This window comes from Bradyrhizobium sp. LB8.2, from assembly GCF_040548035.1.
Lineage (GTDB): Bacteria > Pseudomonadota > Alphaproteobacteria > Rhizobiales > Xanthobacteraceae > Bradyrhizobium.
The window spans coordinates 1-48,264 of record NZ_JBEPQV010000046.1 but is presented as its reverse complement, the minus strand read 5'-3'; the positions used below and the strand labels follow the sequence as shown (position 1 = coordinate 48,264).

Annotated in this window: 50 protein-coding genes; 26 read left to right on the top strand and 24 right to left on the bottom strand. The window is 64.6% G+C overall.

From position 1 onward, the window contains the following. Nucleotides 1-147 precede the first annotated feature (147 nt). The 9 genes from ABIB06_RS35830 to ABIB06_RS35790 form a co-directional block, all read right to left on the bottom strand. Nucleotides 148-537 carry a DUF4189 domain-containing protein gene (locus tag ABIB06_RS35830; protein ID WP_354046355.1) on the bottom strand — a complete coding sequence of 130 codons (390 nt, stop codon included), beginning with the start codon at nt 535-537 and terminating at the stop codon, nt 148-150. 188 nt (nt 538-725) lie between these two features. Then, the gene (locus tag ABIB06_RS35825) at nt 726-2,330 is read right to left on the bottom strand and encodes an NTP transferase domain-containing protein (protein ID WP_354046353.1); all 1,605 of its coding nucleotides are present in this window, start codon (nt 2,328-2,330) and stop codon (nt 726-728) included. Continuing rightward, the gene (locus ABIB06_RS35820) at nt 2,327-3,028 is read right to left on the bottom strand and encodes an XdhC family protein (RefSeq protein WP_354046351.1); all 702 of its coding nucleotides are present in this window, start codon (nt 3,026-3,028) and stop codon (nt 2,327-2,329) included. The genes ABIB06_RS35825 and ABIB06_RS35820 overlap by 4 nt, the downstream gene beginning before the upstream one ends. A gap of 2 nt (nt 3,029-3,030) precedes the next feature. Next, the gene (locus tag ABIB06_RS35815; RefSeq protein WP_007602422.1) at nt 3,031-3,354 is read right to left on the bottom strand and encodes an XdhC family protein; all 324 of its coding nucleotides are present in this window, start codon (nt 3,352-3,354) and stop codon (nt 3,031-3,033) included. 9 nt (nt 3,355-3,363) lie between these two features. Continuing rightward, nucleotides 3,364-4,566 (bottom strand): vWA domain-containing protein, encoded by a 1,203-nt coding sequence (locus ABIB06_RS35810; RefSeq protein ID WP_354046348.1) that lies wholly within the window; start codon nt 4,564-4,566, stop codon nt 3,364-3,366. 70 nt (nt 4,567-4,636) lie between these two features. Beyond that, nucleotides 4,637-5,560 (bottom strand): AAA family ATPase, encoded by a 924-nt coding sequence (locus tag ABIB06_RS35805; RefSeq protein ID WP_354046346.1) that lies wholly within the window; start codon nt 5,558-5,560, stop codon nt 4,637-4,639. Between the two features lie 62 nt (nt 5,561-5,622). Continuing rightward, on the bottom strand, nt 5,623-6,429 hold the full coding sequence (locus ABIB06_RS35800) for an FAD binding domain-containing protein (protein WP_247338985.1): 807 nt from the start codon (nt 6,427-6,429) through the stop codon (nt 5,623-5,625). Nucleotides 6,430-6,461: 32 nt separating this feature from the next. After that, nucleotides 6,462-6,947, bottom strand: coding sequence for a (2Fe-2S)-binding protein (locus tag ABIB06_RS35795; protein ID WP_247338997.1), 486 nt, complete (start codon nt 6,945-6,947; stop codon nt 6,462-6,464). A 149-nt stretch (nt 6,948-7,096) separates the two neighbouring features. Then, the gene (locus ABIB06_RS35790; RefSeq protein ID WP_247338999.1) at nt 7,097-7,543 is read right to left on the bottom strand and encodes an SRPBCC family protein; all 447 of its coding nucleotides are present in this window, start codon (nt 7,541-7,543) and stop codon (nt 7,097-7,099) included. A 171-nt stretch (nt 7,544-7,714) separates the two neighbouring features. Between ABIB06_RS35790 and ABIB06_RS35785 the strand changes: the two genes are divergently transcribed. The 3 genes from ABIB06_RS35785 to ABIB06_RS35775 all read left to right on the top strand — a co-directional run bounded on the left by ABIB06_RS35785 (nt 7,715) and on the right by ABIB06_RS35775 (nt 10,392). After that, a complete protein-coding gene (locus ABIB06_RS35785) occupies nt 7,715-9,070 on the top strand; it encodes a 3-carboxy-cis,cis-muconate cycloisomerase (protein ID WP_354046343.1) in 1,356 nt (451 codons plus the stop codon). Nucleotides 9,071-9,106: 36 nt separating this feature from the next. Further along, the gene (pcaD, locus tag ABIB06_RS35780) at nt 9,107-9,889 is read left to right on the top strand and encodes a 3-oxoadipate enol-lactonase (protein ID WP_247444502.1); all 783 of its coding nucleotides are present in this window, start codon (nt 9,107-9,109) and stop codon (nt 9,887-9,889) included. Nucleotides 9,890-9,999: 110 nt separating this feature from the next. Then, complete coding sequence (locus ABIB06_RS35775) at nt 10,000-10,392, top strand: carboxymuconolactone decarboxylase family protein (RefSeq protein WP_354046340.1); 393 nt, start codon at nt 10,000-10,002, stop codon at nt 10,390-10,392. On the opposite strand, the gene ABIB06_RS35770 is transcribed toward ABIB06_RS35775, so the two are convergent. Further along, nucleotides 10,354-10,878, bottom strand: a complete 525-nt coding sequence (locus ABIB06_RS35770; protein ID WP_247339008.1) for a hypothetical protein — start codon at nt 10,876-10,878, stop codon at nt 10,354-10,356. The genes ABIB06_RS35775 and ABIB06_RS35770 overlap by 39 nt on opposite strands. Before the next feature lie 185 nt (nt 10,879-11,063). Next, on the bottom strand, nt 11,064-11,234 hold the full coding sequence (locus ABIB06_RS35765) for a hypothetical protein (RefSeq protein WP_247339010.1): 171 nt from the start codon (nt 11,232-11,234) through the stop codon (nt 11,064-11,066). Nucleotides 11,235-11,511: 277 nt separating this feature from the next. Here ABIB06_RS35765 and ABIB06_RS35760 point away from each other — a divergent pair, with 277 nt between their 5' ends. The 5 genes from ABIB06_RS35760 to ABIB06_RS35740 all read left to right on the top strand — a co-directional run bounded on the left by ABIB06_RS35760 (nt 11,512) and on the right by ABIB06_RS35740 (nt 16,633). Further along, complete coding sequence (locus ABIB06_RS35760; protein WP_247339012.1) at nt 11,512-12,429, top strand: ABC transporter permease subunit; 918 nt, start codon at nt 11,512-11,514, stop codon at nt 12,427-12,429. 11 nt (nt 12,430-12,440) lie between these two features. Beyond that, nucleotides 12,441-13,760, top strand: a complete 1,320-nt coding sequence (livM, locus tag ABIB06_RS35755) for a high-affinity branched-chain amino acid ABC transporter permease LivM (protein WP_354125692.1) — start codon at nt 12,441-12,443, stop codon at nt 13,758-13,760. Next, nucleotides 13,757-14,590 (top strand): ABC transporter ATP-binding protein, encoded by an 834-nt coding sequence (locus ABIB06_RS35750; protein ID WP_247339016.1) that lies wholly within the window; start codon nt 13,757-13,759, stop codon nt 14,588-14,590. Before livM ends, ABIB06_RS35750 begins: the two co-directional genes overlap by 4 nt. Next, entirely contained in the window at nt 14,587-15,330 is a 744-nt protein-coding gene (locus ABIB06_RS35745; RefSeq protein ID WP_354046335.1) for an ABC transporter ATP-binding protein, read from the top strand. Before ABIB06_RS35750 ends, ABIB06_RS35745 begins: the two co-directional genes overlap by 4 nt. 184 nt (nt 15,331-15,514) lie before the next feature. Beyond that, a complete protein-coding gene (locus ABIB06_RS35740; RefSeq protein ID WP_247339034.1) occupies nt 15,515-16,633 on the top strand; it encodes a branched-chain amino acid ABC transporter substrate-binding protein in 1,119 nt (372 codons plus the stop codon). A gap of 81 nt (nt 16,634-16,714) precedes the next feature. Here ABIB06_RS35740 and ABIB06_RS35735 read toward each other — a convergent pair whose 3' ends face one another. Next, nucleotides 16,715-17,101, bottom strand: a complete 387-nt coding sequence (locus ABIB06_RS35735) for a response regulator (protein ID WP_354046333.1) — start codon at nt 17,099-17,101, stop codon at nt 16,715-16,717. 240 nt (nt 17,102-17,341) lie between these two features. Here ABIB06_RS35735 and ABIB06_RS35730 point away from each other — a divergent pair, with 240 nt between their 5' ends. Together ABIB06_RS35730 and ABIB06_RS35725 are read left to right on the top strand one after the other, a co-directional pair. Beyond that, on the top strand, nt 17,342-20,152 hold the full coding sequence (locus tag ABIB06_RS35730; protein ID WP_354046332.1) for a PAS domain S-box protein: 2,811 nt from the start codon (nt 17,342-17,344) through the stop codon (nt 20,150-20,152). Between the two features lie 58 nt (nt 20,153-20,210). After that, nucleotides 20,211-21,209 carry a P1 family peptidase gene (locus tag ABIB06_RS35725; protein WP_354046330.1) on the top strand — a complete coding sequence of 333 codons (999 nt, stop codon included), beginning with the start codon at nt 20,211-20,213 and terminating at the stop codon, nt 21,207-21,209. Nucleotides 21,210-21,365: 156 nt separating this feature from the next. On the opposite strand, the gene ABIB06_RS35720 is transcribed toward ABIB06_RS35725, so the two are convergent. Continuing rightward, nucleotides 21,366-22,172 (bottom strand): EF-hand domain-containing protein, encoded by an 807-nt coding sequence (locus ABIB06_RS35720; RefSeq protein WP_354068891.1) that lies wholly within the window; start codon nt 22,170-22,172, stop codon nt 21,366-21,368. Nucleotides 22,173-22,424: 252 nt separating this feature from the next. On the opposite strand from ABIB06_RS35720, the gene rpe reads away from it, so the two are divergent. The 4 genes from rpe to ABIB06_RS35700 all read left to right on the top strand — a co-directional run bounded on the left by rpe (nt 22,425) and on the right by ABIB06_RS35700 (nt 23,800). Next, nucleotides 22,425-23,126 (top strand): ribulose-phosphate 3-epimerase, encoded by a 702-nt coding sequence (gene rpe / locus ABIB06_RS35715; RefSeq protein ID WP_354046326.1) that lies wholly within the window; start codon nt 22,425-22,427, stop codon nt 23,124-23,126. Nucleotides 23,127-23,276: 150 nt separating this feature from the next. Beyond that, nucleotides 23,277-23,411 carry a hypothetical protein gene (locus tag ABIB06_RS35710; RefSeq protein ID WP_354046324.1) on the top strand — a complete coding sequence of 45 codons (135 nt, stop codon included), beginning with the start codon at nt 23,277-23,279 and terminating at the stop codon, nt 23,409-23,411. A gap of 5 nt (nt 23,412-23,416) precedes the next feature. Beyond that, complete coding sequence (locus ABIB06_RS35705; RefSeq protein WP_354046322.1) at nt 23,417-23,596, top strand: hypothetical protein; 180 nt, start codon at nt 23,417-23,419, stop codon at nt 23,594-23,596. 21 nt (nt 23,597-23,617) lie between these two features. Further along, complete coding sequence (locus tag ABIB06_RS35700; RefSeq protein ID WP_247339077.1) at nt 23,618-23,800, top strand: hypothetical protein; 183 nt, start codon at nt 23,618-23,620, stop codon at nt 23,798-23,800. 25 nt (nt 23,801-23,825) lie between these two features. Here ABIB06_RS35700 and ABIB06_RS35695 read toward each other — a convergent pair whose 3' ends face one another. The 5 genes from ABIB06_RS35695 to ABIB06_RS35675 all read right to left on the bottom strand — a co-directional run bounded on the left by ABIB06_RS35695 (nt 23,826) and on the right by ABIB06_RS35675 (nt 28,162). Then, nucleotides 23,826-25,250 (bottom strand): serine/threonine protein kinase, encoded by a 1,425-nt coding sequence (locus tag ABIB06_RS35695; RefSeq protein ID WP_354046320.1) that lies wholly within the window; start codon nt 25,248-25,250, stop codon nt 23,826-23,828. A 5-nt stretch (nt 25,251-25,255) separates the two neighbouring features. After that, nucleotides 25,256-25,996 carry a metallophosphoesterase family protein gene (locus ABIB06_RS35690; protein ID WP_354046318.1) on the bottom strand — a complete coding sequence of 247 codons (741 nt, stop codon included), beginning with the start codon at nt 25,994-25,996 and terminating at the stop codon, nt 25,256-25,258. 114 nt (nt 25,997-26,110) lie between these two features. Further along, complete coding sequence (locus ABIB06_RS35685; RefSeq protein ID WP_354046316.1) at nt 26,111-26,716, bottom strand: hypothetical protein; 606 nt, start codon at nt 26,714-26,716, stop codon at nt 26,111-26,113. Next, nucleotides 26,709-27,395: a DUF2135 domain-containing protein gene (locus tag ABIB06_RS35680; RefSeq protein ID WP_247339081.1), complete on the bottom strand. Its 687-nt coding sequence runs from the start codon at nt 27,393-27,395 to the stop codon at nt 26,709-26,711. The genes ABIB06_RS35685 and ABIB06_RS35680 overlap by 8 nt, the downstream gene beginning before the upstream one ends. After that, nucleotides 27,392-28,162 carry a MotA/TolQ/ExbB proton channel family protein gene (locus ABIB06_RS35675; protein WP_247444488.1) on the bottom strand — a complete coding sequence of 257 codons (771 nt, stop codon included), beginning with the start codon at nt 28,160-28,162 and terminating at the stop codon, nt 27,392-27,394. Before ABIB06_RS35675 ends, ABIB06_RS35680 begins: the two co-directional genes overlap by 4 nt. Before the next feature lie 198 nt (nt 28,163-28,360). Here ABIB06_RS35675 and ABIB06_RS35670 point away from each other — a divergent pair, with 198 nt between their 5' ends. From ABIB06_RS35670 to ABIB06_RS35660, 3 genes are all read left to right on the top strand, one after another. Next, nucleotides 28,361-29,737 carry a sensor histidine kinase gene (locus ABIB06_RS35670; RefSeq protein ID WP_354046314.1) on the top strand — a complete coding sequence of 459 codons (1,377 nt, stop codon included), beginning with the start codon at nt 28,361-28,363 and terminating at the stop codon, nt 29,735-29,737. A gap of 7 nt (nt 29,738-29,744) precedes the next feature. Beyond that, nucleotides 29,745-30,395, top strand: a complete 651-nt coding sequence (locus tag ABIB06_RS35665; protein WP_354046312.1) for a response regulator — start codon at nt 29,745-29,747, stop codon at nt 30,393-30,395. Between the two features lie 143 nt (nt 30,396-30,538). Further along, a complete protein-coding gene (locus ABIB06_RS35660; protein ID WP_247339087.1) occupies nt 30,539-30,841 on the top strand; it encodes a hypothetical protein in 303 nt (100 codons plus the stop codon). A gap of 45 nt (nt 30,842-30,886) precedes the next feature. On the opposite strand, the gene ABIB06_RS35655 is transcribed toward ABIB06_RS35660, so the two are convergent. Continuing rightward, nucleotides 30,887-31,471, bottom strand: coding sequence for a TetR/AcrR family transcriptional regulator (locus ABIB06_RS35655; RefSeq protein WP_354046311.1), 585 nt, complete (start codon nt 31,469-31,471; stop codon nt 30,887-30,889). 520 nt (nt 31,472-31,991) lie between these two features. Between ABIB06_RS35655 and purB the strand changes: the two genes are divergently transcribed. Together purB and ABIB06_RS35645 are read left to right on the top strand one after the other, a co-directional pair. Continuing rightward, nucleotides 31,992-33,299 (top strand): adenylosuccinate lyase, encoded by a 1,308-nt coding sequence (gene purB / locus ABIB06_RS35650; RefSeq protein ID WP_354046309.1) that lies wholly within the window; start codon nt 31,992-31,994, stop codon nt 33,297-33,299. 124 nt (nt 33,300-33,423) lie between these two features. Continuing rightward, a complete protein-coding gene (locus ABIB06_RS35645) occupies nt 33,424-34,596 on the top strand; it encodes a M20 aminoacylase family protein (RefSeq protein ID WP_354046307.1) in 1,173 nt (390 codons plus the stop codon). Between the two features lie 118 nt (nt 34,597-34,714). Here the strand turns inward: ABIB06_RS35645 and ABIB06_RS35640 are convergent, their stop codons facing one another. From ABIB06_RS35640 to ABIB06_RS35630, 3 genes are all read right to left on the bottom strand, one after another. Beyond that, complete coding sequence (locus ABIB06_RS35640; RefSeq protein WP_354046306.1) at nt 34,715-36,526, bottom strand: caspase family protein; 1,812 nt, start codon at nt 36,524-36,526, stop codon at nt 34,715-34,717. 25 nt (nt 36,527-36,551) lie between these two features. Next, a complete protein-coding gene (locus tag ABIB06_RS35635; protein ID WP_354046304.1) occupies nt 36,552-38,402 on the bottom strand; it encodes a caspase family protein in 1,851 nt (616 codons plus the stop codon). 166 nt (nt 38,403-38,568) lie between these two features. After that, complete coding sequence (locus ABIB06_RS35630) at nt 38,569-40,476, bottom strand: acyl-CoA synthetase (protein ID WP_354046302.1); 1,908 nt, start codon at nt 40,474-40,476, stop codon at nt 38,569-38,571. 240 nt (nt 40,477-40,716) lie between these two features. Between ABIB06_RS35630 and ABIB06_RS35625 the strand changes: the two genes are divergently transcribed. Beyond that, nucleotides 40,717-41,814: a SecDF P1 head subdomain-containing protein gene (locus tag ABIB06_RS35625; protein WP_354068888.1), complete on the top strand. Its 1,098-nt coding sequence runs from the start codon at nt 40,717-40,719 to the stop codon at nt 41,812-41,814. A 248-nt stretch (nt 41,815-42,062) separates the two neighbouring features. Next, nucleotides 42,063-42,869: a Crp/Fnr family transcriptional regulator gene (locus ABIB06_RS35620; protein WP_354046298.1), complete on the top strand. Its 807-nt coding sequence runs from the start codon at nt 42,063-42,065 to the stop codon at nt 42,867-42,869. An 18-nt stretch (nt 42,870-42,887) separates the two neighbouring features. Here ABIB06_RS35620 and ABIB06_RS35615 read toward each other — a convergent pair whose 3' ends face one another. Then, nucleotides 42,888-43,529 carry a glutathione S-transferase family protein gene (locus tag ABIB06_RS35615; protein ID WP_354046296.1) on the bottom strand — a complete coding sequence of 214 codons (642 nt, stop codon included), beginning with the start codon at nt 43,527-43,529 and terminating at the stop codon, nt 42,888-42,890. A 66-nt stretch (nt 43,530-43,595) separates the two neighbouring features. Next, nucleotides 43,596-44,144 carry a cytochrome b gene (locus ABIB06_RS35610; protein ID WP_354046294.1) on the bottom strand — a complete coding sequence of 183 codons (549 nt, stop codon included), beginning with the start codon at nt 44,142-44,144 and terminating at the stop codon, nt 43,596-43,598. Nucleotides 44,145-44,317: 173 nt separating this feature from the next. Here ABIB06_RS35610 and murI point away from each other — a divergent pair, with 173 nt between their 5' ends. The 5 genes from murI to rpsD all read left to right on the top strand — a co-directional run bounded on the left by murI (nt 44,318) and on the right by rpsD (nt 48,082). Next, nucleotides 44,318-45,115 carry a glutamate racemase gene (gene murI / locus ABIB06_RS35605; RefSeq protein ID WP_354046292.1) on the top strand — a complete coding sequence of 266 codons (798 nt, stop codon included), beginning with the start codon at nt 44,318-44,320 and terminating at the stop codon, nt 45,113-45,115. Between the two features lie 61 nt (nt 45,116-45,176). Continuing rightward, nucleotides 45,177-45,950, top strand: a complete 774-nt coding sequence (locus tag ABIB06_RS35600) for an HpcH/HpaI aldolase family protein (protein ID WP_354046290.1) — start codon at nt 45,177-45,179, stop codon at nt 45,948-45,950. 59 nt (nt 45,951-46,009) lie between these two features. Beyond that, nucleotides 46,010-46,393, top strand: a complete 384-nt coding sequence (locus ABIB06_RS35595; RefSeq protein ID WP_027518835.1) for a cupin domain-containing protein — start codon at nt 46,010-46,012, stop codon at nt 46,391-46,393. Nucleotides 46,394-46,498: 105 nt separating this feature from the next. After that, entirely contained in the window at nt 46,499-47,266 is a 768-nt protein-coding gene (locus tag ABIB06_RS35590) for an acyltransferase (RefSeq protein WP_354046288.1), read from the top strand. A 198-nt stretch (nt 47,267-47,464) separates the two neighbouring features. Continuing rightward, nucleotides 47,465-48,082, top strand: a complete 618-nt coding sequence (rpsD, locus tag ABIB06_RS35585; RefSeq protein ID WP_247339107.1) for a 30S ribosomal protein S4 — start codon at nt 47,465-47,467, stop codon at nt 48,080-48,082. Nucleotides 48,083-48,264: the final 182 nt, after the last annotated feature.

Below are 48,264 nucleotides of genomic sequence, written 5' to 3'. Positions count from 1 at the left end.
TGATCACAATTCCCAAGAAAATGTAGTGCCAACTTTTCGGCTAAGGCATTGATTTGCTTATAGCCGGGGGTCGATTCTGCGCAAGTTGGGCTAACTGTTATTCCGGGTACGATGCTATGCATCGCCCCGGAATGACAGCAAGAGGAATTACCCCTTGGCGTCGCAAGCCCAGGCGCGGATCACACATTCCTTGCCGCCGAACTTGTAGCATTCGCGCGTCGCGGCATTGAGCGTGGCCGAGATCTTCGGCTTGACGGCATAGCCATAGGCGCCGCAGGGACTGGAAAGGTCGACCGCCATCGCCGCGCAAGCACGCTTCATCGTCACGGTCGTGCAATCGCCCTTGCATTGCTTCTGCGCCGCCGCACGCGCTTCGTGCTCGGCACCATAATCGAAGGCCTGGCCGTAGGCGCCGCACTTGCCGACTGCGAATGCGCCGGCGGCGTGCGCATCCGTGATGTGGCGCGCGCCGGCGACAAAAACCGACAGCGCAAAGAAAAACATCGCGCAACGGCGCGCGACGACGTTCGAAGGCATGGAAATCCCTCCCCCAAGGCAGGCGAAGGCGACTGTAAGCCGCGGTCGTTTCCAGATGGTGAACGGGGGTTGAAAACAGCCGTGTAGGGCGGATTGGCCGAGCGCAATCCAGCAAAGTATCTCACCGCGGAAGCAGAAGTGGTGGGTTACCCTTAGCGGACTGCGCAAGCGCGCAGCCGCAAGGCTAACTATCCCCGTCTTGCCGCTTCCAGCGCCTGCGGCGTGTCGATATCGAGGAAGGCACTCTTGCCGTCGACCGGCACTTCGGCAACCGCTTCGGTATGCTTGACGATCAAGTGGCGCGCGCCGACATCGCCGTCGAGCGTCATCAACTCCTTGAAGAAGCGGCGCGACCACAGCACGGGGTTGCCGCGGCGGCCTTCGCTGACCGGCACGACGATGAGATTGCCGCGGTCCGGCGCAAAGCCGTCGATGAGGCGGTCGATCAGGCCGGCATCGATCAGCGGCATGTCGCCGAGGCAGACCACAGCACCGTCGGAAGCCTCGGGGACGGCCGCGATGCCTGCCTTGACCGAGCTTGCGATGCCGCCGGCAAAATCCGGATTCTTGACGAACCGCACCTTCAGGCCTTGCAGTGCCTGCTCGACCAGCTCGGTCTGATGGCCGGTGACGACGATCACCTCGGATGCTTTCGACGCCAGTGCCTGTTCGGTCGCAATCCGCACCAGCTTCCTGCCGTCGAGCTCGGCGAGCAGCTTGTTCGGTCCGCCCATGCGGGTCGAGCGTCCCGCCGCGAGCACGATGGCCGCGATATTGCTGTTCCCTTCGATCTCCGGCTTGGCGCGCGGCTGCGGCCGCGTCACGATCTCCATCAGGAGGCCGCCGACGCCCATGCCCATCAGCTCGGAACGCGTCACCTTGATGCCGGCGAGGAGCCGCATCAGCACCCAATCAAAACCGTTCTCGACCGGCGAACGCGCGCAGCCGGGCGCCCCCAGCACCGGCACGCTGCCGGCACGGGCGATCAGCAGCAGGTTCCCGGGATCGACCGGCATGCCGAAATGCTCGATCTCGCCGCCGATCCCGGTGACGGCCGCCGGGATCACGTCGCGCCGGTCGGCGATCGCAGACGCGCCGAACACGATCACGAGCTCCGCGCCAAGCGCAAGCAGCTCCTTGATCGCGGCGGACAGCTCCCGCTCCTCGTGCTGGACTCGCCGCTCGGCGATGATGCCGGCGCCGGCCGGCGCCAGCCGCTCGGCGGTGACACGCAATGTCTTGTCGATCACCTTGGAGGACAGGCCCGGCAGCAGCGTCGAGACCACGCCGACGCGCTTGATGACATACGGCGCGATCTTCAGCACGTCGCGGCCCGCGGCCTTCACCGCGGCATCACGCAAGTTTCCTTCGACGCCGAACGGGATGATCTTGACGGTGCCGACCATCTCGCCCTCGACCACCGGCTTGAAGGCGGAGAGCGTCGCGAAGGTGATGGCCTCGTCGATATTGTTGATGCGGTCGACCGCGCCGCGGTCGATCACCAGCACGCCCGGGCGAGCCGCAAACAGATTGGCGCGGCCGGTGAAGGCGCGCTCGACATGAATGCCATCGCCGCCGACGGCGAGCGCGATGCTTGCGGCGGCAATGTCCTCGGAGACATCGCCCTCCTCCATCCGCACCACCACGACGTCCTTGATGCCGGCCCGCTCCAGCGCCTCGATCTCGGCCGGGCCGATCGTCGTGCCTTTCTTCAGCACCAGCGGTCCCTGGCGAAGGGTGTGGACGGTCACCCCGCCGATCGCGTCCTTGGGGCTCGCCGGGCCGAATTTCATGCCGCTTCTTCTTTTTCTTTGGGTGGCAGGCGAAGCACCGCCGTGATCTCGGCCATGATCGACACCGCAATCTCGGACGGCGAGACCGCGCCGATTGCAAGCCCGATCGGCGCGTGGATGCGCGCGATGTCAGAGTCATTGGCGCCTTGCGCCCGCAGCCGGTCGCCGCGCTTGGCGTGCGTCTTCCGCGAGCCGAGCGCGCCGATATAGAAGCACTTGCGCTCGAAGGCGTGCAGCAGCGCGGGGTCGTCGATCTTTGGATCGTGCGTCACCGCGACGAAAGCCGTGTAAGCATCGACGTTGAGCGGTGGCAGCGCCGTGTCGGGCCATTCCGCGACCAAGGGAACGTCGGGGAAGCGCTCGGGGCTTGCAAAGGCCGTGCGCGGATCGACCACTATGACGTCGTAGCCGAGCGAGCGCGCCAGCGGCGCCAAGGCCTGGCTGATATGGACCGCGCCGACGATGACGAGCTTTGCGGTCGGCGCGTAGACGTTGAGGAAAATCTTCTTGCCGCCGGCTTCGACACTGGCGCTCTTGCCCATGCGCAGTTGTTTGTCGAGCTCAGCTCGCAAGGGATCCTTGGCAAAATCGCTGGCCTTCACCAGGCGCTGCTCGCCGCTCTCGGTGTCCGTCACCAGAATGACTGGCCGGCGCGCGGCGCGCTCGGCATTGAGTTCGTGCAAAATTGCGAGCTTCACGGCTAGCCGACCTTCTCGACGAAGACGCGGATGGTGCCGCCGCAGGACAGCCCGACATTCCAGGCAGTCTCGTCCGCCACGCCAAACTCCAGCATCCTGGGCTTGCCGCTCTGGATCACATCCATGGCCTCGGTCACCACGGCGCCCTCGACACAGCCGCCGGAGACCGAGCCCAGGAACGTGCCCTCGTCGTTGATGACAAGGCTCGAGCCTGCCGGGCGCGGTGCCGAGCCCCAGGTCTCCACCACGGTTGCGAGCGCGACGCCACGGCCGGCCTTTTGCCAGTCCTCGGCGGCCTTCAGAATATCCTCGTCGCGATCGAGCATGGCTACCTCTCAAGCTGCGGAGCGGATCAGGCTGCGGTGATGCGGCGGCAGCGGCCGGGAGAGCGTGCTGATCAGCTCGTGGATCGAACTCAAATTATGCACGGGACGGAATTCGTCAACGTGCGGCAGCATCATTTTGATGCCCTGCGCCTTGGCCTCGAAGCCTCCAAACCGCAGCAGCGGGTTGAGCCAGATCAGCCGCCTGCAGGAGCGGTGCAGCCGGTCCATCTCGAAGGCGAGCTTGGAATCCGCTTCCCGCTCCAGCCCGTCGGAGATCAGCAGCACGATGGCCCCCTGGCTCAGCACGCGCCGCGCCCACAATTTGTTGAAATTGTGCAGCGAGGCCGATATCCGCGTGCCGCCGGCCCAGTCCTCGACCGAGGCCGAGCAGCTCGCCAGCGCCTCGTCAGGGTCGCGCTGGCGCAGCGCCCGGGTCACGTTGGTGAGCCGGGTGCCGAACAGGAACACCGAGACTCGCTTGCGGGCGTCGCCGACAGCATGGAGGAAATGCAGGAACAGGCGAGTGTACTCGCTCATCGAGCCCGAGATATCCACCAGCGCCACGATCGGCGCCGGTTTCTCGATCCGCCCGAGGCGATGGATGTCGATGATCTCGCCGCTGGTGCGCAGGGACGCGCGCAGCGTGCGGCGCAAATCGATGCGCAGGCCATGGGGATCGGGCCGGTGCCGGCGCGTGAGCAGTTCGGCCTGCGGCAGCCGCATCCGCTCGATGGCGCGCAACGCCTCGGTAATCTCCGCCGCGCTCATCTGCGCAAAGTCCTTCTTCTGGAGGATCTCCTTGTCCGAGACCGACAGGCGCAGATCCTGCTCCTGGTGCTGCGGTGTCTCCGTCATGCGCGGCTGCGACATCGCCTCCTGCACGCGGCGCGAGCCGGCCTGCGGCTTCTTCTTGGCCTGCTCCGGCAGCGGCACCGAATCCAGCATGTGCTTCCACTCTTCCGAGGCGCGGAAGAAAAGGTGGAAGGCCTGTTTGAAGATCAGCGCATGCTCGTGGCGCTTGACGAAGATCGCCTCCAGCGTGGTGAAGACGTCGGCGCGGTTGCCGATGTCGATCACCTGGAGCGCGCTCATGGCATCGATAACGGCGCCCGGCCCGACCGGCATGCCCGCCGAACGCAATGCGCGGGCGAAGCCGACGATATTGTCGGCGAACTGCTCGGTTTGCTCAGGTGCCAAGTGATTGATGGCCATGGTTCAGTACTCTCACTCGTCATCCCGTCGCGGCGCGCCGAATGACGAGCTCAGTCGTGACGCGGAGGCGTCAATTCTCGCTCGTCGCTTCCTTCAGCACCTTCTGCAAGCTGTCGCCCTGCATCCGCGTGATGTCGTCCTGATACTTGAGCAGCGCACCCAGCGTGTCGCCGACCACTTGCGGGGTCAGCGAGCGGGCGTCGAGCTCGGACAAAGCGGTGGCCCAGTCGATGGTCTCGGCAACGCCGGGGGATTTGTAAAAATCCTGGTTACGCAGCACCTGGACGAAGCGCACGACCTGCTGCGACAGTTTTGCGGAGATGCCGGGCACGCGCGACTTGACGATCGCGAGCTCGCGATCGGCGTCGGGATAATCGACCCAATGATAGAGACAGCGCCGCTTCAGCGCGTCGTGAATCTCACGGGTGCGGTTGGAGGTGATGATGACGATCGGCGGGTTCGGTGCCTTCACCGTGCCGAATTCGGGGATCGTCACCTGGAAGTCGCTGAGGATTTCGAGCAGATACGCTTCGAATGCCTCGTCGGCGCGGTCGAGCTCGTCGATCAGCAGCACCGGCGGCCCGGCGACGTCAGGCTCGAGCGCCTGAAGCAGCGGCCGCTTGATCATGTAGCGCTCGGCGAAGATGTCGGACGACAATTGATCGCGATCGGTGTCGCCGGCGGCTTCCGCCATCCGGATCGCGATCATCTGCGCGGCGCTGTTCCACTCGTAGACTGCCGAGGAGACGTCGAGGCCTTCGTAGCATTGCAGGCGGATCAGCTTCCGTCCCAACGCCGCCGACAGCACTTTTGCAATCTCGGTCTTGCCGACGCCGGCCTCCCCTTCCAGAAACAGCGGCCGGCCCATGCGCAGCGACAGATAGGTCACCGTGGCCAGCGATCGCTCGGAGAGATAGCCGCGCGACGTCAGGAGTTCGAGCATCGCATCGACCGATGCCGGCAAGGCACCGGACGTATTGGCCGTTGAAGTCATGAAAAAGCCAGTCTCGCTACGCCCTCACCGGGGACAAGTTTGGGCCGAGGCGTGAGGATCACTCACTCCTTGGCGTTGGCGGCGTCGAGGGCACGCCGCGTCAGCACTCCGATGAGGTGCGCGCGGTATTCGGCACTGCCGTGGATGTCGCTGTTGAGGCCGTCCGCCGGCACCTCGATGCCATCAAGTGCCTTCGCGGCGAAGCGCTTCTTCAGAGCTTCCTCGAAGGCGGTGACACGGAACACGCCATCCGAACCGGCGCCTGTGACCGCGACCCGCACGTCGGAGGGACGCCGCGCCACGAACACGCCGACCAGCGCATAGCGCGAAGCCTGGTTGCGGAACTTGATATAAGCCGCCTTCTTCGGCAGCGGGAACATCACCTTGGTGATGATCTCGTCGGCTTCGAGCGCGGTCGTGAACAGGCCCTGGAAATATTCTTCCGCCTTGAGGCGGCGCTTGTTGGTGACGATGGTGGCGCCGAGCGCCAGCACCGCAGCCGGATAGTCCGCGGTCGGATCGTTATTGGCGAGCGAGCCGCCGAGCGTGCCCTTGTGGCGCACTGCTGGATCGCCGATCTGGCTGGCAAGATCGGCCAGCGCCGGGATGGCTTCACCGACGATCGCGGAGCTTGCGACCTCGGCATGCCTGGCGGTGGCGCCGATCACGAGCGCGCGGCCCTTCATCTCGATCGTGTTGAGCCCCTCGATGTGGGAGAGGTCGACCAGATGTGGTGGGCTGGCAAGGCGCTGCTTCATGACCGGAATCAGCGTGTGACCGCCGGCGATCACCTTGGCGTCCTCGTTCTTCACCAGGAGGTTGGCGGCCTGCCGCACGGTCCCGGGGCGATGGTATTTGAAATCGTACATCTGAATGTCCTGATCGCAGAGTGCGCGCGCGGTTACGCGAGGTCGGATTTCGCCATCGCCTTGGCGCCGGCGGAGATCGAGGTGACGATGTTCTGGTAGCCGGTGCAGCGGCAGAGATTGCCTTCCAGCTCCTCGCGGATGGTGTGATCGTCGAGCTCGTTGCCCTTGCGATGGACGAGGTCGATCGCGGTCATGATCATGCCGGGCGTGCAGAAGCCGCACTGCAGGCCATGGTGCTCGCGGAAGGCCTCCTGCATCGGATGCAGCGGCGCGCCGTCGGCGGCCAGCCCCTCGATCGTCTTGACCTCGTGGCCATCAGCCATCACGGCCAACGTGGTGCAGGACTTCACGGCCTTGCCGTCGAGATGGACGACGCAGGCGCCGCACTGCGAGGTGTCGCAGCCGACATGGGTGCCAGTCAGGCGCAGATTTTCGCGCAGGAACTGCACCAGCAGGGTACGGGGATCGACATTGGCCGTTACAGGATTGCCGTTCACGATGAGGGAGATTTTTGCCATAAGCACTCTCTATCAGCGCCCCGACGGGTCCCGTCGAAGCGGTTCTTATAATTATTCCAACCCATCATATGGGCCATTATGCCCCGGGGCAACATCACAGGGAACGCAAGGCGCCATGCCGAAAGGCGCAATGCTTAAGGTATTGGCCTTCAGCCCTGTACCGCCTTGGCGAAGTTCGCGAAAAATTCGTCGCCCAGTTTCTTGGCGGCGCCGTTGATCAGGCGCTGGCCCAGCTGCGCCAACTTGCCGCCGATCTGCGCCTCGACCTCGTACGACAAAAGCGTGCCGCCGTCCTTCTCCGCAAGCTTGACCACGGCGCCGCCCTTGGCGAAGCCGGCCACCCCGCCCTCGCCTTCGCCGGAGATCTTGTAGCCGTTCGGCGGGTCGAGATCGCTCAGCGTGACCTTGCCTTTGAAGCGCGCCGACACCGGGCCGACCTTCATTTTCGCGGTCGCACGAAAGCCGCCGTCGTCGGTCTTCTCCAGTTCCTCGCAGCCGGGGATGCAGGTCTTCAGCACCTCGGGATTGTTGAGCTTCTCCCACACGGCCTCGCGCGGCGCCGCAAGCTGGACTTCGCCGTTCATCGTCATGGCCATGGGGTGCCTCCCGGGATGCGTCACTATGATGCTGCTCAAGTAACGCACGGAGGCCACAAAGGAAAGGGTGGCACCCGGTCACGTGCAATGCATATTCGCACCTGCAAAAAGCCTGCGCCCGATCGTTGGGGATTGGCAGAGCCGAGGCATGGTGATTAGGTCCCGCACGATATGAGCACATCCCTCTCCCCCTTGCTCGCGCCGATGCTGTCGAGCGCGGCCATGCGTGCAGTCTGCGACGACCGGACGACCCTTCAGAATATGCTCGATTTCGAGGCAGCCTTGGCCCGGGCCGAAGCGGCCACGGGTGTGATTCCCGCCTCCGCGGTGGGCCCGATCGAAGCCGCATGCAAGGCTGATACCTTTGATATGGCTGCGCTGGCCGAGGCCGCGACGCGATCCGGCAATCTCGCGATCCCTCTGGTCAAGACGCTGACCTCCAACGTCGGCAAGGCCGACGCGGAGGCCGCGCGCTACGTGCATTGGGGCGCTACCAGCCAGGACGTCATCGACAGCGCGACCATGCTCACGCTGCGCGCCGGCATCGATGCGCTGGACGCCGACCTCAGCCGCGCCATCAAGGGCTTTGCCGCGCTGGCACGGAAGCACCGCAACACCGCGATGGTGGCGCGGACCTGGCTCCAGCACGCGCTGCCGATGCCGTTCGGGCTGAAGGCCGCCGAATACGCCGCAAGCCTTGCCCGCGCCCGCTGCCGCCTGCGGCGGCTCTCCCGCGAGGGCCTCGCGCTGCAATTCGGCGGAGCGGCCGGAACGCTCGCAGCACTCGGCGACAAAGGGCTCGTGGTGGCCGAACGGCTGGCGCAGGAGCTGAACCTGCCGCTACCGGAAGCGCCCTGGCACACCCATCGCGACCGGATCGCGGAGGCGGCATCGAGCTTTGCGATTCTCGCCGGCAGCTGCGGCAAGATCGCGCGCGATGTCTCGCTGCTGATGCAGACCGACGTTGCCGAAGCGTTCGAGCCCGCCGGGGAAGGCCGCGGCGGCTCCTCGACCATGCCGCACAAGCGCAACCCGGTCGCCGCCGCGAGCGCGCTGGGCTGCGCGACCATGGCGCCGCAGCTCGCCGCGACGATATTCGCTGCTCAAGTGCAGGACCACGAGCGGAGCGCCGGGCCCTGGCATGCGGAATGGCCGACGCTGCCGCAACTGATGCTGGTCACCTCGGGCGCGCTGGCCGCGATCGTCGACATCGCCGAAGGGCTTGATGTCGATGCGGCGCGCATGCGCAGCAATCTCGATGCCACCCACGGCCTGATCATGGCGGAAGCGGTCACCTTTGCGCTGGCCGAGACAATCGGCAAGAGCGATGCGCATCATCTCGTCGAAGCCGCGAGCAAGCGCGCGGTTGCCGAGAGGAAGCATCTGCGCGAGGTGCTGTCGGCCGATTCGCAGGTCACCGCGCATCTTTCGCCGGAAAAAATTGCGGCATTGTTCGAGCCGATGGCCTATCAAGGGGCTTCCCAAACCCTGATCGACCGCTTGCTCGACAGCCTCGATCGCGAATAGAGCAGCCCTGAGCGGAAACAAGACGGAGACGCCCGCATGCCCATGATCGATGCCGACGGTTGCCTGATCAACGTCTCCGTCGAGGGCCGCGACGGCGGGCCGACCTTGATGCTCTCCAACTCGCTCGGCTGCACGCTGCAGATGTGGGAGCCGCAGATGAAGGCGCTGACGCAGATATTCCGCGTCATTCGCTACGACCGCCGCGGCCACGGCAAGTCCAACGTTCCGGCCGGCCCGTACACGATGGAGCGCTTCGGCCGCGACGTCCTGGCGATCCTCGACGACCTCAACATCGAGAAGGTGCATTGGTGCGGCCTCTCGATGGGCGGCATGGTCGGGCAATGGCTCGGCGCCAACGCGCCGGAGCGGTTCGGCAAGCTGATCCTCGCCAACACCTCCTGCTACTACGCCGAGCCGACCAAGTGGCTCGAGCGCATCGACGCCGTGAAGAAAGGCGGTATCGCGGCGGTCGCTGATGCCGTTATCGCCGGCTGGCTCACCCAGGATTTCCGCGAGCGCGCGCCTGACGTCTCCGCCAGGATGAAGTCGATGCTGCTCGCCACTCCGGTCGAAGGCTATCTCGCGTGCTGCGAGGCGCTGTCGACGCTCGACCAGCGCGCGCTGCTGCCGAAGATCAAAAGCCCGACTCTGGTGATCGCCGGCCGCCACGACATGGCGACGCCGATTTCGGCGGGTGAATTGATCCGCTCGAACATTCCCGGCGCGAGCATGACCATCATCGACGCCGCCCACATTTCCAATGTCGAGCAGCCCCACGCGTTCACTGACGCGGTGGTGGGCTTCTTGACGCAGCGATAGCCACAGCCGTCATTGCGAGCGCAGCGAAGCAATCCAGAAAATCCCTCCGCGGTGACAGACTGGATTGCTTCTTCGCTTCGCTCCTCGCAATGACGAAGGAGGAGAACAGCATGGACGACCAGAAACGCCGCGATGCCGGCACGAACGTGCGCCGAAAGGTGCTGGGCAATGCCTGGGTCGACAAGTCGATCGCAGGTCGTAATGCGTTCAACACCGACTTCCAGGACATGATCACCCGCTATGCCTGGGGCGAGATCTGGACGCGGCCGCATTTCGACGAGCGCACGCGGCGGGTGCTGGTGATCGGCACCATGGTCGCGCTCGGGCAATGGGACGAATTCCGCCTGCATGTGCGCGCGGCGCTCGCCGAGGGCGGCTTCACGCCCGACGACATCAAGGAAATTCTGCTGCAGCAGGCGATCTATTGCGGCGTGCCGGCGGCGAACCACGCCGTCAAGGAAGCCTCAGCGATTGTGCAGGAGCTCAGCCTGCTCAAGACCTAGCGGCGGAGTAGCCTCGACGGTCTGTGGGACCGCTGCCGGCCGCTCGATCACAATCACGATGGCGGCACCGAGCAAGAGCAGGAGCTCGGTGGCGTGCAGCCGCAGCGCGGCCATCTCGCCGACCTTCGAAGCCATGATCATGCTGGCAAACGAGATCAGGCTGCCGATCGCAAGCGCAATGCCGAGCGCCTCGTCGCTGCCGCCGTTCTTACGGATGCGGGGAACGCAGAGCAGCGCGAGGTAGATCGCAAAGAACGCCACCACGGTCGCTCGGCCTAGCGCCAGCAGCCAGGCGGCGCGCACGGTGTCCATTCCCGCCATCTGAAGATGGTCGCTGAGGAAAAGAGCTACTGCGACGCTCGGCCGCTCATAGAGGCCGTGCACCGGCGCCACCATGATGTTGAAGGCAACGAGGGTCCAGGCCGGGATGAAATAGGCCGCCAGAAGTACGCCGTTGACCGAACCGATCCGCCAATTTCCGAACATGCCGCTTCCCGTTTCGCTTGGCCCGCGCCTTCGAAGGCTTTGCCGGGAGCTAACTCGCATCAGACTGTGGCGGCAATTTAAACCCTTTGTTTACCTTAACTGCCCGGCCGGGCGACGCGGCCCACGGAAAAAGCCCCGCCTCCCGGCGGGGCTTCTGCGATGGCCATTGTTCTTGGCTCTCAACTCTACTTGTTGTCCTGACCGTGCTGGCCGGACTTACCACCCTGTTGCTGGCCCGGCTTGTCACCCTGGCGCTGCGGACTCTGTTGCTGCTGGCCCGGTTTCTGGCCGCCGCCCTGCTGCTGACCGGGGTTCTGGCCCTGCTGGCCGGGATTCTGGTTCTGCTGGTTCGTCATATCGGGAAACTCCCTTGTCGGACGTCCGAGGTGAGATAACGGCCGGCCCCGATTTTGGTTGCCCCGCGGAACCCGGTTCCTCGCGCGTGTCGGAACCGGATCATGACGTCCGTAACGAAATCAGTTCTGTACAAGCCTTTATGCCGAGGCGATGGCCAGTTGCAGCCGCCAGTTCCCTCCTGTTACAAAACCAGGAGAATGCTCAGGGGTTGCCGGGGCCCGAGAACTCTTCAAAGAGCTCCCTTTGAGCCCTCGTCAGGTTTGGTAACGGCAGCCCATGGATTATTTCGCCCAGCAGCTCATCAACGGCCTCGTGCTCGGCTCCATCTACGGCCTGATCGCGATAGGCTACACGATGGTCTACGGCATCGTCGGCATGATCAACTTCGCTCATGGCGACATCTTCATGATCGGCGGGTTCATCGCCCTCATCACCTTTCTGCTCCTGATCTCGACCGGCCTGACCGCGATCCCAGTGATCCTGCTGATCGTGCTTCTGGTCTCGATGGCGATCACGGCACTTTACGGCTGGACCATCGAGCGCATCGCCTACCGACCGCTGCGCCACTCCTTCCGCCTCGCTCCGATGCTGTCGGCGATCGGCATGTCCTTCGTGCTGACCAACTATTCGCAAGTGGCGCAAGGCGCCCGCGTCAAGCCGATCCCGCCGCTCATCACCGGCGGCTATACGCTGCATGAGAGCGCGGACGGCTTCGTGATCCAGCTCTCCAACATCCAGATCATGGTTGTCGTCACCACCATCGTGCTGCTGGCGATCTTCACCTGGCTGGTCTCGCGCACCCGGCTCGGGCGCGACATGCGCGCCTGCGAGCAGGACCAGACCATGGCGGCACTGCTCGGCGTCAACGTCGACCGCACCATCTCCATGACCTTCGTGATCGGTGCTGCGCTCGCCGCGGTGGCCGGTCTGATGTACCTGCTCTATTACGGGCTGGTCGATTTCTTCATGGGCTTCGTCGCCGGCATCAAGGCGTTCACCGCTGCCGTGCTCGGCGGCATCGGCTCGCTGCCGGGCGCGATGCTCGGGGGGCTCGCGATCGGGCTGATCGAGACGTTCTGGTCGGCCTATTTCTCGGTCGAGTACAAGGACGTCGCCGCCTTCTCGATCCTGATCGTCGTGCTGATCTTCATGCCGACCGGCCTGCTCGGCCGCCCCGAAGTCGAAAAAGTCTGACGGTCGCGCGCGTGAAAACTCCCTCGATCAATACGGCCAAAGCTGCATCGGGCATCCCCGCTCTCCTGAAGACCGCCTGCTTCAACGCGTTGATCGCGCTGGTGCTGTTCTCGCTGATGATCGGCATCCGCACCGAGGCGGGTTCCGACGGCCAGCTCACCTACTGGACGCGATTCGGCGACCTCGCATCTATCGTCGCCGCCGTGTTCGGCGGCTCGATCGTGATCGAGCTGCTCAGGCAATGGATCGGCCCGACCGGCGCCGAGAAGCTGGTGCCGCCTGCGTTGCAAAGCGGCATGTCGTTCGTCGGCCGCTATCTCGCACCGGCGCTCCTGATCTTCACGCTGCTGGTGCCTGTGATCTTCTATGACCAGCGCTACATCCTCGACCTCGCAATCCTCGTGCTCACCTATGTGATGCTGGGCTGGGGACTGAACGTCGTGGTTGGCCTCGCCGGCCTGCTCGATCTCGGCTACGTCGCCTTCTATGCGGTGGGCGCCTATTCCTACGCGCTGCTCGCCACCAATTTCGGCTGGTCGTTCTGGGTCTGCCTGCCGCTTGCCGGCATCCTTGCCGCATTCTGGGGCGTGCTGCTCGGCTTCCCCGTGCTGCGCCTGCGCGGCGATTACCTCGCCATTGTGACGCTTGCCTTCGGCGAGATCATCCGCCTGGTCATCATCAACTGGCAGGACCTCACCGGGGGCCCCAACGGCGTCTCCAGCATTCCTCGCCCCTCCTTCTTCGGCATCCCGCTCGACAACAGCGACAACGGGCTCGCCGCCAAACTCGGCATCGAGTATTCGCCGACCCACCGTATCGTCTTCCTGTTCTATCTGATCCTGGCGCTTGCGCTCCTCACCAACTGGGTGACGATCCGGCTGCGCCGCCTGCCGATCGGCCGTGCCTGGGAGGCGCTTCGCGAGGACGAGGTCGCCTGCCGCGCGCTCGGCATCAACACCACGACCACCAAGCTCACGGCATTCGCGACCGGTGCGATGTTCGGCGGCTTTGCCGGCGCGTTCTTCGCGACCCGCCAGGGCTTCATCAGTCCGGAGTCTTTCACTTTCCAGGAATCGGCGCTGGTCCTCGCCATCGTCGTGCTCGGCGGCATGGGCTCGCAGCTTGGCGTGGCACTCGCCGCGCTCGCCATGATCGGCGGCATCGAACTGTTCCGCGGCCTCGAGAATTACCGCATGCTGGTGTTCGGTATGGCGATGGTGCTGATCATGATCTGGCGGCCGCGCGGCCTGATCGGCCATCGCGCACCGACCGTGTATCTGACCAAGGCGCAGGCGATCTCCTCCGACCTCGTCAAGGAAGGGCACGGATGAGCGCCGACGAGATTCTCAGCGTCGACCGGCTGACCATGCGCTTCGGCGGCATCGTCGCCGTGCAGGACCTGTCGTTTGCAGCCGAGCGGAAGAAGATCACCGCGCTGATCGGGCCGAACGGCGCCGGCAAGACCACAGTCTTCAATTGCATCACCGGCTTCTACAAGCCGAGCGGCGGCGCCATTCGCCTCACCCATGGCGACGGCAAGGTGATCGCGCTGGAGCGACTGAACGATTTCCGTATCGCCAAGCAGGCCAAGGTCGCCCGCACCTTCCAGAACATCCGCCTGTTTCCCGGCATGACGGCGCTGGAAAACCTGATGGTGGCGCAGCACAACGTACTGATGCGCGCCTCCGGCTTCACCTTCCTGGGCCTTGTCGGCGCCCCCGTCTATCGCGACGCCGAAAAGCAGGCGATCGATCTCGCCACCGACTGGCTCAAGCGCATCAATCTGCTCGATCGCGCCGACGACGCCGCTGGCAATCTCGCCTATGGCGACCAGCGCCGGCTGGAGATCGCGCGCGCGATGTGCACCGAGCCCGCGCTTCTGTGCCTCGACGAACCCGCCGCCGGCCTCAACGCGCGCGAGAGCGCGGCCCTGAGCGAGCTGTTGCTTTCGATCCGCAACGACCTCGGCACCTCGATCCTGCTGATCGAGCACGACATGTCGGTCGTGATGGAGATCTCCGACCATATCGTGGTGATGGACCATGGCGTGAGGATCGCGGAAGGCTCCCCGCGCGAGGTTCGCGACGATCCCAAGGTCATCGCCGCCTATCTCGGCACCGATGAGGAAGAGGCCGTGGCCGTGATGGAGAGCGGGTCGTGACGCCGGCCCTCGCTCCCCTGCTCGCGATCCGCAGCCTTCGCGCCGCCTACGGCAAGATCGAGGCGCTGAAAGGCGTCGATGTCGAGATCAACGCCGGCGAGATCGTGGCGCTGATCGGCGCCAACGGAGCCGGCAAGTCGACGCTAATGATGACGATCTTCGGCAAGCCGCGCGCCCGCGCCGGCCAGATCCTGTACGAAGGCCGCGACATCACCGGCGTTCCCACCCACGAGATCGCGCATTTGCGCATCGCGCAATCGCCGGAAGGCCGCCGCATCTTCCCGCGCATGAGCGTGGCGGAAAACCTCCAGATGGGGGCCGACGCGACCGAATGTACCGACGCCGAACGCGAGGCGACGCTCCAACGCGTGTTCGCGCTGTTTCCGCGGCTGAAGGAACGCTACGCCCAGCGCGGCGGAACCCTGTCCGGCGGCGAGCAACAGATGCTGGCGATCGGCCGCGCCTTGATGAGCCGTCCTCGCCTGCTCCTGCTCGACGAGCCTTCGCTTGGGCTGGCGCCGCTGATCGCGCGCCAGATTTTCGACGCGATCCGCACTCTGAACCGGCAGGACGGCTTGACCGTGCTGATCGTCGAGCAGAACGCCAACCATGCGCTCAAGCTCGCCCATCGCGGCTATGTCATGGTGAACGGCCTGATCACGCTGGCCGGGACCGGCGCCGAGTTGCTGCAGCGCCCCGAGATTCGCGCCGCCTATCTGGAAGGCGGGCGGCACGGCTGAGGCGCCCGAGAACGAACCCTCAAGAGCCAAGCCTGCGGACCCGCGTGCGGCTGAATGTGGCGAGATATCTGCGCCAATGCCCGTATTTTGCCGGTGACTTCTCCCAAGATTCATTCAAGAATGGCGCCGGTTTGAACCGGGCATGCCCGGCAACGTCCACAGGCGACCACCCTCGAGGTATCTCATGAAATCACTGAAGCTCATCGGTCTGGCATTCGGCGCTTCGATCGCGCTGTCGAGCGCGGCGTTCGCGCAGGATGTCAACATCGCAGTCGCAGGTCCGATGACCGGCGGCGAGTCCGCCTTCGGCCGCCAGATGAAGAACGGCGCCGAGATGGCCGTGGCTGATATCAACGCCGCCGGCGGCGTCAACGGCAAGAAGCTCGCGCTCTCTGTCGAGGACGATGCCTGCGATCCCAAGCAGGCGCGCTCGGTCGCCGAGAAGATCGCCAGTGCCAAGATGCCGTTCGTCGCCGGGCACTATTGCTCGTCGTCGTCGATCCCGGCTTCGGAGGCCTATGCCGACGGCAACGTGCTCCAGATCACCCCCGCCTCCACCAATCCGAAGTTCACCGATAGCGGACTGTGGAACGTGGCGCGCGTCTGCGGCCGCGACGACCAGCAGGGCCTGGTCGCCGCCCAGTACATCGCCAAGAACTACAAGGGCAAGAACATCGCCATCCTCAACGACAAGACCACCTACGGCAAGGGTCTTGCGGATGAAACCAAGAAGGCGCTGAACAAGGCCGGCGTTACCGAGAAGATGTACGAGTCCTACAACAAGGGCGACAAGGACTTCAACGCGATCGTCTCGCGGCTGAAGCGCGACAACATCGATCTCGTCTATGTCGGCGGCTACCACCAGGAGAGCGGCCTCATCCTTCGCCAGATGCGCGACCAGGGCCTCAAGACCGTGCTGATGGCCGGCGACGCGCTCGCCGACAAGGAATACGCCTCCATCACCGGCCCGGCCGGCGAAGGCACACTGTTCACCTTCGGCCCCGATCCGCGCAACAAGCCGACCGCGAAGAAGATCGTCGACGCCTTCAAGGCCAAGAACATCGACCCCGAGGGCTACACGCTCTACACCTATGCGGCGATGCAGGTCTGGTCGCAGGCGGCCAAGAAGGCCGGCACCACCGACGCCAAGAAGGTCATGGCGGCCATCAAGGCCGGCAAGTGGGACACCGTGATCGGACCGATCGAGTATGACGCCAAGGGCGACATCAAGCAGCTCGACTACGTCGTCTACAAATGGGATGCCAAGGGCGGCTACGCCGCGATCAGCGGCAACGGCACCTGAGCGCACTTGCCGGGCCTGAAGGCCTCCTCCAATCATCATCGCGCCCCGGGTTACCCCGGGGCGTTGCTTCCTGCGGCAAGGTCAGACGGCTGCGGGCAGTTCGCCGTCCGCTGCGGCCTGGGCCCTCCGCAGCGCTTGCAGAAGATCGTTCGGCCGAAATGGCTTTTGCAGGCAGACCACGTTGGCGAGGTGGGGCGATTGTTCCATGAAGTCCAGCGCGGTCATCCCCGACACGGCAATGACCGGGAGGCTGGGTGCAAGCTCGCGCAGAGTCGCGATGACCTCGACGCCGCTGGCGTCACCGAGGAAAATGTCCACGATGGCCGCGTCGAAGGAGGCCTCGGTGAACGCTTTCACTCCGGCCGCGCCGCTGTCGGCCTCGACGACCTCGTAACGGTTGACGCGCAGCACGATCGCGACCATCGCACGGACGTCCTTCTGGTCGTCGATGATGAGAACGCGGGCCATAGGGAACAACTCCCGGATCCTGAAATCAAAATGCCTGATTCAAACCTGGAACCCATAGCAGTGGGAGGGCATTATGGCACCGTCCAGTAAAGCGCATCTTACCCGATCCCTAGTGCGCGTTCCCAACAAGATTAAGTAAGCTGTAACCTTCGGTTGAGTCGCGGTGGGTTTTGTCATGATGCGTGCCCAGAACGAGCTACCATGGACGGAATTTCATTGGGCCAAATGAGACTGGCGAAGATGCTCAAGACCGATTCGCGAGAGCTGGACCTGTCCGCGACGACCGAGCGAAACACATTCCTTTCGACGTTGCCGGCCACCGCGACAGACCGCACCGCAGCATTGGCGATCGTCGGCGTCGCCTCGATCCTGTTCGCGCTGGCCGTACCGTTCGCAGGTATCCCGCTGCTGCCTGTGCCAGCCTTCGTCGCGAGCTATCAATCCGCCCTCGCCGCCGCGGACATCATCACCGCGATCCTTCTGCTGTCGCAGTTTGCGGTGCTCCGGACCCGTGCACTGCTCGTGCTCGCAACGGGCTATCTGTTCACTGCCGCGACGGCCACATGCCATGCCCTCACCTTCCCGGGACTTTTCTCGCCGACGGGGTTGCTGCGTGCCGATCAGCAGACCGCGGCCTGGCTCTACATGATCTGGCACGGCGGCTTCCCGCTCTGCGTGCTGGCCTATGCCTGGCTGAAGGAGGCCGACGGCGGCGCCAGGATCTCAGGCTCGGCAAGCAAGGCGATCTGCGCCAGCGCGCTCGGCGTCGTTGCGGTCTCGATCGTCTTGACCTGGATCGTCACTGCCCAGCACGATCTGCTGCCGGTCCTGCTGCGCGACGGCCGTTACACGCAGCTCATGATCGGCGTGGTGTCCTTCGTTTGGTCCCTGAGCTTCGCCGCACTGGTCTCGCTGTGGTTCCGGCGTCCGCATTCGATCATCGACGTCTGGCTCATGGTCGTGATGTGCGCCTGGCTGTTCGACATCGCGCTGTCGGCGATCGTCAACGTCGCGCGCTTCGATCTCGGCTTCTACGCCGGCCGCTTCTACGGCCTCTGCGCAGCTACCTTCGTGCTTGCGGTGCTTCTGATCGAAAATGTCCGCCTCCAGGCCCACACGGTGGGCCTGGTCGGCAGGCTGCGCCAGCAGTCAGCATTGGATCGCGACTACTACGGCAAGCGCCTTGCCCTGTACGGCGCCGTCGTCGAATCCGCCAATGACGCCATCATCACGAAGACGCTCGACGGTGTCATCACCGGCTGGAACAAGGCCGCCGAACATCTGTTCGGCTATGCCGCCACGGAGGCCATCGGCAAGCCGATCGACATCATTGTGCCGGACGACCGCAAGGCCGAGGTCAGGGGTATCCTGAACCGGGTCGGCGGCAACGAAACGATCGCCCAGCACGAGACGGTCCGCATCCGAAAGGACGGCCGTCGGCTCGACGTCGTGCTCAATATTTTTCCGCTCAAAACAGCTGGCGGAGAGATCATTGGCGCCTCCAAGATCGCCCACGACATCACGGAGGAGAAGCAGTCACGGGAGAAACTGCGCCGCGAGATCGAGGAGCGGCAGCGCATCTTCGAGACCTCGCAGGATCTCATCCTGGTCACCGACGGTTTTGGCAATTTCGTCCAGGTCAGCCCGAGCGTGAAGGATATCCTCGGATTCGGTCCGGAGGACATGGTCGGACACAGCGCAACCGAGTTCATCCATCCCGACGATCTCGACAGGACACGAAGCGAGATGCGCGCGGCGCGGCGCGGCGCCGTCAAGCGCAGCTTCGAGGCGCGCTACTACCACTACGACGGTCACGAGGTCACGCTGAATTGGATGGGCACCTGGTCCGATCCGGTCAAGCGCCATTTCTTCATCGGCCGCGACCTCACCGAGAAGCAGGCGGCCGAGGCGCAGTTCAGGCACGTCCAGAAGATGGATTCCATCGGTCAATTGACCGGCGGTGTCGCGCACGACTTCAACAATGTGCTGACCGTCATCACCGGCACGATCGGCATTTTGGCGGATGCGGTCGCTGACCGTCCCGAACTCGCCGCCATCACCAAGCTGATCGACGATGCCGCCGAACGCGGCGCGCAACTGACCAAGCATCTGCTCGCCTTCGCCCGCAAGCAGCCGCTCCAGCCGCGCGAAATCGACGTCAACGCCCTGACGCTCGAGGCCGCAAAGCTCCTGCATCCCACCCTCGGCGAGCAGATCACCATCCTGCCGCAGCTCACCGAGGATGCATGGCCGGCACTGATCGACCCGGGTCAGCTTTCCACCGCGATCCTCAATCTCGCGCTGAACGCGCGCGATGCCATGCCCGACGGCGGCACGCTGGTGCTGGAGACCCGCAACATCTTCCTCGACGACGGTTATGCCAGCATGAATCCCGACGTGCTGGCCGGCAATTACGTGATGATCGCCGTCAGCGACACCGGCTCCGGAATCCCGCCGGAGTTGATCGACCGGGTGTTCGATCCCTTCTTCACCACCAAGGAGGTCGGCAAGGGCACCGGCCTCGGGCTCAGCATGGTGTTCGGCTTCGTCAAGCAGTCCGGCGGCCACGTCAAGATCTACAGCGAGGAAGGCCACGGCACGAGCGTGAAGATCTACCTGCCGCGCTCGAGCGGCGTGCAGGAGACCGAGTTCGAGGCGCTCCAGAACGCGCCTATCACCGGTGGCGACGAGAAGATCTTGATCGTCGAGGACGACGCGCTGGTGCGGCAATATGTCGTGACCCAGATCAAGAGCCTCGGTTATGCCGCCCTCGAGGCCGGCAACGCGGCCGAGGCCCTCATCATCATCGACTCCGACAAGGACATCGACCTGCTGTTCACGGACGTCATCATGCCGGGCAACATGAACGGCCGCCAGCTCGCCGATGAGGCGGCGCGCCGGCGCCCCGACCTCAAGACGCTGTTCACTTCGGGCTACACCGAGAACGCCATCGTCCACCACGGCCGGCTCGATTCCGGCGTGCTGCTGCTGGCAAAGCCCTACCGCAAGTCCGAGCTCGCCAAGATGCTCAGGACCGCGCTCGCCGGTTGAGCCTGCGGCATCCCTGCGATATCGCTGGAGCGATCGCCTTTCAGCCTGCGGAGCCGTCTTGAAAAACCTTCTCACCGATATCGCCGGCGTCCGCGTCGGCCATGCCGAGGATGCGAAACTCGCCTCGGGCGCGACCGCGATCATCTTCGACCAACCGGCGGTCGCGGCGATCGACATCCGCGGCGGCGGACCGGGTACCCGCGAGGATGCCCTGCTCGATCTTGCCAGCACGCAAGAACGGGTCGATGCGATCGCGTTGTCCGGCGGCTCCGCCTTCGGGATCGAGACCGGCGGCGGCGTGCAGGCCTGGCTCGCCGAGCAGGGTCGCGGTCTTAATATCCGCGGCGCGGTGATCCCGCTCGTGCCGGGTGCGATCGTGTTCGACCTCCTCAATGGTGGCGACAAGGCCTGGGGGCGCTTCGCGCCCTATCGCGATCTCGGTTACGCCGCGGCCTTGGCCGCAAGCCACGATTTCGCGCTGGGCAGCGTCGGCGCCGGCCTGGGTGCCACCACCGCGACCTTCAAGGGCGGGCTGGGGTCAGCTTCCGCGGTCCTGGCCAACGGCATCAAGGTCGCCGCGATTATCGTCGTCAACGCGGTCGGCAGCGCCACCGTCGGCGACGGGCCGTGGTTCTGGGCAGCGCCATTCGAGGAGAACGGCGAGTTCGGCGGGCGCGGCCTGCCGTCCGCGTTCACACGGGACATGCTGGCGATGCGCATCAAGGGCGGGCTCGCCGCGACCGCGCGCGAAAACACCACGATCGGCCTCGTCGTCACCGACGCGAGGCTGACCAAGGCACAGGCCAAGCGGCTTGCGATGATCGCGCATACCGGGTTTGCCCGCGCGATCTATCCGGTGCATGCCCCGACCGACGGCGACGTGCTGTTTGCCGCCGCGACTGGCGAGAAGCCGGTCGAGCCGTTGGTCGGCCTCACCGAACTCGGCACGGTCGCCGCCAACGTGGTCGCGCGCGCGATCGCACGTGGCATTTACAATGCGACAGCACTGCCGTTCGCAGGGGCACTACCGGCGTGGAAGGATCGCTTCGGCGCGTAAGTAGCACTCGCAACACGTCACACGTCATCGCCCGGCGAAGACCGGGCGATCCAGTATTCCAGAGACGATAAATGATTGAACCGAAAGGCCGCGGCGTACGGGATGCCCCGTCTCCGCGGGGCACGACGACGCAATTTGCGGAGGGAGGCTTCTCGCTCACACGCTCATCGACATGGACGAGCCGGCAGCCGCTGAGGCGCCTTGCCCGTGCCCGCCTTGCCGCTGCATCAACTGCGCAAACAGATCATAAGCCGAATTACCGGAGGCGCTGGGGGCGCCCGGGACCGTTGTCGACATCTTGAAGCCGTCGGTATAGGTGACGGTGGTGGTGGACGAGCCGTCGGCGCCGGTTGTCGTGGTCGAGGTCGAGCCGCCGCTCGACTGCGAGGAAGCATCCGAACCGGTGCCGGACGCATCGCCTGCACCTTGCGCGTGATGGTGGCCGTGATGGCCGCTCTTCAGCGCCTTCGACATCTCGTCGAGGCTGACGCTGCCGTCGGAATTCGAATCCAGCTTGGAGAACACGTCGTCGGCCTGCGCCGTGTTGGTGCCGCCGGCACCCAGCGCATTCTCGAATTCGGATTTGGTGATCTTGCCGTCGCCGTCTCCGTCGACCTGCGAAAAAAGGTCCTCCAGCGCGGCGTCACGGCTCGTCGAGGACGTCGACGTGGAGGACGTGGAGTTCGACGAGGTCGAGCTGGCTGTGCTGCTCGTACTGTCAGAGGACTGGCTCTGCGCGGCGAACAACGCGTTCATCGTCTCCGGCGAGATCTGCGGATATTTGCCCGAATTGACCGAAGAGGTCGCGCCTCTGGTCGTGCTGTTGCTGCCGCTGTCGATCGCGAACGGATTGGTCGCGCCTTTCGAAGACCCCGTCTTCTGGGTCGACAAGGACGATTTCGAATTCGTCAGCGACTGGATCGCGTCGAGCGCACTCGATGCGGCACCAAGGGCAAACAACATTGCAAAAACTCCAACCGATGCGGCATGCCGCGGCCAATGTCCTGGAGGTGACGTCAGCAAGCGCCGTGCCAGCGAAAAAAGCTCAATGAAATCCGCCTTCGCCGCACTTTGCACGGCCCGGTAACACCGGCAATTCATGCCGATCGCGGCAGAAATTTCCGCCCACAGAAAGCTCGCCACCCCTGCATTGCCCGGCTGAGAGGCCCATGTTAGGCGAGTTCATCTTTCACGGCCGCCACGGGAAACCGCGCTATGACCCAAGCCTTCGCCCCCCGCCCCCTGGCAATCGCGCCCTCGATCCTGGCCTCGGATTTCTCCAAGCTTGGCGAGGAGGTGCGCGCCGTGGACGCCGCCGGCGCCGACTGGATCCATCTCGACGTGATGGACGGGCACTTCGTTCCGAACATTTCCTATGGCCCCGACATCATCAAGGCGATGCGCCCGCATACGAAGAAAATCTTCGACGCCCATCTGATGATCTCACCGTGCGACCCCTTTCTCGAGGCCTTCGCCAAAGCCGGCTGCGACCACATCACCGTGCATGCGGAGGCAGGTCCGCATCTGCACCGCTCGCTCCAGGCGATCCGCGCGCTCGGCAAGAAGGCCGGCGTTTCGCTCAATCCAGGCACGCCGATCAGCGTGCTCGAATACGTCATCGACCTCGTCGACCTTGTGCTGGTGATGTCGGTCAATCCCGGCTTCGGCGGCCAGGCCTTCATCCCCTCCGCGATCGGCAAGATCCGCGATATCCGCGCGATGACGGCAGGCCGTCCGATCGACATCGAGGTCGATGGCGGCGTCGGCCCCGACGTCGCAGGTCCCCTGGCCGCGGCTGGCGCCAACGCCTTCGTCGCCGGCACGTCCGTGTTCAGGGGCGGCACGCAGGAAGCGTACAAGACCAATATTGCCGCGATCCGCAACGCGGCCGCAGGCGCACGCGGCGAAGCGATCTGAGGCGTCACGCGCCTTCGCGAATGAGCGGCTTCTACGGATGCTGCGACGCGCAATGCCTAAAATTGCAATCTTGATCCGTACTCCTCCGGGCTTCCCTGATTCGCGCAAATCACCGCTAGTGATTCTTGCCTGTTTTCGCGGGAGCACATCATGACGACGACCCTGGTTTGGACTGGCGTGGCGTTGTGGCTTGGTTTCAGTACGTTTGTTGTGTTTGGCCCGTCGGCCGGACCGGTGCAGATCCCGGCACGTTCGTTGCGTACCACTCGTCGCCATCGGATCTGACGCAAGTGCAGTTCGCGCTCGTGAAGCGTCAGCTGAAGCGCAGGTGCCGCATTCCGCGGCGCCCGCACCCGGACCTCGATTATTTCTTCGGCCGGCTCGAACGCTCCGAAGGCGAGATGCGCGACGACACCGGGCCCGAGACGGCGGACCTGGATCACCCGTTCCGGTCACCGCGCCGGCATTGAATTCTTTTCTGGACCAAGCACATGAAGCCGCACTGCCCGAACTGCCTGAAGGAAATGACCAAGGCATCCGCGTCGCGTAACCTCTTCAACTGCGAACCCTGCCGCGAGCTCATCCAGTTCTTCGGCGGCAGCGCGGATCACGGCGAGCCCGGCCCCCAGTTCTCCTGGCCGATCCGCCGCAAGCGCTCCGCCCACGCGGCCTGAACCTTCCAGCATCCAGAGCACTGCCCTATCCGGCCTCCTCGCCAGCATCCGCAGCCAGCCGCGGCGGCCGCACCACGGTGACAGTGCAGGCCGCTTCCGAGGCCACCTTGGCCGAGACGCTGCCGAGCAGCGTGCGGCGGAACGAGCTCTGCCGCGCGCCGATGATGAGGTGGTCGACCTGGTTGACCTCGGCGAATTCCAGGAGCGCCGCAGCGGGATCGACCGCTTCCAGCACATGAACCGACAGCCGGCTCTCATCCAGCTTGAGCGGCGTCGCCCAATGCCTCAGCGCCACCAGGCGGTCAATATGCTTGTTGGAGCCCTGCTCGTCGAGCGTCCGATCGATCGCGATCCGGTTGAGCTTGAGCACGTTGACGCAAGCGAGCCGCGCCGACGGCAGCGTCGCGAGAATGCGCTCGGCGGTGACGCGCAGCGCCTCGTTCAGCTCCGGCGCGCCTTCCACCGTCTCGAGCGCAACCGCGAGGATCGGACTCGATGCGATTTGGGCTGCGACATACGATTTCGCGCGGGGTGCCATGACACCCTGGTTGAACCGGCGGCGCCAGGCGACGCTGAGCGGATCGCGCTTCAGCCGCTCCGAACGCGCGGTGAGCTTGATCTGGTCGGGATGGGCGAGATCGAACGCAAGCTGTGACGCCGTCGGATAGCGCCACACCGGCTCGATCTTGAGGCACCTCAGCACGACCTCCTGGAGCCAGGGCGGATAGTCGGCGCGTAAGCCGCGCGGCGGGTACGGATCGCGCCACAGCCTCCTCCTCATCGCACGCAGCGTCTCGCCCTCGCCAAAGGGACGCTCGCCCGTCGTGAAGAAATAGAGCAGCACGCCGAGCGAAAACAGATCACTGCGCGGATCATCGCGCACGCCTGACAGCCGTTCCGGCGCCATATAGGGCGCAGTGCCGTAAGGCAGGCGGAATTCCTCCTGCAGCAGATCCGGCAGATGGTTGTGGTGCGACAGGCCATAGTCGATCAGCACGGCCTCGCCGCTCTCGCGGAACATGATGCTGCTCGGCTTGATGTCGTGGTGGATCACGTTCTGCCGGTGCAAATCGGCGAGCCCCGTCGCGATCCTGGCGACGAGCCGCCGCGCCTCGTCATACGGCAGCGGCAGGTCGGGCAATCGCTTGTAGAGCGTGGTCCCGGCGATGCGCTCGATCACGACATAAGCCTGGTGGGCGAAATCGCCGGTGCCGAAACATGAAGGTACATGCGGCCCGGCCAGCCGCGGCAGGATCATCATCTCCATCTCGAAGGAGACGATCGCCGCGGGGTCCTCGCCCTCCGACACCCGCGGTATCTTCATCAGCAGCGGCACGTCGATGCCGGGATGGGTGACCGTCCACAGCGTCGCCATCCCGCCGGCATGGACGCATTCGCCGATAGTGTAGCCGTCGATCTCTGCGCCTGATTTGACCAGGGGTTTCGGCATCGCCTCTAGCGCCCCTGCGACAGCCGGTCGGCAAGCCAATGCGGCAGGCCGTTCTCGCGGATCCGGTTCGCGGCCGTCTCGACATCGTAGGGCGCGCGGCAATAGGTGATCTGGCAAAAGACCGTGTCGAACAGCACGAAAGCGGCGGATGGATCGCTATCACGTGGCTGGCCGACCGAGCCGAGCACCGCAAGCCATTGCCGCCCGCGCAGCAACGGTATGGAGACGTCGGTCTTGGGCACCAGGCCCGTCATCTTCGCCGTCACCGACATCGAATAGATCGCCGGACGGTGGATGTGGCCGCAGAACGTGACATGGGCCGGCGTCGCGATCAGGCTCTTGGCGGCGTCCGCCGTCGATCGGACATAGTGCCAGCTTCGGGGGCTGGAGGCTTCCGAATGCACGAACAGGCGATCGCCGTCCTGCACCAGCATCGGCAATTCCGCCAGGAACCGGCGCTGCGCGGTGTCGAGCCGGCCGCGGGTCCATTCGATCGCGATCTGCGCCTCGGCATTCATCGTCTCGGCCGAGGAATTGACCGCCTGGTCATGGTTACCGCGCACGGCGACGGCGCCTTGGGCAACCAGCTCCATCGCGGTATCCACCACCCATTCCGGATCGGCGCCATAGCCGACGAAGTCGCCGAGCAGGATGAAACGCTCGGCGCCACGCGCCCGCGCGACCTTCAGGCACGCCTCGAACGCCTGCCGGTTGCCATGGATATCCGAGAAGACAGCGAGAAGCACGCACCCTCCACCCCAAATGTCTTGTCGGAAGCCGATAAGGCCAAATTGAGGGACGTCAAGATGCGTCTGCGCGGTTCGGCTTTCCAGCGGGTCCCTGCGGCAAGGGTGAAGGGCCTATTGCTCGTCCTTCGGCGGCATCCGGGGTGGCGGCACAGGGGTGAAACCGGCGCCTTGCGCGCCGGCCTGCGGAGCGCTGAACTCGCCGGTCGAGGAATCGCCGCCGCTCGTCTCCATGATGGTCTTGGGCGTCACATATTCCCGGACCATGTCGATGAGGCTGCCGTCGCCGCCGCCGAAATCGGCGGCGCGGCCGCCTTGCGGATGTCCCAGCGCGATCTCGTTCTCCGCTGCATGGGTCTTGTCGGCCAGACTGTCGTTGTAGGGGATGCGGAAGGCTCGGGGGATGCCGCTTGGGCGATTGTCCTCATCCAGTTGCTCGACCCACAGATAGATCGAGCCGGGATCGCCCTCCAACGAATGCGGCTCGACGATGCGGGACTTCAGCAGCTTGAAGTTCCCCGGCAGCCGATCGGCGCTGGCCCAGCCGAGCAGCCCGCGCATTTCCGTGAAGCTCACGACATAGAACGCACTGGTCACGACCACCGCGACTGCCTTGAACGACCAGTGCAGCCGCGCATAGACCAGCACGATCAGCAGCAGCGCGCCGATGACGGTGTAGGCTATCGATAGCGTGAGGATGATCGTTTGCAGGCTAGTCACGGCGCACCCTCGCAGCGTTCTTGCTCACACCGGTGCTCGGGTCGAGATCGGCGCCGTTGCGCCAGCCGCTGCGAAAGGTCTCGAGCAGCGATTTCGGCCGCTGGTCCACATTGACCACCTTGCCTTCGGCATCGAGCCGGAACCGCACCGCGGTCTTCTCGTCGCCGGTGTGATCGAGCATGAACTTGTTGTCGAAGACCACCTGCGCCGTCGGATTGAGCTTCTGCACCTTCACATTGGCCTCGACCGGGACGCCGGTCGTCGCCACGAAATGCGATACGTTGACGGTGTATTCGCCGGGAACGATGCCGCGCACCGTGACGATCTCCTCGCGGATCGGCGAGGCGATCTTCTTGCCGTTGACCATGATGAAGTCGTTGGCCCCGCCGCGGTCATCGCGGTCGAGCGTCAGGAAGCCGGCCTCGCGGTGGCGATACCAGGCGATGTTGCCGGCGGGATCCTGCACGAACAGGTCGAGATCGTCGGGATGGCTGTCCGGCCAGTCCAGCGTGATCATGAACTCGGCCTTGGAGTCGATCTTGCCGTCCTTGGCATCCGGCGAGACCGCGAGCAGTGCGAGGAAGAACAGGAACGCGATCACCTGGAGCGCCTTGAACAGCATCACGCCCAGGGGATCGAACGGCTCCTCGCGCGGATAGAGACCAAAGTCATCCATCATGACGGCGTTCCAGCGCCCTTGCGCTCCAGTACCGGCGTCACATAGGTCTCGGTCAGCACCACCGCGTCCGAGAACACCTTCTGGGTCGCGGCGTCCAGCATGTAATACTGGATGCGGACCAGGATCGAGCCGACGAGGCCCGCCAGCGTGGTGTACATCGCGACCGCCATGCCATCGCTCATCAGCCCCATCGAGGATCGCATTGCGACCTTGTCGGCGGCATCGAGCCCCGCGATCGGCGCCAGCATGATGATGAAGCCGACGATGGTGCCGAGCAGGCCGAGCTTCATCAGCGTATCCGAGACGAAGGCCCCGAAGCCGTTTGACCCGCGCAGGCGATCGGCGAGCGTCCGCAATAACAGCGTCTGGTCGACCGGACGGTAGTCCTGCGCCGTGGCCTTGGTCACGAGACTCTCGATGTGGTCCCGCACCAGCCCGCGCGGCAGCGCGGTCGCGCCGGCGTCCAGCGCCTTGCCGCCCTCGGGCGCCGCGAGCACCGCGCGGCAGCGCCGGGCCGCCGCGCCCTCGCGGGCAATTGCCCGCGTGCGCAGGAAGCAGTGACCGCAGGTGAGGACATAGAGCAGCGCGATCACGCTGGAAATGTAGGTGCGGTCCGACGACAACATCAGACGGATCAGGCCGAAGCGCCACAGCAGCACGACGGCGAAGACCGAAAGCCCGGTGAAGATCATCCAGAACAGGAGCGCGCTGCGCTCGGATGGGTCGGTCGCGGTCCCCGCGATCGGTCCAATCGTCATCGAACTCATGCTGCACTGCTCCTGGCCTGCAAAGATTGGCCTACCGCGATTTCCCGCCCATTAGATCAAAGCCGCCGCGCCCGGTCCAAAGAGCCATGCCCAATCCGGCTTGGGAAATTTGCCCGAGCTGCCATCCTGCCATACCTCGCAATTGGCAAGGCGCGGCGGCGTTGTTAGGCTGACCTTACCAAACTTTGGGGTGATCGCATGCGCCTTGTGCTTGAGCTTGTCGCCCGTCTGTTTCTTATCGTCGCGCTCTGCCTTGGAGCGGCGACCGTCTGGGCGACGTTCGACGCCTATCGCAGCGTCGACCGGGCGACCGCGGCCTCGGCGCAACGGGTCGCGCAGGCGCTTCAGGCGCTGTACTGGCACGAATTCTTGTTGCGTAGCAGCAGAACACGCGAGCAGCTTCTGCCGGTTCCGGAGTGGCGCACGCTGGAGACGATGAAGCTGATCTCGCCCGGCGTCTGCGTCGAGTTCCAGCCGGTCATCGCGTTCGAAAAGCCGCTCTGCGGCCAGAGCGAGGGGCTAGGCAAGACGCCGCCGCGCTGGTTCGCATCGATCGTGCCGACCTTCCTCGGCAGCCACACCGAAGTGATACGGCCCGTCAGTCCTCGCGCGGCGACCGCCGGAACGGTGGTCGCGACGCCGGATGCCGCGGCCGCCATCTCGCTCGCCTGGGAGTACATCCTCAACGTGATCGACGTCGCGCTTTTGATGGCGGCGGCGATCGCACTGCTGGCTTCGCTCGCGATCGCGCATGCGCTGGCGCCGGCGCGCACGATCGTGACCGCCTTGCAGCGCATGGCGCGCGGTCAGTATCGCACGAAACTGCCGCGCTTCCGCTCGATGGAGCTGGCGATGATCGGCAGCGCCGTCGGCGAGCTCGGCGGCCGGCTGGAGGAAGCGACCGAACAGCGCGCGGCGCTGACGCGGCGCCTGATCGAGATCCGCGACGATGAGCGCCGCGCGCTCGCCCGCGAACTGCACGACGAGTTCGGGCAAAATCTCTCGGCCATCCTCGCCTTCGCCAACACCATCGAGACGGCGGGCACGAAGGAAGACAAGGACAAGGACAACGGCATCGCGCAGGACGCGCGGATGATCTCGCAGGCCACGCATCATCTGATGGCCTCACTGCGCGACGCGCTGAAGCGCCTGCGCAATCCCCTTCCCGCAGAGCTTGGACTGGAGGCGAGCCTGGTGAATTTGGTGGATAGCTGGCGTTCGCAGAGCGCGGCGCGGCCGACGATCCAGCTCGATCTCAAGGGCGACCTCACCGACATCAGCGGCCCGGCCGCCACCACCGCCTATCGCGTCGCGCAGGAGTGCCTGACCAACGCATTGCGCCACGGCGCGGCACGCGAGATTTCCCTGCGCGTCGAGCGGCGCACGGGCGATGACGATGCATTGCTGATCAGTGTCGAGGACGACGGCGGCGGCGATGCGGTACGCGTGGCGCAGTCGGCCGGCTTCGGCCTCACCGGCATCCGCGAGCGCATCGCTGCGGCGGGCGGATCATTGTCGATCCTGCCCGCCCATCGCGGCCTCAGTGTCGCCGCCACCATCCCGCTCGCCGCATGAGGCCGGGATGAACGATATTGCGGCAACAGGAATCTCCGTGCTGCTGGTCGACGACCATCCGATCGTGCGGCAAGGCTATCGGCGCGTGCTGGAAAGCCAGGGCGATCTGCATGTCGTGGCGGAAGCCGATAACGCCGCGGATGCCTACAGCGCCTTCAAGGCGCGCGATCCTGACGTCGTCGTGCTCGATATCTCGATGCCCGGCGCGAGCGGGCTGGAGGCGATCCGCAACATCCGCGCGCGCAGCCCGCGGGCGCGCATCCTCGTTTTCACCATGCACAACGAGGCCGTGCTGGTGAAAGCCGCCTTCAGTGCCGGCGCCAGCGGCTTCGTCACCAAGAGCAGCGAGCCGTCCGCGGTCGTATCCGCGATCCGCAGCGTTGCCCGCGGCGAACGCGCCATGAGCGACGACATCGCGCACATCCTGGCCGAGGACAGCCTCTCGGCGGGCTCTGCGCTGGATCAACTGGGAGAACGCGAGATCGAGATCCTGCGCCAGTTCGCCGGCGGCGCCACCACCGAGCAGATCGCGACGCATCTCAATCTCAGCGTCAAGACGGTGCAGAACTATCACTATCTGATCAAGACCAAGACCGGCGCGCGCACGGATGCGCAGCTCGTGCGGCTCGCCGCGGCTTGCGGGCTGACGAAGATCTAAGTGTTCGCCCGTCCCTGGAGACAGGGCGCGCAGAGCCCTCCTCCGCACGCGGGGCCTCCAAGAATATTTCGATCGCCTTAGCGATGCGGATTGGAACGGAGGCGGTCGAACTCTGGTTAGTACCAGAGCGAAGGAGTTCCGCCATGAGTAAGGCTATCCGCGAAGCCACCTATCCCGCGATCATCACTGTCGGCGAGCTCATCGATGAACTCTGCCGCCTGCCAGACACAGCAACGATTCGATTCCACTGCCCCCTGCTCGGACAAGAGCTTGCATTCTACCGGCTTCGAAAGCGGGCGAAGGACCTTGTCGAAATTGAAGTCAATGCGTATCCGGAAAGCCCGCCGGTCGTGCCATTGGCCGGTGCCGCGCTTGGTGGGCGGAAAAAATCTCACCATCCGCGTTCGCTCCGCGATGGTGCCCTTGCACATAAGGTGGGGGGATAACAAACGCCGGCCACCGCTGGCTTTGGAGCGGGTGGGTTGTTCGGCCTACGCCTTCAATCCGCGCAACAGCAGCGCCAGCGTCGCATCGACGCGCGCCGGCAGATCGGCGTCCTTCCACTCGTCGGCGTGGGCCGGATGGTGGAAGCGGACGGTGGCATCGAAGATGGCGCGCGCGGTGGCCTTGACGTCGCCCACCTCGAACACGCCCTGCTTCACGCCGTCGGTCAGGATCGCCCCGATCTGGTCGATCATGGTGTCCTTGTGACACCTGACGGCTGCGCAAGCCTCGCGCGCCAGCGTCAGATAGGTCTCGAACATCTCGGGATCGTCGAGCACGCGCGAACGCTTGGCGTCGAACAGCGTGCGCAGCCAGCGGTCGAGCCTGACAGGCGCCGGACCCTGCTCCTCGGCGATCGCCAGCAACGGCGCGTCGATACGATCAAGCCAACGTTTGGCAACCGCCTCGCGCAGCGAGGCCTTGCTCGGGAAATGGCGGTAGACGCTGCCGTGGCTCACATCGAGCGCACGGGCGACGTCGACCACGGTGGCCTTGGCAAGTCCGTAGCGCCGCAACACGTCCTCGGTGACTTCGAGGATCCGCTCCGGCGTCAAGATAACGGCTTCATTCATGCCAGCACCATGGTCCCGTTGAGGGCTCAGTTACCCGGCGATGGAGCTGCTTCCGAAGCGCCCGTGCCGGTCGTTTCGGAAAGCTCTCGCCTTAATGAGGCAGTTTTGCAGCCTGCGCCGCGATCTGGCGCGCCACCAGTAAATTGAGCCAATGCCCAATCGTCCCGGTCAGATTGATGATTTCGGTCGTCATTGTCTTAAGTCTCCAATCGTCCGCGGTATCTCCTCGGGGGGAGAACCACGAGACGCCCAATCGGAGCGTCCGAGAGGGGATATACACTTCTCGATGACAGATTTCAATATCTGTCAGTCAATGATCCGTGATTGAAAGTCGATTTTTGCGGGCCTCCTCTCCGGCCTCCATTGGGCCGGCTGGTCCGGTGGATAGCTCGGCGATCTCCCTCTTCCCGGGCTCGGATCGTTTGTTTCGCCCTCTCCGCTCTGCTAAATCACGGCGTAAAAAGCATTTTGGCAGGTAGCGCTCTCTTGGGTCGCCCGCCCACCTTCCTGGAGCAGTCCAATGATCCCCCGCTATACCCGCCCGGAAATGGCCTCGATCTGGGAACCGCAGACCCGGTTCAAGATCTGGTTCGAGATCGAGGCGCACGCGGCTGACGCCCTCGCCGAGCTCGGGACGATCCCCAGGGAAGCCGCCAAAACGGTCTGGGCCAAGGCCAAGGACATCACCTTCGACGTCGCCCGCATCGACGCGATCGAGCGCGAGACCAAGCACGACGTCATCGCCTTCCTCACTCACCTTGCCGAGATCGTCGGCCCCGAGGCGCGCTTCGTGCATCAGGGCATGACCTCCTCCGACGTGCTCGACACTTGCCTCAATGTCCAGCTCACCCGCGCAGCCGACCTGCTGCTCGCCGACCTCGACAACGTGCTGGCGGCGCTGAAGAAGCGCGCCTTCGAGCACAAGATGACGCCCACCATCGGCCGCAGCCACGGCATCCATGCCGAGCCCGTGACCTTCGGCCTCAAGCTCGCTTATGCCTATGCCGAATTCACGCGCGCCAAGGAGCGCCTGATCGCGGCGAGGAAAGAGGTCGCGACCTGCGCCATCTCCGGCGCCGTCGGCACCTTCGCGCAGATCGATCCGCGCGTGGAAGAACACGTCGCCAAGGCCATGGGCCTTGTCCCCGAGCCGATCTCGACGCAGGTGATCCCGCGCGATCGCCACGCGATGTATTTCTCGGTCCTCGGTGTGATCGCCTCCTCGGTCGAGCGCTTCGCGGTGGAGATCCGCCACATGCAGCGCACCGAGGTGCTGGAGGCCGAAGAGTTCTTCTCCGAAGGGCAGAAGGGTTCGTCCGCGATGCCGCACAAGCGCAATCCGGTGCTCTCGGAGAACCTCACCGGCCTGTCGCGCATGGTGCGCGCCTATGTGACACCGGCGCTGGAGAACGTCGTGCTCTGGCACGAGCGCGACATTTCGCACTCCTCCGCCGAGCGCATGATGGCCCCCGACGCGACCGTGACGCTCGACTTCGCGCTGGTGCGCCTCGCCGGCCTGATCGACAAGCTGCTGGTGTATCCCGCCAACATGCAGAAGAACCTCGACCGCCTCGGCGGCCTCGTGCACTCCCAGCGCGTGCTGCTGGCGCTGACGCAGAAGGGTGCCAGCCGCGAGGACGCCTACAAGCTCGTGCAGCGCAACGCCATGCCGGTCTGGCGCGGCGAAGGCGACTTCCTCCAGCTCCTGAAGAAGGACGCTGAAGTGAAGAAATATCTCAGAGACGCCGAGATCGAGGAGCAGTTCGATCTCGGCTATCACCTCAAGCACATCGACACGATCTTCAAGCGCGTGTTCGGGGAAAGCTGAGTGTCGCGTCCGTAGTGCGTAGCCTGGGTGAGCGCAGCGATACCCGGGGAGCCACCAACAAAGATCCCGGATGTCGCTTCGCTCATCCGGCTACAACAATAACAACAACTGAGACGGAGCCCCCATGCCGATCGTCAACCGCGTTGCCGCCCTGTCCGACGAAATGGCCGCCTGGCGCCATGACTTCCATGAGAACCCGGAGCTGCAATACGACGTCCATCGCACCGCCGGCATCGTCGCCGATCGTTTGCGCGAGTTCGGCTGCGACGAGGTGGTGACTGGCATCGGCCGCACCGGCGTCGTCGGCGTGATCCGCGGACGCAAGTCGGCCTCCGGCAAGACCATTGGCCTGCGCGCCGACATGGACGCGCTGCCGATCATGGAGACGTCAGGCGTCGCCTACGCCTCCAAGGTACCCGGCAAAATGCACGCCTGCGGCCATGACGGCCACACCGCCATGCTGCTCGGCGCCGCCAAATATCTGGCCGAGACGCGCAACTTTGACGGCACCGCGATCGTGATCTTCCAGCCCGCCGAGGAAGGTGGCGGCGGCGGCAAGGCGATGGTCGAGGACGGGTTGATGACGCGCTGGAACATTCAGGAGGTCTACGGCATGCACAACATGCCGGGCCTGCCCGAGGGCCATTTCGCGACTACGCCGGGTGCGATGCTCGCCTCCTCCGACAACATCCAGATCACGGTCCACGGCAAGGGCGGCCACGCCGGCGCGGGTCCGCACAAGTCGATCGACAGCGTGCTGATCGGCTCGCAGATCGTCAACGCGCTGCAATCGATCGTCGCGCGCAACGTCGATCCGCTGAAGTCAGCCGTCATCTCGATCACGCAATTCCACTCCGGCACGGCCTTCAATATCATTCCGGAGATCGCCGAGCTCGGCGGTACTGTGCGCACGCTCGATCCTGAGGTGCGCGATCTCGTCGAACGCCGCATCGGCGAGGTCGCCGACAGCGTCGCCCGTGCCTATGGCGGCTCGGCGGAGACGAAATACACGCGCATGTATCCGGTGACGATGAACCATGCGCGCGAGGCCGGCCTTGCCGCCGACGTCGCCCGCGACATCGTCGGCGCCGACCGCGTCAACGACAAGTTCATTCCGATGATGGGCGCCGAAGACTTCTCCTTCATGCTGGAAGCGCGCCCCGGCGCGATGATCCTGGTCGGCATGGGCGATGGCAACGAGTGCCACCACCCGGCCTATGTTTTCAACGACAACATCCTCGGCCACGGCGCATCATATTGGGCACGCCTGGTGGAGACGCGGATGCCGGCGGGGTAACTCGGCGAAGAGTATCCCCCTATCGAGGCCCGTGGCGTCTGCACCAAACCACAATAGATAATCCTGCCGGTTTGGGGCGGCCTTGCCAGCCATGCCACCGCGAGGCTACCGCTTAAGATCAGTTGCAAATCTCTCTTTGCTGCCCAATACCGCCGCTCCCCTGCGATTGCCCCGTACCAATTACTATCCGACAGCCTCTTGCTGCAGGTCGGCAGCCCGCCTGATTGCATAGTATCTGTTCTGAGGATTGGGCCTTTGGGGGCGTGGACTCGGTTCGCCTGCGCTCAACGTCCCGCCTCCTCGAATCCTCCCGCGTCGCGACCGGCTTCTTCTCCTGAATCTTCTCGCACTCGTTGTCGTCACCGACGTGGTAGCCGGCCCGGCAGGTGATCTTCGCGCATTGATCTCCATCGGCTTTGAAGCCGAAATTGCATACGAGCGGACAGACGCGTCCCGGCTTCGCCTTCAGCGCATCGAGCGCGTCGACACTGGCAAGCTTCGCGTCGAATTGAGTGCCGGCATATTTGTTGAACAGCGTCAGCGAGCGCTGCGTTGCGGCGTTCCAGTCGCCGTCGGCGGCGGCCGAAAGACAGCCGACGCGGCGCAGTTCGCTCTGAACGGATTTCGCGAGATCGCCGGGCGGCGGAGAGCTTGGCGGCGGCGACAGCGCGGCCACCTTCCTACTGTCGCCATCAGCCGCCTGCTTCGCTGCCGCCTCGGTCGCCACCTTCTCGAGCGCCCGCTTCTCCGCGAGCGACCTGGCCGCGGCAGCTTCCGCCGCCTTGCGATCTCGTTCGGCCGCCTCCGCCTTGGCCTGCTCGATCTGCTTGGCCTTCTCGGCCGCGATCCTCGCCCCTTCCGCGGCTTTCGCAGCGGCGGCCGCTTTCTCCAGTTCGGCCTTCTGGGCTCGTTCGGTCGCCAGCCTCGCCTTCTCCTGTTCGGCCAGACGCGCCTTCTCGGTCGCCAGCGTGCGATCCTCCTCGGCGGCAATCTTCTTCAACTGCACGCGGGCGAGGTTGGCGTAAAAGCCCTCCGGATAGGTCTGGAGGAATGCTTCCCAGGCTTCACGCAGGCCGGCCTGAAGGGCAAGCTCGTAGTCTTTGCGCACACTGTCCTGTGGATTTGCCTGCGGACCGGCTGCGGCGGCCGGCCTTGCCGGCACCAGCGGCACATCGCTGCCGCCCAGGGAGCCATAGACATACGGCTCCTGCTTGTTGCCGGTTTTTTTCAAGACGTCGTCACGGACAAACCCGAACGCCTTGCGCAAGTCGAGCCCGGGCTTTGGCAGATGATCGGTCAGCGCCACCGCGAACGGGCTGTTCCGGGAGTCGCCATCGGACGCCGTCGACCCCGCCTTGGCCGCAAACGCGATCATCGTGTTCGGACTGGTCGGCTCGACCTTGGCAAGCCCGCCACCAATCGCGCGCGAGGCCAGGGTGCGCTTCATCGTCTTGGCGAAAGGGTTGTCGCGACAGGCATCGAGGATGACGAGACGGAGTTGTTTGGCCGGTTCGACCGCATACAGCGCGCGGTCGAGTGCGATCGTCTCGTCGAGGACATCGCCATCGGTTTCCAGCATGGCATCGGTCGGAACGAGGTAGTTGCTGCCGTCCAGCTCGATGCCATGGCCCGCATAGTAGATCACCGCCATGTCGGCATCGCGCGTCCTGGCCGCGAACTCGCGTAGCGATCGCCGCATTTCGCTGGCATTGAGGTCCAGCTTGATCTCGACCGTATCGAAGCCTGCGTTCCTGAACATGCCGCCGACCAGCCCGGCGTCGTTCACCGGGTTGGCGAGCCGCGGGGCGTTCTTGTAGGCGGAATTGCCGATCACGAGCGCGACGCGCTTGTCGGCCTGAGCCGGCGCGCAGGTGCAAAGAGCCGCAAATATGAATAGGAAGAGATATCGAGCGATGTTCACGCAATTCATCCGCGGTTCTGGATCGACTGCACGATCAGTTGCAGACCTCATAATTGCCGCTTCCTACGGAGGCGTTATATCTTCCGGGCGTAGCCCCGGCCACGAGTCTGCATCCTTTCTGCACCGGACGACAGCCGGCCGAACTGCAAAAAATCTGCCCACTGGCTTCGGGCTTCGAGGGCGCCGATTCCGAGTCCTTCCGGTCCGCGTCCCGCTTCCTCGAATCTTCCCGCGTCGCGACCGGCTTCTTCTCGGACACCTTCGCGCATTCGTTGTCGTCACCGACGTGATAGCCGGCGCGGCAGGTGATCTTCACGCATTGATCGCCATCGGCCTTGAAGCCGAAATTGCAAACGAGCGGGCAAACGCGCCCGGGCTTTGCCTTCAGTGCATCGAGCGCATCGACGCTTGCGAGCTTGGCGTCGAACTGGGTGCCTGCATATTTGTTGAACAGGGCCAGCGAACGCTGCGATGCGGCGCTCCAATCGCCGTCGGCGGTGGCAGACAGGCAGCCGACGCGGCGCAATTCGCTCTGTAGGGATTTTGTCAGATCAGCCGCCGACAATGCCGATGCCGGCGTCGACGAAAGGGCTGCAACTTTTTGCTCGACCTCAGGCATCTGCCGATCGGCCGTCGGCTTTGCCACCTGCTCCGCCTTCTCGGCTGCCTGCTTGGCGGCAAGCTCGGCCTTGGCCTTCTCCGCCGCCTGCTTCTCGGCCTGTGCTTTCGCCGCAGCAGCCTCAGCCAGCTTGCGCTGGTGCTCCGCCGCCTCGGTCCTCGCCTGCTCGATCTGCTTCTGCTTCTCCGCCGCGATCCGGGCCTCTTCGGCAGCTTTGGCCGCCGCGGCCGCCTTGTCCTGCTCGGTCTTCTGGGCGCGTTCGGCAATAAGCCTTGCCTTCTGCTGCTCGGCCGCATTCGCCTTTTGCTCGGCCGACGCCCGCGTCTCTTCAGCGGCGATCTTGTTCATCTGGCCCTTGGCCAGATTGGCATAAAAACCTTCGGGATATTGCGCCAGGAAGGCTTCCCAACCGTCGCGCGTGGCAAGCTGCAGCGCCAGCTCGTAATCCCTGCGAATAGAATCCTGCGGGTTGGCCTGCGCCCCAGACGCGGCCGGTTTGACCGCAACCAATGGCACGTCGTCGCCACCGAGCGAGCCGTACACATACGGCTCCTGCTTGTAGCCCGTGCTCTTGAGCACGTCGTCGCGCACGAAGCCGAAAGCCTTGCGCAGGTCGAGGCCCGGCTTCGGCAGGTGCTCGACCAAGGCGACGGCGAACGGGCTGTTCTTGGAGTCGCCGTCAGACGCGGTCGATCCCGCTTTCGCGGCGAAGGCGATCATGGTGTTGGGGCTGGTCGGCTCGACCTTGGCGAGCCCGCGTCCGATCGCGCGGGAGGCCAGCGTCCGCTTCATGGTCTTGGAAAACGGATTGTCGCGGCACGCGTCCAGGATGATCAGGCGCAGCTGCTTGGCCGGCTCGACCGCGAACAGCGCACGCTCGACTGGGATGGTCTCGTCGAGCACGTCGCCATCCGTCTCCAGCGTCGCATCGGTCGGAATGAGATAGTTGGTGCCTTCCAGCTCGATGCCGTGGCCGGCGTAATAGATCACCGCCACATCCGCATCGCGGGTCCTGCCGGCGAACTCACGCAACATGCGCCGCATCTCGCTCGCACTGAGATCCAGCCTGACATCGACGGAATCAAAGCCCGCCTTCTTGAACATGCCGCCGACCAGAGTGGCATCGTTCACGGGATTGCCGAGCTTGGGCGCGCTCTTGTAGGCGGAATTGCCGATCACGAGCGCAACCCGCCGGTCCGCATGGGCCGGTCCGCAGGCAAGGCCAATGGCCAAAATCAACAAAGCAAATATCCGAAACGGAATCACTTGCGTCCCCCAGGATGCAATTCCATGAGAATATCCGGGAGCGTGGCAGATTGCCAATTCTTCCTATGTGACAATTGTCACACAAGACCCTCTATCGGAGTATGGATAATGCGGCGAAGCGTCGCTCTGCTTTCGCAGCTGACGCCAAAGCCGGCTGTTGGGTCCGTTACATTTGCACCACCTCGTGGCGCATCACGAACGGTGCAAGCAGTGCGTGCACCTCGCTCGCAACCGCCTCGCGCTGATCAGCCGGCAGGCCCGCCAGCGTAACCGTGGCGATCGAGCCGTGGCTGCCGTGAGCGCCGACCCTGACCTTGCAGTCGATGCCGCGCTCGGCGAGCGGTGTCAGCACCTTCGTGAACACGCGCCGGGCTGCGTCCCAGCGCAGTTGCGGCTTGAATACCTTGCCGACGCCGGTGACAGGCATCGGGTCGATCGGAATGACCTGCACCGGAACGGCGGCGCGCTCCGGCGTGCGCTCGCGCACCCATGTCTCCAACTCGCCCGGTTCGACAGTCGCACCCGGCTTCAGCTGCACGTAACCCACCGGCAATTCGCCGGCATAGGCGTCGGGCTGACCGACCACCGCGGCAAAGCCGACGGCGGGATGCCGGAACATGATCTCCTCGATCGGCGCCGGATCGATGTTGTGGCCGCCGCGGATCACGAGATCCTTGGCGCGGCCGGTGATCCAGAGATAGCCGTCGGCATCGAGCCGGCCGAGATCGCCGGAATTGACCCAGACCTCGTCGACGAAGGCGCCCTTGTTGTGCTCGTCGTTGAGATAGCCGCCGAACACGCCGGGCCCGGCCATGATGACGACACCGATCTCGTCCGGCGCGCAGTCGCGGATCAGCCGGCCGTCGGCATCGAGTTGCACGATGCGGACCCGCGCGTAAGGCATGGGAAGGCCGACCGAGCCGAGCCGGATCGGCCGCGACGGATAGGCCAGCGTGTGCACGCTCGAGGTCTCGGTCATGCCGTAGACCTCCACGACCGGCAGCTTGAGCTTGTCCTGGATCGCAGACCCCACCGCGACCGGGATCGCCGAGCCGCCACCGGCTGCATATTTCAGGCTGGAGATGTCGGCATTGCCGGGCGGCACCCCGAGCGTTGCGGCGAGCACCGTCGGCACGCTCGACAGCGCCTCCGGCTTGAAACGCTCGACCAGTTGCCAGATGTTCCTCACCGCATTCGGATTGCGCCATCCGCTCGGCGACAACACGACCAGCGATCCGCCGGCGGACAGCGTCAGCAGCACCTGGGTTAGCGAACCCCCGACATGAAACAGCGGCATGCCGAACAGCATGTTGGCGCCCGGCTTGGACTTCAGCAGCAGATTGAGCGCCCAGGCCTGATAGACCTGGTTGGCATGGGTGTGCCGCACCAGCTTTGGCGTTCCGGTGGTGCCTCCGGTATGGAAATAGGCCGCGATATCGCTGCCGAGAATCTTGCGCCCGCTGATAAGCCGGTCCGACGGCTGCTGCTTGATCAGATCGCTGAAGGCAAAGATTCCCTTCGTCGGATCGCCGCCGCCGAACACCTGCACGACCGCCTTGAGATGCTTGAGTCGTGGGCGGATCTGTTCGACCTTCTGCCAGATGTCAGTGCCGGGCATCGGCCCCAGCGCCACCAGAATTTTCGTGTTCGCTGCCTCCAGGATCTCCGCGATCTGGTGCGGCTCCAAGAGCGGATTGACGGGGTTGGCGATGCCTGCGGCCTCCGCGCCGAACAGTGTCACGAAGGCGTCAGGTACCAGCGGCAGCATGAAGCTGATGACGTCGCCCTTCTCGACGCCGAGCGCGTGAAACATGTTGGCGGCCTGCGTGACGCGCGCGATGAAATCGCGGTATGTCACAACGACAGGCGTGTCGGCGGGATCGGCATTTTGCAGGAACTGGATCGCCGGCCCGTCGGGGTTGCCCGCCGCACCCAGCCTGATCGCGTCGTAGGTGCTCTCGGCCGCGACGCGATCGGCGTAAGGGACCTGCTCGAAGGCTCGAACCTCGGCGTCGGTTGCCAGGTCCGGATAGTCGCTGCCGATGAGCCGATCGAGCGCGTGGATGCCCGCCATGGAATTCCGTCCTCCCTCAGATGCATTCCCCGCGCCCTGTCTTTTGACTTTTTGGGTCGAGGAGGCCTCGACCGATGACCGGTCGAGCACGGACAGAATGATGGATGATTTGGCGTTCGTCCATGACCTAACGTCGCCTACGATCGGGCTCAGACCTTTGAACCTGCGGGCCAGATCCGGGGACCAAGAATTGGCGTCGGACCAGCATGCCAGCGCCCTGCCGCAAGACTTGAGGTGATCATGACTACGCCCCTGCGGGATTGCGCCACTCGGCCCTTCATCGCGCTCGCCATGACACTTGCGATCATGGCATCGGCGATCGCCCTGCCCCGCGCGGCACTCGCCGAGGACGGCCAGTTCGACAAGATGCGCGCCAAGATCGCGGCCTTCGTCGCCGACAAGATGGAGAAGCTCGGCGGGTCGCGCATCATCTACAAGGTGGACACCGATGGCCTGCGCGAGAGCGTCGTCACGGATTTGCGCGATGACGTCTACAAGAACCTGCGCGAGGGCCGGATCGCCTTCTCCGGTCTTGCGATCCGCGACGGCGGCGTCGAGTTGAAGATCGCCGACGCCAAGGGCCGCGAGCAGCTCGCGCGCAAGCTCGCGTCAGCCGCAGAGGGATTGCCGTCGTATGCACTCGCCGTGACCGAGGGCGGCGACGGAATGGTCAGGCTCGCGCCGACCGATGCCGCGTCCTCCGCGCGGCTGCACGAGTTCGTCGAAGATGCCATCGCCATGATCGAGCAGCGTCTGAAGGAGGCCGGCGTCCAGCTCGCCAGCGTCCAGCCCGACGGGACCGATCGCATCCGCATCTTCCTGCCCGGTGTGATGGAGCCCGAGCGCGTCACCGCGGTCTTCGCCCGAAAGGTCAAGGTCGGCTTCCGCCTGATCGACCTCTCGATGCCGCCGGAGCAGGCGCAATCCGGCGCGCCGCCGGCAGGCACGGAAGTCCTGCCCGGCTTCAAGGACAAGAGCCTTTATCTGGTCGCCAAGGACAGCGTGCTCGACGGCGACGACATCAGCTATGCAGGCCCGGGTTTTGCAAGCGGCACGAAGGACCCGATCGCCTCGTTCCGCTTCAACGGCCGCGGTACGCGGCGCTTTGCCCACGTCACCGAAGAGAACATCGGAAAGCCCTTCGCCATCGTGCTCGACGGCAAGGTGATCTCCGCCCCCGTGATCCGCGAGCCCATCACCGGCGGTTCGGGCCAGATCTCCGGCAATTTCACCCTGGAGGAAGCGAACAGCGTCGCCATGATGCTGCGCGCCGGTTCGCTGCCGGGGCACCTAGGCCTGGTCGAGCAGCAGGTCGTGCAGCCCGCCGCCAAGCCCTAGGGCTGGGATCGCCCACGCCCCCGCCCCGTCGGGCGCCGAGGTCCACCACGCCGAGGCTCGTACCCCGTGGGCCCGAATCACGGGGGCGCCACGGCCAAACAGGCAATTGCCGAAACCACCGATCCCGCTAAAATTTGCCTCTTGCGGCATGACGGCCGAAGGCTTCATTCAAGTGGTCGTCATTCGATTTCGGCTATACGGGTCGAGAATACCGACCAGGACTGAAGGCCTTACGCGGGGATAGTACCATGCCGTCCGGCAGCGCAGACATTTCGTCGATCCTCGACCGCATTCTCGATGCGGCGACGGATAACCTGAAGATCGCGAAGATCCTGGTCCAGATGGGCCTCGATCCGAACAACGTCACCTACGACGCGATTTTCAATCGGATGCTGGAGATCTTCGTCCACAACATCACGCTGGCCAATATGTTCGCGGCGATCGGCGCCGGTTTCTTCGTCGCCACCCTCCTGATGCGGACGATGGTGCCGCTGCGCGTCGCCAACATGGTCGGTTGCGCGTTCTTCGCCGTTTTCGGCGCGCTCTCAGCCAACGTCTCGACCTTCCTGCTCTATCTGCTGCTGCTTCCGATCAACGCCGTGCGGCTGCGGCAGATGCTCAAGCTCGTCAAGAAGGCGCGCCATGCGGCCGAAGGCGACATGTCGATCGAATGGCTCAAGCCGTTCATGACCGAACGCAAATACCGCCGTGGCGACACGCTCTTCAAACTAGGCGATCCAGCTAAGGACATGCTCCTGACCGTCACCGGCAAGTTCCTGGTCAAGGAGATCAATATCGAGATCATGCCGGGCGCGCTGATGGGAGAGCTCGGCTTCCTGACGCCGGGCAACCGGCGCACCGGAACGATCGAATGCATCGAAGACGGGCAGGTGCTGACGATTACCTACGACCGATTGCTCGAGATCTACTTCCAGGATCCGCAGTTCGGCTACTACTTCCTGGTGCTGACCAGCCAGCGCCTGCTGCAAAACATCGATCGGTTGCAGAAGCAGCTGGCCACGGAGCGGGCCGCCACCACGAACAGGATCGCGTGATCGATTGCGCGTCGCCGTTCAGTTCAAGAGCAACGCCATGCCCGGATCGCCCTTCTCCATCGCACGCCGATAGCCCGCCCGCGCGCTGATGCGGCCGAGATATTTGACCACGTTCGGACAGCGCGACAGGTCATAGGGCTGGAAGTAGCGCATCGTGGTGAGCGAGAAAGCTGTCATGATATCGGCGGTCGTGAAAGCGCTGCCCGCAAGGTATTCGGTCTCGCGAAGCCTTGCGTCGAGAAGATCGTAGGCCCGATCGAGACGCCCCTTCATCGCGAGCAGGGTCGGATTGTCCTTGGCGAGATCGAGCCGGCTCAGGATCATCATCCGCCCCATGCCGGGTTGCAGGGTGCCATTGGCGAAATGAAGCCAATACAGAAACTGAGCGAAGGCGGGATCAGTGGGACCGAGCACGAGTCGGCCGTTGCCATATTTTGCAACGACGTAGTCGACGACCGCACCGGATTCCGCGAGCACCAGCTCGCCGTCGGTGATGACCGGCGCCGTGCCAGCCGGATGCAGCGCCTTGTACTCGGCAGGAGCCAGCATGGTGACGGGATCGCGCGTATAGCGCTTCAGCTCGTAGGGAATCCCCAGTTCCTCGCACAGCCAGACAATACGCTCGGACTGCGACTTGCCGAGATGATGGACGGTGAGCATGGGGCCTCCTGAAGAGATGAAGCAGAACGTGGGATGTGCCACGAGAACGCACAGGTGTGGTTGCGATTACGCCTCGTCCGTCACCATCCGCGCCACGACGCGGTCGCGGCGGATGAAGTGGTGCCAGAGGGCCGCGATCATGTGAACCGCGATCAAGGCGAGCAGGACATAGGCGAAGAGGATGTGGCGGTCCTCATAGACGCCCGCCGCCGCGCGGTCGGGCGTGGTGAATTGCGGCACGTGAAACAGGCCGAAGAAGTCCGAATAGTCAGGCGCGTGCGCACCGGAATGGGCCCAGCCGAGCATGGTGACGACGACGACGGCGAGGTAGAGCGCGCCGTGGCTGACATGGGCCGCGATCTTCTGCCAGCGCGAGGTCTCGGCCGGCAGGGCCGGCGTCGGGTTGACGAGGCGCCACACCAGGCGCAGCACGGTGAGCAGCAGGATCACATAACCGATATCGGCGTGAATTGAGCGGTAGAAGAAGCGGTCGGGACGCGCCGGGATGTGGTTCATCCACCAGCCGAAGCCGATCATGCCGATGATGGTCAGCGCCAAAATCCAGTGCAGCCACCGGGAAACGCTGCCCCAGCCGTGACTGGTGTTTCTGATCATGTCGGCTCTCCGGAGTTTTGCGGGCCTGGACCTGTCCGCACCGCAGTACGGCAGCTGATAGCGGGAACACGCGGCAATCGCGAAATTGAATCGTTCCAAATTGGTCCCAAACGCCCCTGCCGCAAAACCGCCCCAAAAACCGAATGGTAACCATGGCGGGCTAAGGTAACGACGTGATCAATTCCCCGACGATCCTGGTGTTCGATTCCGGCCTTGGTGGGCTCACGGTGCTGCGTGAGGTCGTGGCCGCATGCCCGGACGCGCATTACGTCTACGTCGCCGACGACGCCTTCTTCCCCTACGGCCACCACAGCGAGGACCGGATCATCGCCCGCGTGGTGCCGCTGATGGGGGAATTGATCTGCAAGCACGATCCTGACCTCGTCGTCATCGCCTGCAACACGGCGTCCACCCTGGTCCTATCTCACTTACGCGCCGCTTATTCCCTGCCCTTCGTCGGCACCGTGCCGGCGATCAAGCCGGCCTGCGCGCAGTCGAAGACCCGGCGCGTCTCCGTGCTCGGTACCAAGGGTACGGTGAAGCGCGAATACACCAAGGCGCTGATCCGCGATTTCGCGCTGGGTTGTGAGGTGACGCTGGTCGGCTCCCCCGAACTGGCCTCGCTGGCTGAAGCCGAACTCAGTGGCACCCCGATCAGTGACGGCGACATCCTCGCCGAGCTTACCCCCTGCTTCGTCGGCGATGCCGCGGATGCGGACGCACGCACCGACATAGTCGTGCTCGCCTGCACGCATTATCCGCTGCTGCTCGACCGGATGAAAAAGCTCGCGCCCTGGCCGGTCGACTGGATCGATCCGGCGCCCGCGATCGCCCGCCGCGTCTCGGATCTACTCGGCCCGCAGATCGGCGGCATCGCGCAATCCGGTGCCGAGATGATCTTCACCTCGAATCGCGTACATGGCCTCAGCGCCACGCTGACGCCATTCTTCGGCGGCCGCGCATTGGCCTGACTTTCCGCGGACACGGCACGCTGCTAGGCTTCGCCGTCATCATCTCTCCGCAGGTCATCTCATGTCGATCCCCGCAATGCCGCTCAATCGCCTCCGCCAATTGTGGCGCGAGGGTCGTCCCGCGTTCGGCGCGATCGCGACGATCCCGAGCGTGCAGACCGTGCAGATCATGGCCCGGTCGCTCGACTGGATCATCGTCGATCTCGAGCATGGTCCGATTGGACTGACCGAGGCGCATGCGATGATCGCGGCAACGACCGGCACGCCATGCACACCATTGGTGCGGATCGCGGCCAACGAGCCGTGGCTGGCGAAAGCACCGATGGACATCGGCGCCTTCGGCATCAATTTCCCGATGATCACCAATCGCGCCGATGCCGAGAAAGCGGTCCGCAGTGTGCGCTATCCGCCGCGCGGCGATCGTCTCTGGGGTCCGTTCCACGCTCCGTTCCGCTGGGGCCAGTCGATGCCGGACTACATGGCCTCAGCCGATGACGAGATGATCTGCATGATCACCATCGAGCATGTCGACGCCGTCAACCGCATCGACGAGATCATGGCGACGCCAGGCATCGATGTTGCGGTGATCGGCCCCGGCGATCTCGCCACGTCCATCAACAAGCGCGGGCAGATGGACGATCCCGAGCTGCTGGAGTTGGTCGCCCGCGCGGAAGCCGGCATCCTCAGAAGCGGCGTGCCGATCGGTGGCGTGGCGCGTACCGCAGACCAGGCCAACCAGCTGATCGACCGCGGCTACCGCGCGATCGCGCTCGGCTTCGACTGGTCGCTATTCCAGCGCGGCATCATGGCGGCGTTCGATGGGATCAAACGCTGAGCGCCGGGCTTGCCGGGAACTGCCGCGCTGCTAGGGTCGGCCGTTCCAGGGAGGAAACAATGCTCAAAAAGACTTTGCTCGCTCTTGCCTTCACCGGCCTTGCCGTTGCCGCCTTCGCCCAGCAGCCCGGCATCAAACGCACCCCACTCCAGAAGGTCGAATTTCCGGACGGCTACAACACCATCACCGCCATCGCGGAAGTCCCAGCGGGCGGCGCGGCCGGACGCCATACCCATCCGGGAATCGAGACCGGCTACGTGCTCGAAGGCGAGCTGAATCTTCTCATCGACGGTCAGCCGGAGAAAACCCTGAAAGCCGGTGATTCCTACCAGATCCCTGCAGGTGTCGTGCACGACGCCAAGGCTCATGGCGACAAGGCCATGAAAGTGCTTGGAGTTTACGTCGTCGACAAGACCAAGCCGCTGGCTTCGCCGGCGCCCTGATGCGGCGAACCGACCGGCCCCAGGCGGGTTGGTTCGTGCTAGAGCAGGCGGCGAGCGGGAATCCGCTCGCGGCACATTGTCTAATCTGCGGGAACCGAAAGAGCGATGCGCGGGAAAGCAAAGACCATTTCGCTGCCGCGCCGCCTGATTGTCGATCTCATGCGCGCCTCGATCGGCGTGCCGTTCGTATCGCTCTCCCGCTCGCTCAATATCCGCCCCCTGCTGGAGGCCCGCGCAGGCGCGATCGCGCCGGCCGGCTGGGCCGCGATGTTCGTCAAGGCCTTCGCTCTGGTGGCCAGGGACGAGCCGCTCCTGCGCACGGTTTACGCCAAATGGCCCTGGCCGACGCTCTATGAGCTGCCGAAGAGCGTAGCCTCGGTCGCCATCGCCCGGGTCGAGGACGGCGAGGAATGCGTGCTGTTGCAGCGGATCGCAGGCCCAGAGGCCATAGCCTTGGCCGAAATCGACGCCGAGATCCGGCGCGCCAAGACAGCCCCGATCGACGAAATCCCCATGTTCCGCAAGGTCATGCGGGCGACCCGTCTGCCGCTGCCGCTGCGGCGCCTGTCCTGGGCGATCGGGCTGAATTTCGGCCGGCAGCGCGGCAATTGGTTCGGCAGCTTCGCGGTGAGCTCGGTGGCCGCCTATGGCGGGGGCGAGCTTCACCCCATCACGCCCGGCCCTTTCATCGTCAGCTATGGGGTGGTCGGGGCTGACCAGAGCATCCATGTCGTGATCCGCTGGGATCACCGGGTGACCGACGCTGCCCCCATCGCCAGGGTCCTGACCCGGCTGGAACAGGTCCTGAACACTGAAATCGCTGCCGAATTGCGGGCAGCCGGCCCCAAGCCGATCCGGGCGGTCAGGACGTGATTCCAGGGCCATTCGCATTGACAGCGAGCCCCGAACTCCCCTAAAAGCCGCTTGCTCGCGGGCCGATTTCGGCCCGCGAAGCGTTTCGCGACCCGTGGTCCTTTCCCCCACGCTTTGGGGATCGGACCTGTCAGTGCCGGGCTAGCCCGTCACACAGGAGGGCGCGTTTCCTCAAATCATGAACCTACAGAGGACGCGATGACTAAGCGCAGTGAAGCCAAGTACAAGCTCGACCGCCGTATGGGCCAGAACATCTGGGGCCGCCCGAAGAGCCCCGTCAATCGCCGCGAGTACGGCCCCGGCCAGCACGGCCAGCGCCGCAAGGGCAAGCTCTCCGATTTCGGCGTGCAGCTGCGCGCCAAGCAGAAGCTGAAGGGCTACTACGCCAACATCTCCGAGCGCCAGTTCCACAGCATCTATGTCGAGGCCAGCCGCCTCAAGGGTGACACCGGCGAGAACCTGATCGGCCTCCTCGAGCGTCGTCTCGACGCGGTCGTGTACCGCGCCAAGTTCGTCTCGACGATCTTCGCCGCGCGCCAGTTCATCAACCACGGCCACGTCAAGGTGAACGGCCGCAAGGTCAACATCTCAAGCTATCAGGTCAAGATCAGCGACGTGATCGAGGTCAAGGAAGCCTCCAAGCAGCTCGCCCACGTCCTCGAAGCCAGCCAGCTCTCTGAGCGTGACACCCCGGACTATCTCGAGGTGGACCACAACAAGATGACCGCGAAATACGTGCGCATCCCGCACCTCTCCGACGTGCCGTTCCCGGTGCAGATGGAGCCGCATCTGGTCGTCGAATTCTATTCGCGCTGATAGTTCGGCAGATCAATTCCTCAAAGGCCCCGGTTTCCGGGGCCTTTTTGTTTGAGCCGGCCATTTCCATGTCCCAGGCCATATGTGCTAGCCCAACTTGCGCAGTTAGAGGCGAGATTTCGCTATTTTCGGGGATTTTGCACCGCGTGACTTGAATCGGATCAATTGGTTAGACGGTGCGA

Excerpts from the sequence above, each read along its gene's own strand:
- ABIB06_RS35665 (WP_354046312.1), top strand. The coding sequence starts at position 29,745 with ATGAACGATATTGCGGCAACAGGAATCTCCGTGCTGCTGGTCGACGAC.
- ABIB06_RS35825 (WP_354046353.1), bottom strand. The coding sequence starts at position 2,330 with ATGAAATTCGGCCCGGCGAGCCCCAAGGACGCGATCGGCGGGGTGACC.
- ABIB06_RS35805 (WP_354046346.1), bottom strand. The coding sequence starts at position 5,560 with ATGACTTCAACGGCCAATACGTCCGGTGCCTTGCCGGCATCGGTCGAT.
- ABIB06_RS35830 (WP_354046355.1), bottom strand. The coding sequence starts at position 537 with ATGCCTTCGAACGTCGTCGCGCGCCGTTGCGCGATGTTTTTCTTTGCG.
- ABIB06_RS35630 (WP_354046302.1), bottom strand. The coding sequence starts at position 40,476 with ATGGCGGGCATCCACGCGCTCGATCGGCTCATCGGCAGCGACTATCCG.
- ABIB06_RS35700 (WP_247339077.1), top strand. The coding sequence starts at position 23,618 with ATGAAGCCGCACTGCCCGAACTGCCTGAAGGAAATGACCAAGGCATCC.
- ABIB06_RS35750 (WP_247339016.1), top strand. The coding sequence starts at position 13,757 with ATGAGCGCCGACGAGATTCTCAGCGTCGACCGGCTGACCATGCGCTTC.
- ABIB06_RS35610 (WP_354046294.1), bottom strand. The coding sequence starts at position 44,144 with ATGATCAGAAACACCAGTCACGGCTGGGGCAGCGTTTCCCGGTGGCTG.
- ABIB06_RS35595 (WP_027518835.1), top strand. The coding sequence starts at position 46,010 with ATGCTCAAAAAGACTTTGCTCGCTCTTGCCTTCACCGGCCTTGCCGTT.
- ABIB06_RS35800 (WP_247338985.1), bottom strand. The coding sequence starts at position 6,429 with ATGTACGATTTCAAATACCATCGCCCCGGGACCGTGCGGCAGGCCGCC.
- ABIB06_RS35600 (WP_354046290.1), top strand. The coding sequence starts at position 45,177 with ATGTCGATCCCCGCAATGCCGCTCAATCGCCTCCGCCAATTGTGGCGC.
- ABIB06_RS35625 (WP_354068888.1), top strand. The coding sequence starts at position 40,717 with ATGACTACGCCCCTGCGGGATTGCGCCACTCGGCCCTTCATCGCGCTC.
- ABIB06_RS35760 (WP_247339012.1), top strand. The coding sequence starts at position 11,512 with ATGGATTATTTCGCCCAGCAGCTCATCAACGGCCTCGTGCTCGGCTCC.
- ABIB06_RS35640 (WP_354046306.1), bottom strand. The coding sequence starts at position 36,526 with ATGAATTGCGTGAACATCGCTCGATATCTCTTCCTATTCATATTTGCG.
- ABIB06_RS35680 (WP_247339081.1), bottom strand. The coding sequence starts at position 27,395 with ATGATGGATGACTTTGGTCTCTATCCGCGCGAGGAGCCGTTCGATCCC.
- ABIB06_RS35770 (WP_247339008.1), bottom strand. The coding sequence starts at position 10,878 with ATGTTCGGAAATTGGCGGATCGGTTCGGTCAACGGCGTACTTCTGGCG.
- ABIB06_RS35590 (WP_354046288.1), top strand. The coding sequence starts at position 46,499 with ATGCGCGGGAAAGCAAAGACCATTTCGCTGCCGCGCCGCCTGATTGTC.
- ABIB06_RS35790 (WP_247338999.1), bottom strand. The coding sequence starts at position 7,543 with ATGGCCATGACGATGAACGGCGAAGTCCAGCTTGCGGCGCCGCGCGAG.
- ABIB06_RS35710 (WP_354046324.1), top strand. The coding sequence starts at position 23,277 with ATGACGACGACCCTGGTTTGGACTGGCGTGGCGTTGTGGCTTGGTTTC.
- pcaD (WP_247444502.1), top strand. The coding sequence starts at position 9,107 with ATGCCCATGATCGATGCCGACGGTTGCCTGATCAACGTCTCCGTCGAG.
- ABIB06_RS35795 (WP_247338997.1), bottom strand. The coding sequence starts at position 6,947 with ATGGCAAAAATCTCCCTCATCGTGAACGGCAATCCTGTAACGGCCAAT.
- ABIB06_RS35645 (WP_354046307.1), top strand. The coding sequence starts at position 33,424 with ATGCCGATCGTCAACCGCGTTGCCGCCCTGTCCGACGAAATGGCCGCC.
- ABIB06_RS35620 (WP_354046298.1), top strand. The coding sequence starts at position 42,063 with ATGCCGTCCGGCAGCGCAGACATTTCGTCGATCCTCGACCGCATTCTC.
- ABIB06_RS35615 (WP_354046296.1), bottom strand. The coding sequence starts at position 43,529 with ATGCTCACCGTCCATCATCTCGGCAAGTCGCAGTCCGAGCGTATTGTC.
- ABIB06_RS35810 (WP_354046348.1), bottom strand. The coding sequence starts at position 4,566 with ATGGCCATCAATCACTTGGCACCTGAGCAAACCGAGCAGTTCGCCGAC.
- ABIB06_RS35720 (WP_354068891.1), bottom strand. The coding sequence starts at position 22,172 with ATGTTGTTTGCCCTTGGTGCCGCATCGAGTGCGCTCGACGCGATCCAG.
- rpe (WP_354046326.1), top strand. The coding sequence starts at position 22,425 with ATGACCCAAGCCTTCGCCCCCCGCCCCCTGGCAATCGCGCCCTCGATC.
- purB (WP_354046309.1), top strand. The coding sequence starts at position 31,992 with ATGATCCCCCGCTATACCCGCCCGGAAATGGCCTCGATCTGGGAACCG.
- ABIB06_RS35775 (WP_354046340.1), top strand. The coding sequence starts at position 10,000 with ATGGACGACCAGAAACGCCGCGATGCCGGCACGAACGTGCGCCGAAAG.
- ABIB06_RS35660 (WP_247339087.1), top strand. The coding sequence starts at position 30,539 with ATGAGTAAGGCTATCCGCGAAGCCACCTATCCCGCGATCATCACTGTC.
- ABIB06_RS35785 (WP_354046343.1), top strand. The coding sequence starts at position 7,715 with ATGAGCACATCCCTCTCCCCCTTGCTCGCGCCGATGCTGTCGAGCGCG.
- ABIB06_RS35815 (WP_007602422.1), bottom strand. The coding sequence starts at position 3,354 with ATGCTCGATCGCGACGAGGATATTCTGAAGGCCGCCGAGGACTGGCAA.
- rpsD (WP_247339107.1), top strand. The coding sequence starts at position 47,465 with ATGACTAAGCGCAGTGAAGCCAAGTACAAGCTCGACCGCCGTATGGGC.
- ABIB06_RS35765 (WP_247339010.1), bottom strand. The coding sequence starts at position 11,234 with ATGACGAACCAGCAGAACCAGAATCCCGGCCAGCAGGGCCAGAACCCC.
- ABIB06_RS35670 (WP_354046314.1), top strand. The coding sequence starts at position 28,361 with ATGCGCCTTGTGCTTGAGCTTGTCGCCCGTCTGTTTCTTATCGTCGCG.
- ABIB06_RS35730 (WP_354046332.1), top strand. The coding sequence starts at position 17,342 with ATGCTCAAGACCGATTCGCGAGAGCTGGACCTGTCCGCGACGACCGAG.
- ABIB06_RS35655 (WP_354046311.1), bottom strand. The coding sequence starts at position 31,471 with ATGAATGAAGCCGTTATCTTGACGCCGGAGCGGATCCTCGAAGTCACC.
- ABIB06_RS35735 (WP_354046333.1), bottom strand. The coding sequence starts at position 17,101 with ATGGCCCGCGTTCTCATCATCGACGACCAGAAGGACGTCCGTGCGATG.
- ABIB06_RS35740 (WP_247339034.1), top strand. The coding sequence starts at position 15,515 with ATGAAATCACTGAAGCTCATCGGTCTGGCATTCGGCGCTTCGATCGCG.
- ABIB06_RS35675 (WP_247444488.1), bottom strand. The coding sequence starts at position 28,162 with ATGAGTTCGATGACGATTGGACCGATCGCGGGGACCGCGACCGACCCA.
- ABIB06_RS35695 (WP_354046320.1), bottom strand. The coding sequence starts at position 25,250 with ATGCCGAAACCCCTGGTCAAATCAGGCGCAGAGATCGACGGCTACACT.